The 55,973-nt window shown below is 68.0% G+C and carries 50 protein-coding genes and 1 pseudogene (2 of these 51 running past the window's edge); 28 read left to right on the forward strand and 23 right to left on the reverse strand.

The window, feature by feature from the left end; all coding sequences use genetic code 11:
• The 7 genes from nqrF to ABSH63_RS03775 all read left to right on the forward strand — a co-directional run.
• Positions 1-480, forward strand: partial view of an NADH:ubiquinone reductase (Na(+)-transporting) subunit F gene (gene nqrF, locus ABSH63_RS03745; protein WP_352887570.1) — the 3' end only. Its footprint begins 744 nt before the window's first position; the window shows 480 of its 1,224 coding nt (coding positions 745-1,224); the start codon falls outside the window, past its left edge; it ends in the stop codon at positions 478-480.
• A gap of 180 nt (positions 481-660) precedes the next feature.
• Complete coding sequence (locus tag ABSH63_RS03750; RefSeq protein ID WP_352887572.1) at positions 661-849, forward strand: hypothetical protein; 189 nt, start codon at positions 661-663, stop codon at positions 847-849.
• A gap of 19 nt (positions 850-868) precedes the next feature.
• The gene (locus ABSH63_RS03755; RefSeq protein WP_352887573.1) at positions 869-1,279 is read left to right on the forward strand and encodes a CBS domain-containing protein; all 411 of its coding nucleotides are present in this window, start codon (positions 869-871) and stop codon (positions 1,277-1,279) included.
• 161 nt (positions 1,280-1,440) lie between these two features.
• The gene (locus tag ABSH63_RS03760) at positions 1,441-2,292 is read left to right on the forward strand and encodes a lysophospholipid acyltransferase family protein (protein WP_352887574.1); all 852 of its coding nucleotides are present in this window, start codon (positions 1,441-1,443) and stop codon (positions 2,290-2,292) included.
• A gap of 7 nt (positions 2,293-2,299) precedes the next feature.
• A complete protein-coding gene (locus ABSH63_RS03765) occupies positions 2,300-3,262 on the forward strand; it encodes an SDR family oxidoreductase (RefSeq protein WP_352887575.1) in 963 nt (320 codons plus the stop codon).
• Positions 3,263-3,388: 126 nt separating this feature from the next.
• Positions 3,389-3,892, forward strand: a complete 504-nt coding sequence (locus ABSH63_RS03770) for a Dps family protein (protein ID WP_352887576.1) — start codon at positions 3,389-3,391, stop codon at positions 3,890-3,892.
• 34 nt (positions 3,893-3,926) lie between these two features.
• Positions 3,927-4,940 carry an ABC transporter ATP-binding protein gene (locus tag ABSH63_RS03775; protein WP_352887578.1) on the forward strand — a complete coding sequence of 338 codons (1,014 nt, stop codon included), beginning with the start codon at positions 3,927-3,929 and terminating at the stop codon, positions 4,938-4,940.
• Positions 4,941-5,035: 95 nt separating this feature from the next.
• Here the strand turns inward: ABSH63_RS03775 and ABSH63_RS03780 are convergent, their stop codons facing one another.
• Positions 5,036-5,812, reverse strand: a complete 777-nt coding sequence (locus ABSH63_RS03780) for a M48 family metallopeptidase (RefSeq protein WP_352887579.1) — start codon at positions 5,810-5,812, stop codon at positions 5,036-5,038.
• A 123-nt stretch (positions 5,813-5,935) separates the two neighbouring features.
• Between ABSH63_RS03780 and ABSH63_RS03785 the strand changes: the two genes are divergently transcribed.
• The 14 genes from ABSH63_RS03785 to glmU all read left to right on the forward strand — a co-directional run bounded on the left by ABSH63_RS03785 (position 5,936) and on the right by glmU (position 18,464).
• Positions 5,936-7,444, forward strand: coding sequence for a helicase HerA-like domain-containing protein (locus ABSH63_RS03785; protein WP_352887581.1), 1,509 nt, complete (start codon positions 5,936-5,938; stop codon positions 7,442-7,444).
• Positions 7,445-7,542: 98 nt separating this feature from the next.
• Positions 7,543-8,199 carry a 16S rRNA (guanine(527)-N(7))-methyltransferase RsmG gene (gene rsmG / locus ABSH63_RS03790; RefSeq protein ID WP_352887582.1) on the forward strand — a complete coding sequence of 219 codons (657 nt, stop codon included), beginning with the start codon at positions 7,543-7,545 and terminating at the stop codon, positions 8,197-8,199.
• Positions 8,196-8,984, forward strand: a complete 789-nt coding sequence (locus ABSH63_RS03795) for a ParA family protein (protein WP_352887583.1) — start codon at positions 8,196-8,198, stop codon at positions 8,982-8,984. Before rsmG ends, ABSH63_RS03795 begins: the two co-directional genes overlap by 4 nt.
• A 55-nt stretch (positions 8,985-9,039) precedes the next feature.
• Positions 9,040-9,882 (forward strand): ParB/RepB/Spo0J family partition protein, encoded by an 843-nt coding sequence (locus ABSH63_RS03800; RefSeq protein WP_352887585.1) that lies wholly within the window; start codon positions 9,040-9,042, stop codon positions 9,880-9,882.
• Positions 9,883-10,007: 125 nt separating this feature from the next.
• Positions 10,008-10,364, forward strand: coding sequence for an ATP synthase subunit I (locus tag ABSH63_RS03805; protein ID WP_352887586.1), 357 nt, complete (start codon positions 10,008-10,010; stop codon positions 10,362-10,364).
• Positions 10,357-11,133, forward strand: coding sequence for a F0F1 ATP synthase subunit A (gene atpB, locus ABSH63_RS03810; RefSeq protein WP_352887588.1), 777 nt, complete (start codon positions 10,357-10,359; stop codon positions 11,131-11,133). The genes ABSH63_RS03805 and atpB overlap by 8 nt, the downstream gene beginning before the upstream one ends.
• Positions 11,134-11,187: 54 nt before the next feature.
• Complete coding sequence (gene atpE / locus ABSH63_RS03815) at positions 11,188-11,457, forward strand: F0F1 ATP synthase subunit C (protein ID WP_110265604.1); 270 nt, start codon at positions 11,188-11,190, stop codon at positions 11,455-11,457.
• Positions 11,458-11,512: 55 nt separating this feature from the next.
• Entirely contained in the window at positions 11,513-11,986 is a 474-nt protein-coding gene (locus ABSH63_RS03820) for a F0F1 ATP synthase subunit B (protein WP_352887589.1), read from the forward strand.
• A 13-nt stretch (positions 11,987-11,999) separates the two neighbouring features.
• Complete coding sequence (locus ABSH63_RS03825; protein WP_352887590.1) at positions 12,000-12,536, forward strand: F0F1 ATP synthase subunit delta; 537 nt, start codon at positions 12,000-12,002, stop codon at positions 12,534-12,536.
• 50 nt (positions 12,537-12,586) lie between these two features.
• Complete coding sequence (atpA, locus tag ABSH63_RS03830) at positions 12,587-14,125, forward strand: F0F1 ATP synthase subunit alpha (protein ID WP_352887592.1); 1,539 nt, start codon at positions 12,587-12,589, stop codon at positions 14,123-14,125.
• Positions 14,126-14,151: 26 nt separating this feature from the next.
• The gene (atpG, locus tag ABSH63_RS03835; RefSeq protein ID WP_352887593.1) at positions 14,152-15,015 is read left to right on the forward strand and encodes a F0F1 ATP synthase subunit gamma; all 864 of its coding nucleotides are present in this window, start codon (positions 14,152-14,154) and stop codon (positions 15,013-15,015) included.
• Positions 15,016-15,088: 73 nt separating this feature from the next.
• Positions 15,089-16,465 (forward strand): F0F1 ATP synthase subunit beta, encoded by a 1,377-nt coding sequence (atpD, locus tag ABSH63_RS03840; protein WP_352887595.1) that lies wholly within the window; start codon positions 15,089-15,091, stop codon positions 16,463-16,465.
• A gap of 85 nt (positions 16,466-16,550) precedes the next feature.
• Positions 16,551-16,967, forward strand: a complete 417-nt coding sequence (locus tag ABSH63_RS03845) for a F0F1 ATP synthase subunit epsilon (protein WP_352887597.1) — start codon at positions 16,551-16,553, stop codon at positions 16,965-16,967.
• A 93-nt stretch (positions 16,968-17,060) separates the two neighbouring features.
• A complete protein-coding gene (glmU, locus tag ABSH63_RS03850; RefSeq protein ID WP_352887600.1) occupies positions 17,061-18,464 on the forward strand; it encodes a bifunctional UDP-N-acetylglucosamine diphosphorylase/glucosamine-1-phosphate N-acetyltransferase GlmU in 1,404 nt (467 codons plus the stop codon).
• On the opposite strand, the gene ABSH63_RS03855 is transcribed toward glmU, so the two are convergent.
• Together ABSH63_RS03855 and ABSH63_RS03860 are read right to left on the reverse strand one after the other, a co-directional pair.
• Positions 18,452-19,054, reverse strand: a complete 603-nt coding sequence (locus ABSH63_RS03855) for a nucleotidyltransferase family protein (RefSeq protein WP_352887602.1) — start codon at positions 19,052-19,054, stop codon at positions 18,452-18,454. The genes glmU and ABSH63_RS03855 overlap by 13 nt on opposite strands.
• Positions 19,038-20,120, reverse strand: a complete 1,083-nt coding sequence (locus ABSH63_RS03860; RefSeq protein ID WP_352887603.1) for an XdhC family protein — start codon at positions 20,118-20,120, stop codon at positions 19,038-19,040. The genes ABSH63_RS03855 and ABSH63_RS03860 overlap by 17 nt, the downstream gene beginning before the upstream one ends.
• 201 nt (positions 20,121-20,321) lie before the next feature.
• On the opposite strand from ABSH63_RS03860, the gene glmS reads away from it, so the two are divergent.
• Positions 20,322-22,157, forward strand: coding sequence for a glutamine--fructose-6-phosphate transaminase (isomerizing) (gene glmS, locus ABSH63_RS03865; RefSeq protein WP_352887604.1), 1,836 nt, complete (start codon positions 20,322-20,324; stop codon positions 22,155-22,157).
• A gap of 48 nt (positions 22,158-22,205) precedes the next feature.
• Here glmS and ABSH63_RS03870 read toward each other — a convergent pair whose 3' ends face one another.
• The gene (locus tag ABSH63_RS03870; protein WP_352887605.1) at positions 22,206-23,459 is read right to left on the reverse strand and encodes an NAD(P)/FAD-dependent oxidoreductase; all 1,254 of its coding nucleotides are present in this window, start codon (positions 23,457-23,459) and stop codon (positions 22,206-22,208) included.
• 150 nt (positions 23,460-23,609) lie between these two features.
• Here ABSH63_RS03870 and ABSH63_RS03875 point away from each other — a divergent pair, with 150 nt between their 5' ends.
• Genes ABSH63_RS03875 through ABSH63_RS03885 form a run of 3 tightly spaced genes read left to right on the forward strand, consistent with a single transcriptional unit; the run spans position 23,610 to position 26,484 of the window.
• On the forward strand, positions 23,610-24,305 hold the full coding sequence (locus tag ABSH63_RS03875) for an MBL fold metallo-hydrolase (protein WP_352887606.1): 696 nt from the start codon (positions 23,610-23,612) through the stop codon (positions 24,303-24,305).
• A gap of 2 nt (positions 24,306-24,307) precedes the next feature.
• The gene (locus ABSH63_RS03880; protein ID WP_352887813.1) at positions 24,308-24,736 is read left to right on the forward strand and encodes a phosphate-starvation-inducible protein PsiE; all 429 of its coding nucleotides are present in this window, start codon (positions 24,308-24,310) and stop codon (positions 24,734-24,736) included.
• Positions 24,733-26,484, forward strand: coding sequence for a SulP family inorganic anion transporter (locus tag ABSH63_RS03885; RefSeq protein ID WP_352887607.1), 1,752 nt, complete (start codon positions 24,733-24,735; stop codon positions 26,482-26,484). Before ABSH63_RS03880 ends, ABSH63_RS03885 begins: the two co-directional genes overlap by 4 nt.
• Positions 26,485-26,607: 123 nt before the next feature.
• On the opposite strand, the gene ABSH63_RS03890 is transcribed toward ABSH63_RS03885, so the two are convergent.
• From ABSH63_RS03890 to ABSH63_RS03945, 11 genes and pseudogenes are all read right to left on the reverse strand, one after another.
• Complete coding sequence (locus ABSH63_RS03890) at positions 26,608-29,781, reverse strand: type I restriction endonuclease subunit R (protein ID WP_352887608.1); 3,174 nt, start codon at positions 29,779-29,781, stop codon at positions 26,608-26,610.
• Complete coding sequence (locus ABSH63_RS03895) at positions 29,778-31,022, reverse strand: ATP-binding protein (RefSeq protein WP_352887610.1); 1,245 nt, start codon at positions 31,020-31,022, stop codon at positions 29,778-29,780. Before ABSH63_RS03895 ends, ABSH63_RS03890 begins: the two co-directional genes overlap by 4 nt.
• A gap of 121 nt (positions 31,023-31,143) precedes the next feature.
• Positions 31,144-31,613, reverse strand: a pseudogene (locus ABSH63_RS15765) (type I restriction endonuclease); the annotation flags it as partial.
• Positions 31,610-32,926: a restriction endonuclease subunit S gene (locus ABSH63_RS03910; RefSeq protein WP_352887614.1), complete on the reverse strand. Its 1,317-nt coding sequence runs from the start codon at positions 32,924-32,926 to the stop codon at positions 31,610-31,612. The pseudogene ABSH63_RS15765 and the gene ABSH63_RS03910, both read right to left, overlap by 4 nt.
• A 93-nt stretch (positions 32,927-33,019) precedes the next feature.
• Positions 33,020-34,198, reverse strand: a complete 1,179-nt coding sequence (locus ABSH63_RS03915) for a Fic family protein (protein ID WP_434223244.1) — start codon at positions 34,196-34,198, stop codon at positions 33,020-33,022.
• Positions 34,199-34,271: 73 nt separating this feature from the next.
• On the reverse strand, positions 34,272-35,885 hold the full coding sequence (locus ABSH63_RS03920; RefSeq protein ID WP_352887616.1) for a class I SAM-dependent DNA methyltransferase: 1,614 nt from the start codon (positions 35,883-35,885) through the stop codon (positions 34,272-34,274).
• Between the two features lie 186 nt (positions 35,886-36,071).
• Entirely contained in the window at positions 36,072-39,218 is a 3,147-nt protein-coding gene (locus tag ABSH63_RS03925) for an error-prone DNA polymerase (RefSeq protein WP_352887618.1), read from the reverse strand.
• Positions 39,215-40,657 (reverse strand): Y-family DNA polymerase, encoded by a 1,443-nt coding sequence (locus ABSH63_RS03930; RefSeq protein ID WP_352887619.1) that lies wholly within the window; start codon positions 40,655-40,657, stop codon positions 39,215-39,217. The genes ABSH63_RS03925 and ABSH63_RS03930 overlap by 4 nt, the downstream gene beginning before the upstream one ends.
• 7 nt (positions 40,658-40,664) lie before the next feature.
• Positions 40,665-41,333: a translesion DNA synthesis-associated protein ImuA gene (gene imuA, locus ABSH63_RS03935; RefSeq protein WP_352887620.1), complete on the reverse strand. Its 669-nt coding sequence runs from the start codon at positions 41,331-41,333 to the stop codon at positions 40,665-40,667.
• A 70-nt stretch (positions 41,334-41,403) separates the two neighbouring features.
• A complete protein-coding gene (gene lexA / locus ABSH63_RS03940; RefSeq protein WP_434223241.1) occupies positions 41,404-42,093 on the reverse strand; it encodes a transcriptional repressor LexA in 690 nt (229 codons plus the stop codon).
• Between the two features lie 55 nt (positions 42,094-42,148).
• Positions 42,149-43,075 carry a LysR family transcriptional regulator gene (locus ABSH63_RS03945; RefSeq protein WP_352887623.1) on the reverse strand — a complete coding sequence of 309 codons (927 nt, stop codon included), beginning with the start codon at positions 43,073-43,075 and terminating at the stop codon, positions 42,149-42,151.
• Positions 43,076-43,172: 97 nt separating this feature from the next.
• Here ABSH63_RS03945 and metE point away from each other — a divergent pair, with 97 nt between their 5' ends.
• Positions 43,173-45,518 (forward strand): 5-methyltetrahydropteroyltriglutamate--homocysteine S-methyltransferase, encoded by a 2,346-nt coding sequence (gene metE / locus ABSH63_RS03950; RefSeq protein ID WP_352887625.1) that lies wholly within the window; start codon positions 43,173-43,175, stop codon positions 45,516-45,518.
• Between the two features lie 111 nt (positions 45,519-45,629).
• Positions 45,630-46,682: an NAD(P)-dependent alcohol dehydrogenase gene (locus ABSH63_RS03955; RefSeq protein ID WP_352887627.1), complete on the forward strand. Its 1,053-nt coding sequence runs from the start codon at positions 45,630-45,632 to the stop codon at positions 46,680-46,682.
• Positions 46,683-47,087: 405 nt separating this feature from the next.
• On the opposite strand, the gene ABSH63_RS03960 is transcribed toward ABSH63_RS03955, so the two are convergent.
• From ABSH63_RS03960 to ABSH63_RS03980, 5 genes are all read right to left on the reverse strand, one after another.
• Positions 47,088-47,867 carry an alpha/beta fold hydrolase gene (locus ABSH63_RS03960; protein WP_352887629.1) on the reverse strand — a complete coding sequence of 260 codons (780 nt, stop codon included), beginning with the start codon at positions 47,865-47,867 and terminating at the stop codon, positions 47,088-47,090.
• 9 nt (positions 47,868-47,876) lie between these two features.
• Positions 47,877-48,785 (reverse strand): extracellular medium-chain-length polyhydroxyalkanoate depolymerase, encoded by a 909-nt coding sequence (locus ABSH63_RS03965; protein WP_352887631.1) that lies wholly within the window; start codon positions 48,783-48,785, stop codon positions 47,877-47,879.
• Positions 48,786-48,801: 16 nt separating this feature from the next.
• Positions 48,802-50,445 (reverse strand): long-chain fatty acid--CoA ligase, encoded by a 1,644-nt coding sequence (locus ABSH63_RS03970; protein WP_352887633.1) that lies wholly within the window; start codon positions 50,443-50,445, stop codon positions 48,802-48,804.
• Between the two features lie 10 nt (positions 50,446-50,455).
• Positions 50,456-52,981: a TonB-dependent receptor gene (locus ABSH63_RS03975; protein ID WP_352887635.1), complete on the reverse strand. Its 2,526-nt coding sequence runs from the start codon at positions 52,979-52,981 to the stop codon at positions 50,456-50,458.
• 123 nt (positions 52,982-53,104) lie between these two features.
• Positions 53,105-53,749 (reverse strand): TetR/AcrR family transcriptional regulator, encoded by a 645-nt coding sequence (locus ABSH63_RS03980; protein WP_352887637.1) that lies wholly within the window; start codon positions 53,747-53,749, stop codon positions 53,105-53,107.
• A 151-nt stretch (positions 53,750-53,900) separates the two neighbouring features.
• On the opposite strand from ABSH63_RS03980, the gene arsC reads away from it, so the two are divergent.
• Positions 53,901-54,251, forward strand: a complete 351-nt coding sequence (gene arsC, locus ABSH63_RS03985; RefSeq protein ID WP_352887640.1) for an arsenate reductase (glutaredoxin) — start codon at positions 53,901-53,903, stop codon at positions 54,249-54,251.
• On the opposite strand, the gene ABSH63_RS03990 is transcribed toward arsC, so the two are convergent.
• The 3 genes in view from ABSH63_RS03990 to ABSH63_RS04000 are tightly spaced (at most 8 nt apart) and all read right to left on the reverse strand, a layout consistent with a single transcriptional unit that may run on beyond the window.
• Positions 54,243-54,737, reverse strand: a complete 495-nt coding sequence (locus ABSH63_RS03990) for a DUF2062 domain-containing protein (RefSeq protein ID WP_352887643.1) — start codon at positions 54,735-54,737, stop codon at positions 54,243-54,245. The genes arsC and ABSH63_RS03990 overlap by 9 nt on opposite strands.
• An 8-nt stretch (positions 54,738-54,745) precedes the next feature.
• Entirely contained in the window at positions 54,746-55,096 is a 351-nt protein-coding gene (locus ABSH63_RS03995) for a DUF1475 family protein (protein ID WP_352887645.1), read from the reverse strand.
• Positions 55,093-55,973, reverse strand: the 3' portion of a protein-coding gene (locus ABSH63_RS04000; protein ID WP_352887647.1) for a class I SAM-dependent methyltransferase. The gene runs 397 nt beyond the window's last position; only the last 881 of its 1,278 coding nucleotides appear in the window; its start codon lies beyond the right edge, outside the window; it ends in the stop codon at positions 55,093-55,095. The genes ABSH63_RS03995 and ABSH63_RS04000 overlap by 4 nt, the downstream gene beginning before the upstream one ends.

Here is a 55,973-nt window from a genome sequence, read left to right on the forward strand (position 1 = left end):
TTCAGCCTGAAGCCCGGTGACAAGGTCACGATCTCGGGCCCGTTCGGCGAGTTCTTCGCGCGCGAAACCGACAAGGAAATGGTGTTCGTCGGCGGTGGCGCGGGCATGGCGCCGATGCGCAGCCACATCCTCGACCAGTTCCGGCGCCTCAAGACCAAGCGCAAGGTTTCCTTCTGGTACGGCGCGCGCTCCAAGCGCGAAATGTTCTACGTCGAGGACTTCGACCGCCTCGCCGCCGAGCATCCGAACTTCGAGTGGCACGTGGCATTGTCCGAGCCGCTGCCCGAGGACAACTGGACCGGCTACACCGGCTTCATCCACAACGTGCTGTACGAGAATTACCTCAAACACCACAAGGCGCCCGAGGACTGCGAGTACTACCTGTGTGGCCCGCCGGTGATGAACGCCGCCGTGATCAAGATGCTGCTCGACCTCGGTGTCGAGCGTAAAGACATCATGCTCGATGATTTTGGGGGGTGAGCCGGCGCAAGCGACCAAAGAGCCGGTGGCGCTTTTTGCGCGGGCTCACGGCTCGCCAGGGATGGCGACCCAGGGGCTGGTTCGACGGCGCGAAGTCGCGCCACGGATGGCCTTCGCCGAGCCCATCCTCAAGCCCATCGTCAAGTTGCACGTACCAGTGAGTCGCGCGACACTTGCGCCATGATCACCACCTTCCTCGCCGTCTTCGTACTCTTTGGTCTGGCGCTCGCCGGGTTGGGTATCGGCTGGTTGGTGCGCGGTCGCGAGCTCAAGGGGACCTGCGCGAGTCAGGCCGTCTTCACCGGCGGCGTCTGCGAAGTCTGCGGAAAGACCCAAGCCTGCGGATCCGAGGAACCGCAGCGGCGTTGAACACGCATAGGGGAACGCGATGCTGCACTCGATCACCGTCAAGGACTTCATGTCGGAGAGCCTGCTCACCTTCAAGCCCGACATGGACGTGATGACGGCGATCCACCAGCTCGCCGAAAAGGGCTATTCCGGCGCGCCGGTACTGGACGACCTCGGCAACATCATCGGCATCCTGTCCGAGCACGATTGCCTGAGGGTGGCGATCCACGCCAGTTATCACGGCGTGATGGGCGGCAAGGTCGCCGACTTCATGTCCAAGAACCCGGTAACGGTCGATGCCGAGCTATCGATCCTCGAACTCGCCAAGATGTTTCTCGACAAGCCGTACCGGCGTTATCCGGTGGTCGAGGACAACCGCCTGGTCGGTCTGATCTCGCGCACCGACGTGCTGCGCGCGATCGACTCGATCAACGACAGTTCCAACGCCTAGGCGCCGCGGCGGCGGACGTCGCTGGCGCCAGACACGGTTCAGAGCCCGAGGGGAACTGCACATCCCGTGCATTTCTTCGGGTGCGTCTTGCGGGCAATCGAGCGCGGCGGGCTGCTAGCATGAGCGCGAGAGCAGGCGTACGCCTGCGCCGATGAACCGAGATGATCTTGCTCGACGCCCTGAAAAAGCTCGCCCGCAGCGGGCCGCGCGAGGCGCTCTACCAGCGCCTCGTGACCCCCGAGCTCGAAGCGCTGTTCGCGCGCATTCCCAAGCCGGTCGGCAGCTTCGGCTACGACCCCTGGGGCTACAACGAGGACAGCGCCAAGCTCGCGCTCGGCGCGATCAAGTGGCTCTACGACCACTACTTCCGCGTCACTGCGCACGGCCTCGAACACATCCCCGCGAACGGCCGCCTGCTGGTGATCGCGAACCACTCGGGTCAGTTGCCGATGGACGGCGTGTTGATCGGCGCGGCGCTGGCGACCAACCCGCACGGGCCGCGCGCGCCGCGGGCGATGATCGAACGCTTCTTTCCGACCGTGCCGTGGCTCGGCAACTGGCTCAACAGTATCGGCGCCGTCATCGGCGATCCGCACAACTGCGCCAAGATGCTGGAACGTGACGAGGTCATCATCGTCTTCCCCGAAGGCGTCCGCGGCTCGGGCAAGCCGTACCGAAAGCGCTATCAGTTGCAGCGCTTCGGCAACGGCTTCATGCATCTGGCGCTACAGCACCAGGCGCCGATCGTGCCGGTGGGCGTGGTCGGTTGCGAGGAGACCATGCCCTCGGTCGGCAGCATCACGCCGCTGGCCAAGCTGCTCGGCCTTCCGTACGTGCCGATCGCGCCGCCGCTGCCGCTGCCGGCCCGCGTCTACCTGAACTTCGGCGAGCCGATGCGCTTCGAGGGCAGCCCCGACAGCGAGGCGGAGGTGACCGGCTACGTCGAGCAGGTCAAATCCCGTATCGAGGAGCTGATCGCGCGCGGCCTCGCCGAGCGCACCCGCGTGTTTTGATCGTCCAATGCCCAAGACCGCCGCCCTACCGAAGAAGACCGTCCTCGTCACCGGTGCCGCCGGATCGCTGGCGCGGCGCGTCATTGCGCGCCTGCTCGGGCGCTATGACGTCGTCGCGGTCGATTTCCGCCGCCGGGTCGAGACCGATGCCGGCGTGCCTTCGTACATGGTCGATACCTGGAAACGTGGCTTCGAGGACATCTTCCGCGCGCACAAGATCGACGCGGTGATCCACATCGGCCGCATGTTCGCGCACGAGTCGGATCGCGACCGCCGTTACAACGCCAACGTGCTCGGCACCAAGAAGCTGCTCGAGCTGTGTCGCAAGTACGGCGTCGGCCAGGTCATCATCCATTCGACCTATTTCGTCTACGGCGCCTCGGCCTACAACCCGGCGCTGCTCGACGAGGACGCGCCGCTCAAGGCCAGCGAAGTCACCCAGGATCTGGTCGACTCGGTCGAGCTGGAGAGCCTCGCGCAGATCTATTTGTGGAAGTATCCGGAACTGCACATCACCATCCTGCGCCCGTGCAACGTGCTCGGCCCCGGCGTGCAGAACTCCATGTCACTGCTGCTGTCGCGTCCGCTGGCGCCGGTTCTGGTCGGCTTTTCGCCGCTGATGCAGTTCATCCACGTCGACGACATGGCCGACGCGATGGTGCTGGCTTTCGAGCAAAACCGTCCGGGCATCTACAACGTCGCGCCCGACGACTGGGTTGCCTACCAGGTGGCCGTCGAGCAATGCGGCTGCCGCAAGCTGCCGGTGCCCGGCATTCCGCCGGCGCTGCCGAAGCTGGTCAGCAGCCTGCTCAACTGGAACGCCTTCTTTCCGCCGTACCTGATCAACTACTTCAAGTATCCGGTGATTCTCGACGCCAGCCTGTTCGCAAAGACCTTTGGCTTCAGGCCGCGGCGCAATCTCAACGACATCTTCAGCACCTACCGCAAGGCCAAGCTACTGCGCGTCTGAACCCCGCGCCGGCGGCGTTCGGTCGGCGTCTGGCCCATAGTCACTGGCGACCGCACCGCACCCGATCGGGCGTGCAGTGCGTAAGATGCGCACTCCACATCCACGACGACATCGAGGGACGACGAGATGGGCAAAGGCAAGCAGAAGACCGCCGCCAGGGCGACCAAGATCGACATCGGCATCCCCAAGGATGCGCGCGGCGAGATCGCCGAAGGACTGTGCCGCCTGCTCGCGGACGAGTACACGCTGTACCTGAAAACCCACAACTTCCACTGGAACGTCACCGGCCCGATGTTCAACACGCTGCACCTGATGTTCGAGCAGCAGTACACCGAGGCGGCCGCAGCGGTGGACCAGGTGGCCGAGCGCATCCGCGCGCTGGGCTTTCCGGCGCCGGGCACCTACAAGGCTTACGCCAGCCTGTCGTCGATCAAGGAGACCGAAGGCGTGCCCGACTGGCGCGAGATGGTCGCGCAGCTCGTCGAAGGGCACGAGACCTGCGTGCGCACCGCACGCAAGGTGTTCCCGGTGGTCGACGCCGCGAACGACGAGCCCACCGCCGACCTGCTGACGCAGCGCATGCAGGTGCACGAGAAGACCGCGTGGATGCTGCGCAGCCTGCTGGAGTAAGCGGGCGCGACCGCGCCGGGTTCCGGTGCCCTGATTGAACGCCAAGACCGAACCGCTGCTCGCCGTCCGCCAGCTCGCCGTGCGCCATCGCGTGCGGCGCTGGCTGCCGTTTGCGCCGATGCGCTGGCTGCGCGCGGTCGATGGCGTCAATCTCAACCTGCGTGCCGGCGAAACGCTCGCCCTGGTCGGCGAATCCGGCTCGGGAAAATCGACGCTCGCACGCGCATTGATCGGCCTGCAGGCGGTCGCCGCCGGCTCGATCCGTTACGACGGACGCGAGCTCGTCGGCCTCGACCGCAAGGCCTGGCCGGCGCTGCGCCGCGAGATCCAGATGGTGTTCCAGGATCCGCAGAGCAGCCTCAACCCGCGCATGCGCGTGCGCGACATCCTCGCCGAACCGCTGCAGGCGCTGCAGCCGCAGCTCGACGCAAGCGCGCGCAGCCAGCGCGTCGAGCGCATGCTCGCGCGCGTCGGCTTGCCGGCCGAGCTGCTCGACCAGCGTGCAAAGAAGCTGTCCGGCGGCCAGTGCCAGCGCGTCGCCATTGCGCGCGCGCTGATCTGCGAGCCGCGCCTGCTGATCTGCGACGAGGCAGTCGCTGCGCTCGACGTCAACGCCCAACTCGAAGTGCTGGAGCTGCTGCGCTCGGTGCAGGCCGAGACCGGTCTGGCGATCCTGTTCATCACGCATGATCTCGGCATCGTCCGCCGCTTCAGCGATCGTGTGGTGGTGATGTACTTCGGTCGGGTGATGGAGCAGGCGCGCACCGCCGTGCTGTTCGAAACGCCGCGTCATCCGTACACCAAGGCCTTGATGGCGTCGGTGCCGGGCGCCGATCCGGCGCAGCGCGCCGCGTTGCTGCGCGACGGCCCGGCGCCGGACGTGACGGTGCCGGCCAGCGGCTGCCTGTTCACCTCGCGTTGTCCGATGGCGGACGCCGAATGCCTGCGGCGCGTGCCGTATACGCGCAGTCTGCGCGACGGCGCGGCGGTCGCCTGCCATTACATCGCCGACGACTGGGTGCGGGGGCGCGGCTTCGGCGACGCCTGAGCGGCATTGCCGGCCACGCCGAACGCCCGGCCATGGATGGCCGGGCAGGAGGCTTCAATCGATCGGCCGGTCGGCCATGGACGGCGGGAGCCCGTTCAGGCCGCGCAGTTCGGGCGCTTGCCGGCGGCGCGCGCCTGTTCGTAGAGCGGACGCACCCGGGGTAGGTTGTCGTTCAAATCGCGGATGCGGGTGTCCGGCGACGGATGCGTGGACAGCATCTGCGGCGGCGCGCCGCCGGCGCCCTTGGCCATGTTGATCCACAACTGCGACGCCTGCGCCGGATCGAAACCGGCACGCGCCATCAATTGCTGGCCGAGGATGTCGGATTCGGTTTCGTCGGCGCGCGAGTTCGGCAGCACCAGCAGCAGGTTGGCGCCCATGCCGATCATCTCCGGCGACAGGCCGGTGGCGCCGGCGAGCACCGCGACGCCGAGCTGCGCCGCCATCTGGTTGGAGACGCGCGCCGCCGAGTGGCCGGCGAGCACGTGAGCGACCTCGTGGCCGATCACCGCGGCGAGCTGGTGCTGGTTCTCCGCGACCTTGAGCAGCCCGGTGTAGACGCCGATCTTGCCGCCGGGCAGCGCAAAGGCATTGACCTCCTTGGATTCGAACACCTGAATTTCCCAGTCGCCGCCGACCTCGCGCGTGATCGCGCGCGCGACGCACTGCACGTAGTCGTTGACCTTGACGTTCTTGGTCGGCGGCGTCTTCTGCTTGAGTTCCTGGAAGGCCGCCGCGCCCATCTGCGCCATCTCGGCGTCGGAGACCAGGCGTAATTGCCGACGCCCGGTCGGTGAGGTCGCGCAGGCGACGATCAACGCGGCGACGACCGAGGAGATCAGTAGCGGGCGCAACGAGCGGATACGGGGCACGGGGCGTCTCCAGGGGGGGCAGGCAGCGCGCATGATAGGTCATGCCTTGCTGAACTTTCGCTTGCCACCGGTGGCGGCGACCGTCGATCATCGCGCCCGTAGGGCAAGGGGAAGTGCAGCGACATGGACAGGCGCATTCTGGTTGGCAAGGGCGACACGCCGCAGTTCATCCTCGGCCGCTACGCGAACCGCCACGGCCTCGTCGCCGGGGCCACCGGGACCGGCAAGACAGTGACACTGCAGGTACTCGCCGAGGGTTTCTCCGAACTCGGCGTGCCGGTGTTCGCCGCCGACATCAAGGGCGATCTGTCGGGCATCGCCGTCGCCGGCGAGGCCAAGCCCAAGCTCGCCGAGCGCGCCCGGCAGGTCGGTGTCGAAGCTTATGCGCCGGCGGCATCGCCGACGGTGTTCTGGGACGTGTTCGGCGAGCTGGGCCATCCGCTGCGCGCGACGGTCTCCGACCTGGGCCCGCTGCTGCTGTCGCGCCTGCTGGATCTTTCCGAGGTCCAGGCCAGCGTACTCCATCTCGTGTTCAAGTACGCCGACGATCACGGCCTGTTGCTGCTCGACCTCAAGGATCTGCGCGCGACCCTGCAGTTCGTCGCCGACAACGCGCGCGAACTGGGCGCCGACTATGGCCTGGTCGGCAAGGCCTCGGTCGGCGCGATCCAGCGCGCGCTGCTGCAGCTCGAATCGGGTGGCGCCGAAGCCTTCTTTGGCGAACCGGCGCTGGATCTGAACGATCTCTTGCGCACGGACCTGACCGGCCGCGGCATCGTCAATGTGCTCGCGGCAGAAAAGCTGTTCCACAAGCCCAAGCTGTACGCGACCTGCCTTTTGTGGCTGCTGTCGGAGCTGTTCGAGAACCTGCCGGAACGCGGCGACGCCGAGCTGCCGCGCCTGGTGTTCTTCTTCGATGAGGCGCATCTGCTGTTCAAGGACGCGCCCAAGGTTTTGGTCGACAAGGTCGAGCAGGTCGTGCGCCTGATCCGCTCCAAGGGCGTGGGCATCTACTTCGTCACCCAGAACCCGCTGGATCTGCCGGACGCGGTGCTCGGCCAGCTCGGCAACCGCGTGCAGCATGCGCTGCGCGCATTCACGCCGCGCGACCACAAGGCGGTGCGAGCGGCGGCCGAGACTTTCCGCGCCAATCCGGCGCTCGACGTGGCCACGGCGATCACCGAGCTGGGCGTCGGCGAGGCCCTGGTGTCGACGCTGCAGGACCAGGGCGTGCCCGGCATCGTCGAGCGCACCCTGATCCGGCCGCCGCGTTCGCGCATCGGACCGGCAACGATGGAGGAGCGGCGCGCGGTGATCCAGCGCAGCCCGGTCGGCGGCCGCTACGAGCAGGCCGTGGATCGCGAATCGGCCTACGAGAGGCTCGCCCGGCGTGCGCAGGCGGAGTCGGCCGCGGCGCCGGCGGCGGCCGGCGACACCGGCTGGTGGGATCGCGGCAGTGCCGGCGCCGAGCCCTCAAGCACGCCCAGCGCGCGCCCGGCGGCGCGTCGGCGCAGCGACACGGCGGTGGAAGCGGCGATCAAGAGCGCGACCCGCAGCGCCGCCTCGTCCATCGGCCGTGAGCTCGGCCGCCAGTTGCTGCGCGGCGTGCTCGGCTCGCTGCGCCGGCGCTGAAATCCGGCGCGTTCAGCGGGCGCGCGTATACTGCGCGCCCCTCATGCTGGCCCGCGCCGACGCATGCTGCCTTCCGACCCGAGCTTTCGTTGCCCGCCATGAGCGCCGCGCATCCGCTGGCGGCAGCGCTGGACCGCGGCCTCGATGCGATGGGATTGCCGCTCGACGCATCTGCGCGAGACCTTTTGCTGCGCTATGTCGACGAACTGACGCGCTGGAACGGCGCCTACAACCTCACCGCGGTGCGCGACCCGCGCGACATGCTCGTGCGCCACCTGCTCGACTCGCTGGCGCTGCTGCCGCTGCTGCGTGCGCCGCAGCGTGGTGCCAGCCTGCGGCTGCTCGACGTCGGCAGCGGCGCTGGGCTGCCGGGCATCGTGCTCGCGATTGCCGAGCCGAGGCTTGCGGTGACGGTGCTCGACAGCAACGGCAAGAAGGCCCGTTTCCTGCGGCACGTCCAGCGCCGTCTGGGCCTCGCCAACGTCGAGGTCGCCGAGGCGCGCGTCGAGGACCACCAGGCAACGGACGGCTACGCGTACATCGTCAGCCGCGCCTTCGCCGCGCTCGCCGATTTTCTTGCGCTGACCCGCCACCTACTCGCGCCCGGTGGTCAATGGCTCGCCATGAAGGGCAAACTAGACGAGGCCGAGCTGGCGGCGGTGCCGCCCTCGGTCCGTATCAGGGAGACGCATCGCCTGCAGGTGCCGGGCCTCGGCGGGGCACGGCACGTCGTCATTGCAGAGTCAACGACATGAGTCACGTCATCGCGGTTGCCAACCAGAAAGGCGGAGTCGGCAAGACCACGACCGCCATCAACCTCGCCGCCTCGCTGGCGGCGACCAAGCGCCGCGTACTGCTGGTCGATCTGGACGCGCAGGGCAATGCGACCATGGGCGTTGGCGTCGACAAGGCCGCGATCTCGCGCACGGTGCGCGACGTGCTACTCGAAGAGGCGCCGATCCGTGCGGTGATCCTGGAGCTACCGAACCTCGGTCTGTCCCTGCTGCCGGCCAACGGCGACATGACCGAGGCCGAGATCAAGCTGCGCGACATGGCGGTCGGCGATTTCGCGCTCAAGACCGCGCTCGCCGAGGTCGCCGGCGATTTCGACTATATCGTGCTCGACTGCCCGCCGGCCTTGTCCAAGCTCACCGTCAACGCCCTGGTCGCCGCCGACGGCGTGCTGATTCCGATGCAATGCGAGTACTACGCGCTCGAAGGCTTATCGGCGCTGATGGACACGATCCAGAAGATCCGCCGCGTGATCAATCCGCGGCTCGAAATCGAAGGGCTGCTGCGCACGATGTACGATCCGCGCAACAACCTCGCGATCGACGTCTCCAACCAGCTGATCCAACACTTCGGCGACAAGGTCTACCGCACCCTGGTGCCGCGCAACGTGCGCCTGGCCGAGGCGCCGAGCCACGGCCTGCCGGCGATGCTCTACGATCCGGCGTCCGCCGGCGCAAAGGCCTATCTCGCCCTCGCCGGCGAGGTGCTGCGCCGGCACGACGGCGGGCAGATGAGGTTGAGTGCGTGAACGGCGCTTTCCAGGTTCCAGTGTTCAGTTTCCAGAAACGGGCGGCGGCAAACTCATGAGCGCCAAGAAGCGTGGACTGGGTCGCGGCCTCGACGCCTTGCTCAGCAGCGTCGCGGCGCCGGCGGACACCCCGGCCGAAGAGCAGCGCGAGCTGTCGATCGACGTGTTGCAGCCGGGCAAGCACCAGCCGCGCCGGCACTTCGACGAGGACGCACTGGCCGCGCTGGCCGACTCCATCCGCGCACAGGGCGTCGTACAGCCGATCGTCGTGCGCGCCGCCGGCGGCGAGCGCTACGAGATCGTCGCCGGCGAACGCCGCTGGCGCGCCGCCAAACTCGCTGGCTTGAAGACCGTGCCGGTGGTCGTGCGCACGCTCGACGAGCGCGGCGCGATGGCCGTGGCGCTGGTCGAAAACATCCAGCGCGCCGATCTCAATCCGCTGGAAGAAGCCGAAGCCCTGCACAAGCTCATCCAGGAATGCGGACTCACGCACGAGAAGGTGGCCGAGGCCATCGGCCGCTCGCGCGCGCACGTCAGCAACCTCTTGCGGCTGATGGATCTGGAGCCCGGGGTGCAGGCGCTGGTGCGCAGCGGCCAGCTCAGTCTCGGCCACGCCAAGGTGCTGCTCGGCGTGCAGGGTGCGCGCCAGTCGTCGCTCGCGCAACGGGTGGTCGACGAGCAGCTATCGGTGCGTCAGACCGAAGCCTTGCTGCACGCACGCGCCGCGCCGCCGACGACAAAGCCGGGTAAGCCGCGCCTACCGGCAGTGGAGCAGCAGATCAGCGCCAAGCTCGGACTGCCGGTGCGCCTACACCAAGCCGCATCCGGCCGCGGCAAGCTCACCGTGAGTTTTCGCAGCAACGAAGAGCTCGAACGCTTGCTCGGCCTGCTGAACTGATGTCGCCCGTCGATCCGGATCGACGCCAGGGATGTACGCCGGGGCCGATGTCCACGGGTTGATCCGGGAGGTTTCCAGCGGCTATACTTTTCCGGATTGATGCGGCGCACCATCGACCGGATCCCATGAAGACGGCGACGCGGATTGCGCTGTTGCAAGGCCTGATCGGACTTCTGGCCGGCATCGTGTGGGCGATGCTGGTGGAGCCGAGAGCCGGATTGGCGGCCTTGGCCGGGGGCGGGATCGGCGCCGTGCTGACGATCTACGCCGCGGCAAAAACGTTCGCGGTGCCGGCGTCGGATGCGCGGCACGCAGTGTTGGCATTTTTCAGAGCCGAGGTGAGGAAATTGCTCCTCGCCGCGGTGTTGTTCGCGGTGGCGATCCGGTTTTTCGCCGATGTGTTCGCGCCATTGGTCACGACGTTCGCGTTGAGTCTTGTGGTGTACTGGTTCGCGCTTCTTTGGGATACGACGGATGGCTAGCAGTCCTGCCGAATACGTAACGCATCATCTCAAACACTGGGCGTCCGACAAGGATGAAGCGTTCATCAGCATGACGGCCTGGCACATCGATACCTTGGTCGTCAGCATCGTTCTCGGCATTTTCTTCCTGACGCTGTTTCGCCTGGCCGCCGTGCGAGCGACCAGTGGCGTCCCCGGCAAGCTGCAGAACTTCGTCGAGATCCTGGTCGATTTCGTCGATGGTGCGGTCAAGGATGCCTTCCACGGCCCGCGCGGCTTTCTCGCGCCGCTGGCCCTGACGATCTTCGTCTGGACCTTCTTGTGGAACTGCATGGACCTGATCCCGGTGGATCTGCTGCCGCTGACCGCCAAGCATCTGTTCGGGCTGGAGTACTTCCGCGCAGTGCCGTCGGCCGACATGAGCGCGACCTTCGCGCTGTCGCTGACGGTGTTCGGTCTGATCATCGTCTACAGCTTCAAGGGCAAGGGTGCGGTCGGTTTCGCCAAGGAGTTCCTGACCCATCCGTTCGGGGTCAAGCTGCTGCCGGCCAACATCGTGCTCAACACGGTCGAGCTCTTGGCCAAGCCGATGTCGCTGGCGCTGCGACTGTTCGGCAACCTCTACGCCGGCGAGCTGATCTTCATCCTCATCGCACTGCTGCCCTGGTGGGCGCAGTTCATTCCCGGCATGGGCTGGGCGATTTTCCACATCCTGGTGGTGACGCTGCAGGCGTTCATCTTCATGACGCTGACCATCGTCTACATCAGCATGGCTTACGAGCATCACTGATCGGCCGGCCGATCACTTCAGATTTTTCCACCACCGCAACACACGGAGTACGTCATGGAGCTCATCGCTCAGATCCAGGCCAACACGGCGTTGACCATCGGCCTCATCTTCGGCCTCGCCGCGCTCGGCACCGCCATCGGCTTCGGCCTGCTCGGCGGCAAGTTCCTCGAAGGCGCCGCGCGCCAGCCCGAGATGGCGAACATGCTGCAGACCAAGATGTTCATCATCGCCGGCCTGCTCGACGCCGTGTCGATCATCGGCGTCGCCATGGGCCTTTTGATGATGTTCGCGAACCCGCTGCTGTCGGCCGTCGCCGGCGGTTGATCGCTGCAAGGCAGCTCGGGTCTGTCGATTCACTCTCACTGTAGGAGCTTAGCCCATGCAGGCAAGCATCCCGTCCATCGTCGGACAGATGATCGTCTTCGGCGCCTTCATCTGGTTCACGATGAAGTTCGTCTGGCCGCCGATCACCAAGGCCATGGAGGAGCGCCGGCAGAAGATTGCCGACGGTCTGGCCGCGGCCGAGAAGGGTGCCCGCGCGCTGCAGGACGCGTCCGCCAAGAGCGAGGAAGCGCTCAAAGCCGCTCGCGCCCAGGCGCAGGAGATTCTCGCCAACGCCAACAAGCAGGCCGCGCAGATCGTCGAGCAGGCCAAGGCCACCGCGCAGGAAGAAGGCGCGCGCATCATCGCCAAGGCCCAGGAGGAGGTCGAGCGTGAGGTCGCGCAGGCCCGCGAGGCGCTGCGCAAGCGTGTCGGCGAGCTCGCGGTCGTCGGCGCGGCCAAGATCCTCAAGCGCGAGATCGACGCCAGGACGCACGCGGACGTGCTGGACGACCTCGCCGCGCGGATCTGACCAGAGGCCCATCATGGCGGACTACAGCACGCTGGCCCGGCCTTACGCGAAGGCGGTGTTCGAGCTGGCTCGCGACGGTAAGACCTTCGCGCCGTGGAGTCAGGCACTGGCGGCACTGGCCGGATTGGTCAGCGACCCCGACGTCGCGCGCCTCATCGGCCATCCGGCGCTCACGCGCGGCGAGCTGGCAAAGACGCTGACCCAGGCACTGGACGGCAAGCTGTCCGCCGAGGCCGTGGCGTTGGTGCGCCTGCTGGTCGAGAACGGCCGACTCAAGACGCTGCCGGCGATCGCCGCGCAGTTCGAGCAGTTGCGCGCCGAGGCCGAATCGCGGGTGGACGTCGAGATCGTCTCGGCGGTCGAAGTGCCGGCGGCACAGCGTCAGCAGCTCGCGGACGCCGTGAAAAAGCGGCTGGAGCGTGAGGTTGCGATCCGCTGGAGCACCGACCCGGATCTGATCGCCGGTGCGCTGATCCGCGCGGGCGATCTGGTCATCGACGGCTCGGTGCGCGGCGAGCTCGACCGCCTGCAAACGGCACTCACAAGGTAAGACATCGCCCGACGGCGAGACCCCACGGGGACTATCAGGAAACGGTTCGTATGCAACTCAATCCTTCGGAAATCAGCGACCTGATCAAGGCGCGCATCCAGAACTTCGACGCCACCACCGAGGCGCGCACGACGGGCACCATCGTGTCGCTGCAGGACGGCATCGTCCGCATCCACGGCCTGTCTGACGCGCTGCAGGGCGAAATGCTCGAGTTCCCGGGCAACGTCTTCGGTCTCGCACTCAATCTTGAGCGCGACTCCGTCGGCGCCGTCGTGCTGGGCGACTACAAGCACCTGAAGGAAGGCGACACCGTCAAGACGACGGGCCGCATCCTCGAAGTGCCGGTCGGTGAAGGGCTGCTGGGCCGCGTGGTGGACGCGCTCGGCAATCCCATCGACGGCAAGGGACCGATCAAGGCCGCCGGCACCTCGCCGATCGAGAAGGTCGCCCCGGGCGTGATCACCCGCAAGTCGGTGAGCCAGCCGGTGCAGACCGGCTACAAGGCGATCGACTCGATGGTGCCGATCGGCCGTGGCCAGCGCGAGCTGATCATCGGCGACCGCCAGACCGGCAAGACCGCGCTCGCCGTCGACACGATCATCAACCAGAAGGGCTCGGGCATTAAGTGCATCTACGTGGCCATCGGGCAGAAGAACAGCTCGATCGCCAACGTCGTGCGCAAGCTCGAAGAGCACGGCGCGATGGCGCACACCATCGTCGTCGCCGCCGCCGCCGCCGAATCGCCGGCGCTGCAGTACATCGCCCCGTATGCCGGCTGCTCGATGGGCGAGTACTTCCGTGACAAGGGCGAAGACGCGCTGATCATCTACGACGATCTGTCCAAGCAGGCCGTCGCTTACCGCCAGGTGTCGCTCTTGCTGCGCCGCCCGCCGGGCCGTGAAGCCTTCCCGGGCGACGTGTTCTACCTGCACTCGCGTCTGCTCGAACGCGCCGCGCGCATCAACGAGGAGTACGTCGAGAAACTGACCGGCGGCAAGGTCAAGGGCAAGACCGGCTCACTCACTGCGCTGCCGATCATCGAGACCCAGGCCGGCGACGTCTCGGCCTTCGTGCCGACCAACGTCATCTCGATCACTGACGGCCAGATCTTCCTCGAGACCGATCTGTTCAACGCCGGCATCCGCCCGGCCATGAACGCCGGCATCTCGGTGTCGCGCGTCGGTGGCGCGGCGCAGACCAAGGTGATCAAGAAGCTCGGCGGCGGCGTGCGTCTGGCGCTCGCCCAGTACCGCGAGCTCGCCGCCTTCGCGCAGTTCGCCTCCGATCTCGACGAGGCGACCCGCAAGCAGCTCGAACGCGGTCAGCGCGTCACCGAGCTGATGAAGCAGAAGCAATACCAGCCGCTGTCGGTGGGCCAGATGGCGGCATCGCTGTACGCGGTCGAGAAGGGTTACATCGACAAGGTGCCGGTGGACAAGGTACTCGCCTGGGAGGCGGGTCTGCATCAGTTCCTCGCCAGCAGCCACGGTGAACTGCTCGGCAAGCTCGATGGCGGCGACTGGAATGATGAGTTGGAAAGCGGCCTGAAGGCGGCGATGGACGCCTACGTCAAGCAGTCCGCCATCTGATTTCATTCCCCAGATAGAGAGCAGCCGTGGCCGCCGCCAAGGAAATCCGCACCAAGATCAAGAGCGTCAAGAACACGCAGAAGATCACGCGGGCGATGGAAAAGGTCGCCATGTCGAAAATGCGCAAGGCGCAGGATCGCATGGCGGCGGCACGCCCGTACGCCGAGAAGATCCGCCGCACGCTGGGCCATCTGGCGCAGGCGAACCTCGAGTACAAGCATCCGTTCACGATCGAGCGCGAGGTCAAGCGCGTTGCCTACCTGGTCGTCTCATCCGACCGCGGTCTATGCGGCGGCCTGAACATGAATGCCTTCCGCGCCACGGTGCGCGAGGTGCGCGAGTGGCGGGCCAAGGGCGTCGAGGTCGAGTTCGTGCTGATCGGCAACAAGGCCGTGTCGTTCTTCAAACGACTCGGCGGCAAGGTGCTGGCGACCACGACGCACCTGGGCGACCGTCCGCATCTCGAACAGTTGCTGGGCTCGATCAAGGTGCTGACCGACGCCTACCGCGAGGGCCAGGTCGATCGCGTCTTCGTCGTGTCGAACCAGTTCATCAACACGATGACGCAGAAGCCGACGGTACTGCAGCTGTTGCCGATCGAACCGGTGAGCGACGAAGGCATGCTCGAACACTGGGACTACCTGTACGAGCCTTCGTCCACCGAGCTGCTCGACGTGGTGCTGACGCGTTACATCGAGTCGCAGGTGTATCAGGCGGTGATCGAGAACATGGCCTGTGAGCAGAGCGCGCGCATGGTGGCGATGAAGGCGGCGTCGGACAACGCCGGCAAGATCATCAACCAGTTGCAGCTCGCCTACAACAAGGCGCGTCAGGCCAACATCACCAAGGAATTGGCAGAAATCGTCGGCGGCGCGGCCGCCGTCGGTTGAAGACGCGATCGTGGGTCGCGGCGGTGTCGCGACACGGATCGCCCCTCAAGCAATACGAGTCACGAGAGCAAACATGAGCACTGGCAAGATCGTTCAGGTTATCGGCGCCGTCGTCGACGTGGAGTTTCCGCGCGATGCGATCCCGAAGATTTACGACGCGCTGAGCATCGACGGTACCGATCTGACGCTCGAGGTCCAGCAGCAGCTCGGCGACGGCGTCGTGCGCACGATCGCACTCGGCGCCTCCGAAGGTCTCAAGCGCGGCCTCGCCGTGAAGAACACCGGCCATCCGATCTCGGTGCCGGTCGGCAAGGGCACGCTGGGGCGCATCATGGACGTGCTCGGTCGCCCCATCGACGAGGCTGGCGAGGTCAAGTCCGAGGAGAAGTGGGCGATCCACCGCGCCGCGCCGTCCTATGAGGACCAGGCCGGTTCGACCGAGCTGCTCGAAACCGGCATCAAGGTCATCGACCTGCTGATCCCCTTCGCCAAGGGCGGCAAGGTTGGTCTGTTCGGCGGCGCCGGCGTCGGCAAGACCGTCAACATGATGGAGCTGATCAACAACATCGCCAAGGCGCACTCGGGTCTGTCGGTGTTCGCCGGCGTCGGCGAGCGCACCCGCGAGGGCAACGACTTCTATCACGAGATGAAGGAGTCGAACGTGCTCGACAAGGTGGCGATGGTCTACGGCCAGATGAACGAGCCGCCGGGCAACCGTCTGCGCGTCGCCCTCACGGGGCTGACGATGGCCGAGTACTTCCGCGACGAGGGCCGCGACGTGCTCTTGTTCATCGACAACATCTACCGCTACACCCTGGCCGGCACCGAAGTCTCGGCACTGCTCGGCCGCATGCCTTCGGCCGTGGGTTACCAGCCGACGCTGGCCGAGGAGATGGGTGTGTTGCAAGAGCGCATCACCTCGACCAAGAAGGGTTCGATCACCTCGATCCAGGCCGTCTACGTGCCGGCGGACGACCTCACCGACCCGTCGCCGGCAACGACCTTCGCGCACCTGGACGCCACCGTGGTGCTGTCGCGTGACATCGCGGCGCTGGGCATCTACCCGGCGGTCGATCCGCTCGACTCGACCTCTCGCCAGCTCGATCCGAACGTGATCGGCGAGGAGCACTACCAGACCGCGCGCGACGTGCAGGGCGTACTGCAGCGCTATAAGGAGCTCAAGGACATCATCGCGATCCTGGGCATGGACGAGCTGTCCGAGGAGGACAAGCTCATCGTCGCCCGCGCGCGCAAGATCCAGCGCTTTTTGTCGCAGCCATTCCACGTCGCCGAGGTGTTCACCGGCTCGCCCGGCAAGTACGTTTCGCTCAAGGAGACCATCCGCGGTTTCCGCGGCATCGTCGATGGCAAGTACGATCATCTGCCGGAGCAGGCGTTTTACATGGTCGGCACCATCGACGAGGCCGTCGAGAAGGCCAAGAAGCTGTAACACGGTGAGGAGTGAGACGTGAGACGTAGCGTCGCGACCTCACCGTTGTCTCACGTCTTACGACCCACGTCTCACGAGAAGTGAAATGGCAAACATCCACGTAGACATCGTTTCCGCCGAGGGACACATCCACTCGGGCGAGGCGCAGATGGTGTTCGCACCGGCGGAGATGGGCGAAGTTGGCATCGCGCCGCGGCACGCGCCGCTGCTGACCCGGCTCAAGCCGGGCACGGTGCGCGTGCAGCAGCCGGGTGCCGAGGCGCTGGAGTTCTTCGTCGGCGGCGGCATCCTCGAAGTGCAGCCCTATCTGGTCACGGTGTTGGCCGACACGGCGCTGCGCGCCAAGGACGCCGACGAGGCGGCCGCGCTCGCCGCCAAGCAGGCGGCCGAGGAGAGACTCGCTGGCGCCAAGAGCGAAATGGATCTGGCCCGTGCCCAGGCCGAGCTGGTCGAGGCCGCGGCGCGCCTGCAGTTCGTGCAGAAGCTCAAGTCGCGCCGCTGAAATCGAAATGCCGCGTACCGGCCGCGCGGCCGGTACGATGACCGTCCCGCCCCTGTTCCGGCAACATGGGCGGGATTTTCGTTTGGAGCGTCCATGACCAAGAACGCCGCACTGCACTGCATCGTCCTTGCCGCCGGCCAGGGTACACGCATGAAAAGCGCGCTGCCCAAGGTGCTGCACACGGTCGGCGGGCGGCCGATGCTCGCGCACGTACTCGATGCCGCGCTGGCGCTGGACGCGAGCGCGATCCACGTCGTCCACGGACATGGCAGCGAGCAGGTGCGCGCGTGGTGCGAGCGCGCCCGGGTCGCGCCGGGGCGCTTGTGCTGGGCCCATCAGGCCGAACAAAAGGGCACGGCGCACGCGGTGCAACAGGCCATGCCGAATGTGCCGGACGATGCCGTCGTGCTGGTCATGTACGGCGACGTGCCGCTGATCACGCCCGCCACGCTGCGGCCGCTGCTCGACGCCGGTCGGCGCACGCTGGCGGTGCTCACGGTCGAGCTCCCCGACCCGACCGGTTACGGCCGTATCCTGCGCAATCGCCAAGGTGCCGTGACCGGTATCGTCGAGGACAAGGATGCGAACGCGCGCCAGCGCCGCATCCGTGAGGTCAACACCGGCTTCATCGCGGCGCCAGCGAAGCGACTGCGTACCTGGCTCGCGAAAGTCCGCAACGACAACGCCAAGGGCGAGTTCTACCTGACCGATGTCGTCGCGCTCGCGGTCAAGGATCGGCTCGAGGTCGCGACCGTCACCGTCGCGAACGCCGACGAGGTCGAGGGTGTGAACGACCGTCTGCAGCTCGCGCGCATGGAGCGCCGCTACCAGCTTGCGCAGGCCGAGGCGCTGCTCGTCGCCGGCGTGAGCCTCGCCGATCCGTCGCGCTTCGAGCTGCGCGGCACGCTCACGCACGGTCGCGATGTCTTCATTGATGTCGGCTGTGTGTTCGAAGGTCGGGTCGAGCTCGGCGATGGCGTGCGCATCGGGGCGTACTGCGTGCTGCGCGACGTGCGCCTGGGTGCCGGCACGATCGTCGAATCGCACAGCGTGCTGGATCGGGCGACCGCCGGAGCGGACTGCCGCATCGGACCCTTCGCGCGCCTGCGCCCGGACGCCGAGCTCGCCGATGCGGTGCACATCGGCAATTTCGTCGAGGTCAAGAAGGTGCGCATGGGGCGTGCCAGCAAGGCCAATCATCTGGCCTACCTGGGCGACGGCGAGGTCGGCAGCGACGTCAACATCGGCGCCGGCACGATCTTCTGCAACTACGACGGCGCCAACAAACACCTGACCGTGATCGAGGACGGGGCTTTCATCGGTTCTGACACGCAGCTCGTCGCGCCGGTGCGCGTCGGCAAGGGGGCGACCATCGGCGCCGGCTCGACGATCGCCCGCGACGTGCCCCCCGGCGGCTTGACGATCTGCCGCGCGCGCGAACAAAAGACCTTCCCGTCCTGGCAGCGCCCGCGCAAGAACGCCGATCAGGGCCGCTGAGCCGCCTGCGCCGCGCGCCATTGTGCGGGGGTGTCGATGTCGATCGCGGCCTCGGGCATCGGCACGCGCCGCAGCCGCCCGGCCTGCGCCGCGAGCAGCGCACGCGCGCCGCTATCCCCGCGCAGCGCGGCGAGGGCCGCGAAATGCGCGCGCGCGAACACCGCCGGCGGCCCGACGACGGTGCCATGGTCGGCCGCGGTGATCGCGCCCGCTTCGTGTGCGGCGAGCAGTCGGCGCAGTTGCGAAGCGCCGACCAGTGGCTGGTCGGCGAGCGCGATCAGCACGCCGTCGAGCGCGGCGTCGTCGCCGAGCGCGGCGACCGCGCAGGCGATCGAGCGCCCCAGCCCTTCGCGCCAGTCCGCGTTGTGGATCAGCCGCAGCGGCAGTCCGGCAAGGGCGGCGCCGACCGCATCGGCGTGGGCGCCGGTGACGACGGTCAGCGGCAACCCGGCGTCGAGCAGCGCCTGCGCGCTGCGGCGGACCAGCGCGACGCCATCGAGGCAGGCGAGCTGCTTGGGGCTGCCGAAGCGCCGCGCCGCGCCGGCTGCGAGCAGCACGCCGGCGATGCGCGGTTCAGTGGATCGGGCCATCGCCGAGGCGCAAGGCGCCGCCGTTGCGGCCGTGCATCACGGCCTGGATCTCGGCCGCGATCGCCAGCGCGATCGCCTCGGGTGTCTCGGCGCCGATGTCGAGCCCGGCCGGGGCGTACAGCAGCGGCGCGCTGCTGCCGAGCGCCGCGCACAGGCGCCGGGCGCGCGTGCGCGAGCCGAGCGCGCCCAGATAACCGGGCGCCGCGTGTGCGAGCGCGCGCAGATAGTCCAGATCGCGTTCGAGATTGTGCGTCATCACCACGACCGCGCTGCGCGCGTCGAGGCGCAGCGAGGTGGAGACGCGCTCCGGCGTCACGCACAGCCGCGCGACGCCGCGCGGCGGCGGCGTATCGCCGACTTCGGTGTGGCCGACGAGGGTCACCTGCCAGCCCAGCATGGCGCCCAGCCGTGCCAGCGCATGCGCGCCATCGTTGTCGCCGACGACGAACAACGCCAGCGGCGGCGCGACCGGCTCGATCAGCACCTCGATACGCTGGTCGCCGGCCCGCAGCGCCGTGGCAACGGTCGCGCCGGGGGGGATCCGCTCACACTCGGCCACGATCGCGCCCGCCACGCGCTCGTCCCCGAGCGCATCGAAGCGCACGCCGTCATGCCACAACAAGCGCCGCGGCCGTGGCAGGCAGTGGCCATCGCTCGCGTACCAGCTCGCCAGCCAGCCGCAGTCCCGCTCGTGGATCAGCGCGGCGACGGCATCGAGATAGCGCAGCTCGTCGGCGCCGCCGAAGGTCTCGACGAGGATTTCCATCGCGCCGCCGCACCCGAGTTCGAGCAGGGCATCGTAGCCATGCTCGCGGTCGTAGCGGACGATGCAGGCTCCACCGTCCTGCGCGAACAGCGCCCGCGTGCGCGTCACCAGATCGGCTTGGGGGCAGCCGGCCGACAGGCCGCGCACGATGCTGCCGTCGCGCCCGATCAGCATGCGCGTGCCGGCGCGGCGGAACACCGGCCCTTGCGTGCGCAGCAGGGTCGCGATCGCACCGCCGCCGGCGGCGGCCAGGCGCCGCGCGCCGGCGTGCAGCGTGGCGAACTCCTCGGGTGTATTCATGCGGCCAAACGTCTTTCGGCTCGCGCAGCGTACACAGCCGGCGCCACCGGCGGTAAGCCGCGCGCCGCGCAGGACTTGACCGCGGCGGCACTCGTGCAACCTTGCCGATCGCGCGGCAGAGGCATCCGTCTGCCCGCGTCCGGCGTGCGCGCCATCGGCGTCGTAGAATGCGCGGCCAGCCATCAGCTTTCAGAGCCGCTCATGTGCGGAATCGTCGGTGCAATCGCCGGACAGGATGTCAGCGCCCTTCTTATCGAAGGCCTGCGCCGGCTCGAATATCGGGGCTATGACTCGACCGGCGTCGCGCTGGCGGTGCGTGCCGGTGAGCTCGGCCTGCGCCGCGCGGTCGGCAAGGTCGCGCGTCTGCAGGAGAAGCTCGACGCCGAGCCATGCCGTGGGCCGATCGGCATCGCCCACTCACGCTGGGCGACGCACGGCGGGGTCACCGAGGCCAATGCGCACCCGCACGTCTCCGGCGGCCGCATCGCGCTGATCCACAACGGCATCATCGAGAACTACGTCGAGCTCAAAGCCGAGCTCGAAGCCAAGGGCTATGTCTTCGCCTCCGAGACCGATACCGAGGTCATCGCCCACCTGATTCACGAGCACGTGCAGCAGGGGCTCGATCTGACCGCGGCGGTGCAGCAGGCGGTCAAGCGGCTCACCGGCGCCTACGCGATCGTCGTCTTCGACGCGCAGCAGCCGGACCGCATCGTCGTTGCGCGCATCGCCAGCCCGCTGGTGATCGGGCTCGGTGCCGACGGCAATTACGTCGCCTCCGACGTGCAGGCGCTGCTGCCGGTCACGCGCCGGTTCCACTTCCTCGAAGAGGGCGATGTCGCCGACATCCGCCGCGACTCGGTGACGATCTTCGATGCGCGCGGCCGGCGCGTCGAGCGCGCGCTGCACGAGTCGAGCCTGTCGGCGGACGCCGTCGAGCGCGGCGAGTACGCGCACTACATGCTCAAGGAGATCCACGAGCAGCCGCGCGCGATCGCCGATACGCTGTCGGAGCGCATCGTCTCCGATCACGTGCTCGAAGCCGCGTTCGGGCCGCGCGCGGCCGACGTGCTGCCGCGCGTGCAGCAGGTGCACATCGTCGCCTGCGGCACCAGCTATCACGCCGGGCTGGTCGCGCGCTACTACCTCGAACAGGGTGCGCGCATTCCGTGCACGGTCGAGATCGCCAGCGAGTACCGCTATCGCAATCCGGTGGTCATGGCCGGCACGCTGTTCCTCGCGATCTCGCAGTCGGGCGAGACCGCGGACACGCTCGCGGCACTGCGCGAGGCGAAAAAGCTGGGCTACGTCGCCACCGCGGCGATCTGCAACGTGCCCGAATCCTCGCTCGTGCGGGAGGCCGACCTGGTGCTGATGACGCGCGCCGGTCCGGAAGTCGGCGTCGCCAGCACCAAGGCATTCACGACGCAGCTCGCCGCGCTCGGCCTGCTCGGCCTGGCGATCGCGCAGCGCCGCGGCATCGACCGCCGCGTGATCGCCTTGTACACGCGGCAGATACGCCGCGTCCCCGAGATGGTCGAACACACGCTCAAGCTCGACGCGCCGATCCGTGCCTGGGCCGAACGCTTTGCCGACAAGCGCCACGCGCTGTTCCTCGGCCGCGGCCCGACCTGGCCGATCGCGATGGAAGGCGCGCTCAAGCTCAAGGAGATCTCCTACATCCACGCCGAGGCCTATGCCGCCGGCGAGCTCAAGCACGGTCCGTTGGCGCTGGTCGACGACGACATGCCGGTGGTCGCGGTCGCGCCGAACAACGCGCTGCTCGAAAAGCTCAAGTCCAACCTGCAGGAAGTGCGGGCGCGCGGCGGCCGCCTGTTCGTCTTCGCCGATCCGAACACCGGCATCGAGCCCAGTGACGGCGTCGAGGTGATCATCATGCCCGATCACATCGAGCCGCTACAGGCGCCGCTGGTGTACACGGTGCCGCTGCAACTGCTCGCCTACCATGTCGCCGTGCTGCGCGGCACCGACGTCGATCAGCCGCGCAATCTGGCCAAGAGCGTCACCGTGGAATAGCGGCGCGGCGGCGTGGCCACCGCCCGCCACCGCGCGATCCGGATCCTGTCAGGGAGCGATCCTTGGTACGGCGGCGGGGAAGCTGCGCTCGCGGTGCCAGTCCGGCCCGAAGTCGCCACGCAGCATCCGCTCCCAGTAGAGATAGGGCAGGTAGTGCTTCTTGAGCCACCAATAGCTGCGGCGCGGGATGCGCGGGTCGAGCGGAAAGCTCGGCGTCACCACACCGTCGTAGCAGAACTCGGCGAGCATGATCTTGCCGCGTGAAGTGGTCAGCGGACAGCTGGCGTAGCCGTCGTACTTGCGCACACTGCCGTTGCCGAGCAGCGCCTTCAACACATTGGCGACCACCACCGGCGCCTGCGCCCGCACCGCCGCCGCGGTCTTGCTGTTCGGCGTCGTGGTGCAGTCGCCCAAGGCGAAGACGTTGTCGAACTTCGGGCTTTGCAGCGTGTGCTTGTCCACCGCGAGCCAGCCGCTCGCATCGGCGAGCGGGCTGTGCTTGATGAAGTCCGGGGCCGACTGCGGCGGCACCACGTGCAGAAAGTCGAAGCGCTGGGACACGCGCCGTTTTTCGTCGCCCGCGACCACCTCGAAGTGCGCCGTCCGGTTCGCGCCGTCGACGGCCACCAGCGTATGCGCGAAATGCGCCGTGATGCCGTAGTGGGCGACGACCTTGTCCAGCGCCTGCGAATAGAAAGGCACGCCGAACATCGCCGCACCCGCGGTGTAGAAATGGCACGCCACGTCCGCGCCGCGACGACGCAGATGATCGGCCGCGAGATACAGGGCCTTTTGCGGAGCGCCGGCACACTTGATCGGCATGGCCGGCTGCGTGAACAACGCCGTGCCGCCACGGAGCTGACTCACGCAGGCCCAGGTGTAGGGGGCGTGTTCGTAGGCGTAGTTGCTCGACACGCCGTTCTTGCCCAGGGTTTCGACCAGGCCGTCGATCTTGTGCCAGTCGAGTTGCAGGCCGGCCGCGACGATCAGGATGCGGTACTCCACGCTGCCCCCGCCGTGCAGGCGCAGGCGGTTCTGCTCCGGCGCGAAGCCCTCGACCCGTTCGACGATGTGATGCACGCCCTTGGGGATGAGCGTGCGCATCTCCCGGCGCGTGGCGGCGATGTCGTAACAGCCGCCACCGACCAGCGTCCAGGCCGGCTGGTAGTAGTGGTACGGGGCAGGGTCGATCAGCGCGACGTCGAGCTCCGATCGGGCGCGCTTGAGCGCGGCGGCGACGGTGAGGCCGGCTGCGCCGGCACCGACGATGGCGATGGTGTGGCGACGGTGAGAATCGGTCATGACGCAGTGCTCCTGTGGGTCTTGCGACGGCACGATGCGCGCCGTGCCGGCATTGAAAAATACCCTATCGGGTATCATAATCGAAGATATGGAATATCGTTAGTCTCATTGGTTATATGGACGTCCGCAAGAAGCGGGCCGGAGTGCACCATGATTTTCCGCCAATTCTTCGACGCGAGCTCGAGTACCTACACCTACTTGCTGGCTTCGGGTCCGGGCCGCGAGGCCTTGATCATCGACCCGGTCAAGGAGCGGACCGCCGACTACCTCGCCGTCATCAATGCGCTGGGCTTGAAGCTGGTACGCGCCATCGACACCCATACCCATGCCGATCACATCACCGGCTTGGGCGATCTGCGTGACGCCACCGGCTGCGTCACCATCATGGGCGAGTTCACCAAGGCTCAGTGCGTGAGCCAGCACGTCAAAGAGGGCGAGACGCTGGACGTGGACGGCCTCCGGCTCAAGGCGCTGTACACGCCGGGACATACGGACGAGTCTTTCAGCTTCGTGCTCGGTGCCGAGCGGCCCAGGGCGGTCTTCACCGGCGACGTCTTGCTGATCCGCGGCACCGGACGCACCGATTTCCAGAACGGCGATCCGCGCAAGAGCTGGGACTCCATCGTCAACAAGCTGTTCCGTCTGCCCGACGAGACCACGGTCTACCCAGCCCATGATTACAAGGGCTGGACGGCGTCGAGCATCGGCGAGGAAAAGCGTCACAACCCACGACTGGCCGGCAAGACCGAGGCGGAGTTCATCGAGATCATGAACAACCTCAAGCTGCCGAACCCCAAGCTGATGGACGTGGCCGTTCCCGCCAACCTCGCCTGCGGCAAGGTGTGATCATGACCGCCGGCGGTCTGGGTGATCGATGGGGGCGGCGCCTGGCCCGCGCCTTCGAAGACCTGGGCCTCGCCGTGGTGCTGCTCGCCACGGTGATCTCGGCCGGGCAGGAACTCTGGCGCATGGCCGCCGCGCGTACGGTTACGCTCGCCGAGTTGTTGCTGCTCTTTATCTATGTGGAGGTGGTGGCGATGGTGCGGCTGTATTGGGAGTCCGGACGGCTACCGGTACGCATGCCGCTCTACATCGCGATGGTAGCGATCGCGCGACACGTGGTGGTGGATGTCAAGCCCGAGCACGCCAGCGCCATGTTCTATTTCGGTCTTGCGGTACTGGCGCTCGCTCTGGCGGTGCTGGTCGTACGTTACGGGCATCTGCGCTTGCCCTATCCCGATACCGAGCGCGCGACCACCCGGATCCCCAACGAGTGAACGGCGCCCTGGCCCGCTGGCTACCCCTTTTCGCCGACCTGCGCAGGGCCGGGCGCGACACGCTGGCGGCCGACGGCCTCGCCGGAACCGTCACCGCCATCCTGCTGATCCCGCAGGCCCTGGCCTATGCCTTGCTCGCAGGGCTGCCGCCCCAGGTCGGACTCTACGCCAGCGTGCTGCCAGTGCTGGTCTATGCCCTGCTCGGCAGCAGCCGCACGCTCGCCGTCGGTCCGGTCGCGGTGGCGGCGGTGATGGTCACCACCGCGCTCACGCCGTATGCCGACGGCGACATGGAAAAATACGTCGCCGGGGCGTTGATTCTCGCCGCGCTCAGTGGGGCCATCCTGCTCGCAATGGCCGCGCTGCGGCTGGGCTGGCTGACGCACTTCATCAGCCATCCCGTGCTGTCGGGCTTCACGACCGCGGCGGCGATCTTCATCATCGGCACCCAGCTTTCAGCGCTCACCGGCATCCCGGTACCGCGCGATGCCAACCTGCCGGGGATCGTCCGGGCGTTGCTGGCCCATGCCGAAGCCTTCAACACCGCCACCGCGGCGTTTGGGCTCGCTGCCCTGGTGCTGTTGTTCGCGGCACGCAAGCCGCTGACCCGCGTACTGGTTGCGCGGGGGATCAAGCCAGCCCAGGCCGCCATCGCCGGCCGCACCGCACCCTTGGTGCTGGTGGCCGTGACCACGCTCATATCCGCACTGACGGATGCCGAGAAGCGCTGGCAGGTGGCGGTGGTCGGGCCGATTCCGCAGGGCCTTCCGGGCCTCTCGCTCGCGTTTCTGCAGGAGCCCGGCTGGGCGGCCCTGCTGCCGGCGGCGGTGATGATCGCCCTCATCGGCTATATCGAGAGCATCTCGGTCGCCAAGGCACTGGCGCTGCGGCGCGGCGAGAAAATCGACGCCGATCAGGAGCTGCTCGCCTTGGGCGGCACCAACCTCATGGCCGCCTGCGCGGGCGCCATGCCGGTGTGCGGCGGCTTTGCGCGCAGCATGGTCAACTTCGACGCCGGTGCCCGAACCCAGCTCGCCGCCGTCGTCACCGCGCTGTGGGTTGCGCTCGCCGCCTTCGCCTTCACCGGCCTTCTGGCCGCCCTGCCCAAATCGGTGCTCGCGGCCATCATCGTGGTCGCGGTTTGGCAACTGGTGGACTTCCCATCGCTGTTCCACACCTGGCACTACGACCGCGGCGACGGGGCCGCGCAGGCGGCCACCATGCTGGGCGTGCTGGGCTTCGGCATCGAGGTTGGGCTGATGCTGGGCGTCGGGCTTTCGCTGCTGCTGTTCCTCTACCGCACCAGCCGCCCACACATCGCCGTGATCGGCCGGCTGGGGGAGAGCGAGCACTACCGCAACGTGCTACGCCATGTCGTCGAGACCTGGCCGGACCTGTTGCTGGTGCGCCTGGACGAGACGCTCTACTTCGCCAACGCTCCGCGCGTCGAAACCGAGCTGCAGAACCTCATCGCCGGGCGCAAAGACCTCTGCGACGTGGTGCTGGTGATGTCCGGCGTGGCCTACATCGACAGCAGCGGACTCGACGTGCTGGAGTCCCTGGAACGCGGCCTTGCCGAACGCGGCATCCGCCTGCACCTCGCCGAGGTGAAGGGCCCGGTGATGGATAGGCTCAAGGACACCGCCTTGTGCCGGCGCCTGTCGGACGATCGCATCCATCTTTCGACACACGCGGCGGTGCAGGCCCTGCGGCGGGTGGATCGCGCCGACGCTCGGCCCGGGCGGTGATGGCGCCGCCACCGCGATGCGGCGAGGCCGCGCGTACGTCGGGATGCGCAACACCGATGTGGCGGATCCGGGCACGCAAGGCCGCTGGCGATGACTGCGCCTGGCGTTGCATCGCTCGCCCCGTCACGCCACCGCCCATTCCGTCGACAGCAGCGCCGCCTGCTCCAGCACCGTCTGCGTGGCCTTTTCTTGCTTGTCCGGCGGGTAGCCGTGATTGCGCAGGATGCGCTTGACCAGCACGCGAAGCTGCGCGCGCACGTTCTCGCGCAGCGTCCAGTCGATGCTCACGTTATGGCGCACCGTCTGGACCAGCTCGCGCGCGATGGCGCGCAGCGTCTCGTCGCCCAAGACCTTGACCGCGCTGTCGTTGGTTTCGAGCGCGTCGTAGAAGGCCAGCTCGTCCTCGGACAGGCCCAGCGCTTCGCCCCGCGCGTTCGCCTCGCGCATGTCCTTGGCCAGCGCGATCAGCTCCTCGATCACCTGCGCCGCCTCGATCGCGCGGTTCTGGTAGCGGCGCAGCGACTGCTCCAGCATCTCGGCGAAGGAGCGTGCCTGCACGACGTTCTTGCGCCGCCGGGTCGCGAGCTCGCCCTTGAGCAGCTTCTGCAGTAGTTCGACCGCGAGGTTGCGCTGCGGCATGCCGCGCACCTCGGCGAGAAACTCATCGGAAAGGATGGAAACGTCCGGCTTCTGGAGCCCGGCCGCCGCGAAGACGTCGACGACGCCTTCGGGTGCGACGGCCCGCGAGATGATCTGCCGCACCGCGTGCTCGATGTCCTCCTCGGGGCGCGCATCATTGGGCGCGCGCTTGGCGAGCACCGCCTGCACGGCCTGGAAGAAGGCCACGTCGTCACGGATGCGCAGGGCCTCTTCGTGCGGCACGGCGAGCGCAAAGGCCTGGGACAGTTCGCGCACGGCGCGCACAAAGCGGTCTTTGCCGTTTTCCTGGCCGAGGATGTGCTCCTGCGCGGCAGGCAGAAGCGCCACACGCTCGGCCGGTGTTCCGCTCGTCCAGCGCGACCGGTCGAAGCCCCGCACGACGCCGCCAGGCGTCGGATACGAACCCAAGAGCCCGCAGCACACCTCGTACTTCTCCAGCATCAGAGCCACGGCCTCGTCCTGATCGAGCGCCGTGCGGCCCGTGCCGCCGCTGTCGGTGTAGGTCGCGAGCGCCGCCTTCAGCTCGTGCGCAAGGCCGAGGTAGTCCACGACGAGCCCGCCGGGCTTGTCGCGGAAGACGCGGTTCACGCGCGCGATCGCCTGCATCAGCCCATGCCCCCGCATCGGCTTGTCGATGTACATGGTGTGCATGCAGGGGGCGTCGAAGCCCGTCAGCCACATGTCCCGCACGATCACGATGCGCAGCGGATCGGCCGCATCGCGGAAGCGCTTGGCGAGCGCCTCGCGCCGCGGCTTGTTGCGGATGTGCGCCTGCCAGTCCGGTGGGTCCGAGGCGGAACCGGTCATCACCACCTTGATCGCGCCGCGGGCGTCGTCTTCGTCGTGCCACGCGGGACGCAGCTTCACCAGCTCCCGGTACAGCTCGACGCAGATACGCCGGCTCATGCAGACGACCATCGCCTTGCCGTGCATCGCCTCGCAGCGCTTCTCGAAGTGCTCGACGATGTCGCGGGCCACGAGCCGTAAGCGCTTTTCGGTACCGACGATGGCTTCGAGCTGCGCCCACTTGGTTTTGAGCTTCTCTTTACGCTCGGCCTCCTCGCCCTCGGTCGCCTCCTCGAAGTCCGGATCGATCTTCGGCCGCTCCGTCTCGTCGAGCGCGAGTTTGGCGAGCCGGCTCTCGTAGTAGATCGGCACGGTGGCGCCGTCCTGCACGGCGCGCTGGATGTCGTAGACGCTGATGTAGTCGCCGAACACCGCGCGCGTATTGGCGTCCTGCAATTCGATCGGCGTGCCGGTGAAACCGATGAAGGACGCATTTGGCAACGCATCGCGCATGTGGCGCGCGTAGCCGTCGATGAAGTCGTACTGGCTGCGGTGTGCCTCGTCGGCGATCACCACGATATTGCGGCGGGAGGACAAGCGAGGGTGCCGGTCGCCCTTCTCCTCGGGAAAGAACTTGTGGATGGTGGTGAACACCACGCCACCGGCCGCCACCGAGAGCAGCGCGCGCAGGTGCGCGCGCGATTCGGCCTGCACGGGCGGCTGGCGCAGCAGGTCCGCGCAGCGCGAGAAGGTGCCGAAGAGCTGGTCGTCGAGGTCGTTGCGGTCGGTGAGCACGACGATCGTCGGGTTCTCCATCGCCGGCTCGCGGATGATGCGGCCCGCGTAGAACGCCATCGTCAGGCTCTTGCCCGAGCCCTGCGTGTGCCACACCACGCCCACGCGCCGGTCTCCCGGCTTGCCGCCGGGCCTGCGGCCTGCTTCGTAGCGCCCGGTCTCTTCGGCGACGCGTTCCGCGCGGGCCAGCTCCGCCGCGCGCAGCGTTTCGCCGACCGCCACCTGCACCGCATGGAACTGGTGGTAGCCCGCCATCTTCTTGATGAGGCGCCCGCTCCCGTCGTCCTCGAACACGATGAAGTCGCGTACCAGATCCAGAAATCGCCGTGGCGCGAACACGCCCTCGATCACCACCTGCAGCTCGGGGACCTGGCTGTCGGCGAGCCGCTCGCCCGTGATCGTGCGCCAGGGCTTGAACCACTCGCGGCCGGCGCCGAGCGCGCCGACCCGCGCCTCGACGCCGTCGGAGACGACGAGCACCGCGTTCGTCGCGAAGAGCGAGGGGATCTCGGCCTGGTAAGTCTGGAGCTGCCGCAAAGCGCTCCAGATCGTCGCGTTCTCGTCGGCGGCGTTCTTGAGCTCGAGCACCGCGAGCGGCAGGCCGTTCACGAACAGCACTACGTCCGGCCGGCGGCTGTGCTTGTTCTCCGTGACGCTGAACTGGTTCACCGCGAGCCAGTCGTTGGCCTCGGGGTTGTCGAAGTCGATCACGTGGGCCTGCGCGCCGCGCACCTCCCCCTCACGCGTGCGGTACTCGACCGTCACGCCGTTCACCAGCAGACGGTGCAAGGCGCGGTTGCGCTGGACCAGGTCCGCGCCCTCGGGCCGCGTGAGCTTGCGATAGGCGTCCTCCAGCGCCTCGGCGGGCAGCGTCGGATTGAGCCGCGCCAGCGCGTCACGCAGCCGTGCGCCCAGCACCACTTCGCCGTGGCTGGCGCGCTCGGCGGCAGGCATGTCGGGCGCGATGTCAGGCCCGTGGGCGATCTGCCAGCCGCTGGCTTTCAGCCAGTCCAGAGCGGCGTCTTCGACGTCGGATTCGGTGAAGCTCGTGCTCATGCAGACTCCCAGAGCCGGCGGACTGGCACCGCGAACAACCCGCCCCCAAAGCTGACTGTCGCGCTGCCGTCATAGAGCACCACGCCCGCGGCGAAGCGCCTGCCCGCCGCGCTCTGCAGCTTGCGAAGCCCGCGCAGGTCCGACTCGTTGACCGTGGCGGCGGCCTTTACCTCCACACCGGCGACCACGCCGTCGCCTTCCAGCACGATATCCACCTCGAAGTCATCTCGATCGCGGAAGTGGAAGAAGTCGATCGGGTCGGGGCGCCAGCTCGCCTGACGCCGTAGCTCCTGAAGCACGAACGTCTCCAGCATCGCGCCGAGCACGGCGCGGTCAGCCTCTAGGCGCGCGGCATCCAGTCCCAGCAGCGCGCAGGCAATGCCGGTGTCGCCAATGTGAAGCTTCGGGCGCTTGACGAGCCGACTCATCTGGTTGACGTGCCACGGCGCCAAGCGCTCGAGCAGGAACACCCGTTCGAGCAGTGTCACGTGGTCGTGAATGGTCTGGCGCGTCAATTCGAATGGCGCCGCGAGATTGGTCACGTTGATGAGCCCGGCGGTATGTGTGGCCGCGACGCGCAGCAGCTTGGGTAGCGTGTCGAGGGAACGCACGCGGCTCAGGTCACGGACGTCGCGCTGTATCTGCGCCTCGACGTAGTCGCGGTACCAGGCACGGCGTCGCGCCGGGGCGCGCCGCGCGAGCGCGGCGGGATAACCGCCGTCCACGATGCGGCGGGCGAGGTCGCGGCCAAGCGGCGCTGACAGGCCCGTGCGGAACCGCCCGCGCAGCAGATCGTCGACGAAGCGGGAACGCACGCCCTCGATCTCGCATTGAGCGAGCGGGTGCAAGCGCAGGATCCCCATCCGGCCGGCGAGCGAATCGGCAAGCTGCGGAACGAGCAGCACGTTCGCAGACCCCGTGAGGATGAAGCGCCCCGCCGCGCGGCGCGCGTCGATGGCCGCCTTGAGCGAGGTGAAGATCTCCGGAACCCGCTGCACCTCGTCGAGGATGGATTTCGCCGGCAGCCGGGCGACGAATCCGATCGGATCCGCGCTCGCGGCGGCGCGGGTGGCGTCGTCATCGAAGGAGACGTACCGATAGCCCTGCACCTCCCCGACGCTGCGGGCGAGCGTCGTCTTACCGCTCTGCCGGGGTCCGTGGACGAGCACGGCCGGCGTGTCCCGCAGCGCTTCGCGCAGCCGGGGCGCGAGCAGCCGGGGGTAGGTTGGGGAAGTGCGCATGCCGGAGGGATAGGGTCAGCGGTCGGCTGAATGCTAGTTTGGGTGTCGGCTGAATGCAAGTTCGGGCGTCGGCTGAATGCTAATTCGCCTCGCGGCCAGCGGCGATCGCGGGGTCATGCGCGACCACCGCCAGCGGCAGGCCGTTCACGAACAGCACTACGTCCGGCCGGCGGCTGTGCTTGTTCTCCGTGACGCTGAACTGGTTCACCGCGAGCCAGTCGTTGGCCTCGGGGTTGTCGAAGTCGATCACGTGGGCCTGCGCGCCGCGCACCTCGCCCTCACGCATCCGGTACTCGACGGGCACGCCATTCACCAAAAGCCGGTGCAAGGCGCGGTTGTGCTGGATCAGGTCGGCGCCGGGGGCTGCGTCAGCTTGCGGAAGGCGTCCTCCAGCGCTTCGGCGGGGAGGTCGGGATTGAGGCGGGCGAGGGCGTCGCGCAGGCGCTGCGCCAGCACGACCTCGCCGTGGCTGGCGCGCTCGGCGGCAGGCATGTCGGGCGCGATGTCAGGCCCGTGGGCGATCTGCCAGTCGAGAGATTCGAGCCAGGCGAGGGCGGCCTGCTCGACGTCGGATTCGGTGAAAGCGCTCATAGCCCGCGCGCCTCCAAAAACCGCTCCGCATCGTTCACGCGCAGCGCGCCGGAGATGAGCCTGGGCAGCAGCGCGTCGCGCAGGGCGGCGAGGGTGCGGGATTCGCGCTCATGTTCGACTACCTTGCGATACAGTGGCTGCGATATGCGGTCGAAGGCATCCATGACGGACGCGGTCGGCGCGACAGTGCGAATAAGCCGGAAACTCGACCTGCTGATCTCAAGGAACGTGGAGCCGTTGGCGTGACTGACGATCTCTTCGTGGAACGCGCGAGCCCAGCGCAGCAAGAACAGGTTCGATGTGCCGCGGCGCGGCTTCATCGCGATGAAGCCCTGATTGACGGCGACCGGAACCTCGGCGATGGCGAGGTAGCCAATCGGAGCACGCGAAGAAAGCAGAACGGTTCCCTTCGGGAGCAAGCCCGAACTGATCTGTGCCAATCCCGCGTCGGTAATCTTTCGTTCGGTATCGAGCAGGACCGGCATCGAAAGCGCTGACAGGTCCTTCGGCGTGACCCAGTAATGCGTGCCGCCCTCCCAATACTCGGCCCGTTCGGTCTTCGGGGTGCTCCCACCGACAACATCTGCCAACTCGCTGATGGGTTTGACCTCCCACCCCTCCGGAATCTCGCCGAGTTCGGAGTCGACGAGGCGGGCGGGGAAGAGGTCGGCGAGGGGCGCAGGCAGGCCGGGGTCGCGGCCTTCGGCCTTGGCGCGGACGGGGTCGAAGTCCACGAACCACGACTTGAACAGCGCCCGCGCCATCGCCTCCAGCGTCTCGCTCATCCGCCGGTTCAGCTCGATTTTGTCGTCCAGCGTGCCGAGGATGTGAGCAATGGCCTGTTGTTCGTCAATGCTCGCGGGCACCTCAATCGTAAACCTCGGCATTTCGATCAAGGGAATCCGATCCACAGTGCTTCCATGGATCGTGCGCGATCGCAGAGTCTTTTGGAACTGCGGTCCAAGATACGCATACAGCAGGAAGCGCTTATCTACTTTCCCGGGACGCGCACGTAACAGGCCCATCCTCCGTCCGAGACAGCAGCGCAGGCCGTGGGGGATGATCGCGGCCTCTCCGAGGCGGGTTTCGTACGAGAAGACGACGTCCCCTTCTAGCGGTTCCACACGGCGCGTCCAACGCGCGTAGTCGTCCTCGGACAAGTGCTCTGCGTTCGTGAGATCGATGCGCCCTGAGGCGAGATTCGAGATACCGAGGAATACTGGGCCATCATCTGTCTTTGGCGGAGTTGCGTGCGGCCCGTCATAGATCTCCGCTAGCTCGCCAATCGGCACTTCGCGCCACTCACCCGCCATACCCCAGCTCCTTCAGGTTGGCGGCAATCGCGGCATCGAGCCTCAAAGCCTCGGCCTGCCGCTCGCGTTGTTCGTTTCTGATCGCCACCGGCTTCATGGCTGCATGTCCTGTGGTTCCTCGAACAAGCGCAGGTACGGCTCGAAGCGGAAGCGCCGGTTGCGGGCGTAGCCGGTGATCTCGCGGAGCAGGCCGATGCCTTCGAGGCGCGCGACGATCTGGTTGGCGCCAGCCGGGGTGATGTCGAGCCACTCGCGCACGGTGGCCACCGAGACGATGGGGTGGTCGAACAGCCGATCCATCACACGCTGGCCGTTGGCGGCGGCGCGGCCGAGCCGTTCGGTGATCTTCGCGCGGTAGCCCTCGCGCATGCGCAGGATGGCGGCTGCGGTGGCGGTTGCCTCGCGGCTCGTGGCGATGACGCCATCGAGAAAGAACGCGAGCCAGCCCTCCCAGTCGCCCGCATCGCGAACCGCCTGCAGCCGGTCGTAGTACTCGGCCCGGTGCTGCTTGAAGTAGTGCGAGAGGTAGAGCACCGGTTTGGTCAACAAGCGTTTTTCGGTGAGGAGGAAGGTGATGAGCAGTCGCCCGACGCGTCCGTTGCCGTCGAGGAAGGGGTGGATGGTTTCGAACTGGGCATGGACGAGGGCCACCTGCACCAGTGGAGGCAGGCCGCCACCGTCGTGGATGAAGCGCTCCAGGTCGGAAAGTGCCTGGGGCACCTCGTGGGGCGGCGGCGGTACGAAGGTGGCGGTCGCCAGGGTGCAACCGGCCGGGCCGATCCAGTCCTGGCTCGTGCGCAGTTCGCCCGGCTGCAGCCGCCCGCCGCGCACGCCTCGCATCAGTTCGGTGTGGATCTCGCGGATCAGGCGCACGGAGACCGGCAGCTTGGCGAGGCGCGCGAGTCCATGGTTCATGGCGCGCACGTAGTTGGCGACTTCCTGCACGTCCTTGGGCGTGTCGGGGTCGAAGAGGTGCGCCTCGGCCGCGAGCAGGTTCTGCAGCGAAGACTGGGTGCCTTCGATCTGGCTGGAGAGCACCGCCTCCTTGCGCACGTACATGAACACGAACAGGTCCGGGTTGGGGAGCGTGAGCACCGCGCCGTCCAGCCGCCCGAGCGCGTAGTCGGCGGCGGAGAGCCGATCGCGCAGGGCGCCGTCCAGATCGACAGGCGGGTCGGGCGGCAGCGGCGCCGGGAGAAAGGCACGGTAGCCGGTCGATTGGCTCACGTAGCGCCCGGCGCGACCGGCCTTGTTATCCCTTGCGTTACTCATGGTGCGCAACCCGATCCATGATAAACAATGCGTTTAATATGGTGCGATTACGCTAGTATCGTCAACGCTGCCTTCAAAACCCCAGCTCCTTCAAGTTGGCGGCGATCGCGGCATCGAGCCTCAAAGCCTCGGCCTGCTGCTCGCGCAGTTGCGCGACGAGACGCTTCATCTTCTCCTCGAACGGCTCGCCATCATCTTCGACGGCCTCCGCGCCGACGTAGCGGCCGGGCGTGAGCACGTGGCCGTGCTTGCGGATTTCCTCAAGCGTCGCGCTCTTGCAGAAGCCGGGCACGTCGGCGTATCCGCCGGCTTCCTTCTCGCCGCGCCAGGCGTGGTAGGTGGTGGCGATGCGGGCGATGTCCTCGTCGGTCAGCTCGCGGTGGGTGCGGTCCACCATGCGGCCGAGCTTGCGGGCGTCGATGAAGAGGATTTCGCCGCGGCGGTCCCGGAACTTGCCCCCAGGCGCCGCCTTGGCGGCGCCGGTAGTAGACGAGCTGCGGTCGCGCGCGAGGAACCACAGGCACGCGGGAATCTGCGTCGAGTAGAAGAGCTGGCCGGGCAGCGCCACCATGCAGTCCACGAGGTCGGCCTCGATCAGGTTCTTGCGAATCTCGCCCTCGCCGGACTGGTTCGACGACATCGAGCCGTTGGCCAGCACGAAGCCGGCGACGCCCGCGGGCGCGAGGTGGTGGACGATGTGCTGCACCCAGGCGAAGTTGGCGTTGCCGGCGGGCGGCACGCCGTACTGCCAGCGCGCATCAATGCGTAGGCGCTCGCCGCCCCAGTCGGAGACGTTGAACGGCGGATTGGCGAGGATGAAGTCGGCCTTGAGGTCTGGGAAGCGGTCGTTGTGGAAGGTGTCGCCGTGCGCGATCTGGCCGTCGATGCCGCGGATGGCGAGGTTCATCTTGGCGAGCCGCCAGGTCGTGTAGTTCGACTCCTGGCCGTAGATCGAGATGTCGGCTTTCGCCTTCCCGCCGTTCCCATTGCCGTTGGCGTGTGCGCGGATGAACTCCACCGACTGCACGAACATGCCGGATGAGCCGCAGCAGGGGTCGTAGACGCGGCCCCGGTAAGGTTCGAGCATTTCGACCAAGAGCTTCACCACGCAGCGCGGCGTGTAGAACTCGCCGCCTTTTTTGCCCTCTCTGCTTGCGAACTGCGAGAGGAAGTACTCGTACACGCGGCCGAGCACGTCCTTGGTGCGGCTTGCCTCGTCGCCGACCTTGATGTCGCTGATCATGTCGATCAACTGGCCGAGGCGCTGCTTATCGAGCGCGGGCCGGGCGTAGTCCTTGGGCAGCACGCCCTTGAGCGCCGGGTTGTCGCGCTCGATGCCGGCCATGGCGTCGTCGACGAGCTGGCCGATGGTGCTCTGGCGGGCCTGGGCTTTGAGGTGTGCCCAACGCGCCTCGGGCGGCACCCAGAAGATGTTGACCGCGCGGTATTCGTCCGGGTCCTCCGGATCGGCGCCCTGGTCGCGCTCGGCCTCAAGCCGCGCGTGCTGCTCCTCGAAGGCATCGGAGATGTACTTGAGAAAGATAAGGCCGAGGACGACGTGCTTGTACTCGGCGGCGTCCATGGAGCCGCGCAGCGCGTCGGCCATTTGCCAGAGCTGGGCTTCGTAACCGATGGTCGCGCCATTGCCCTCGCGGCCATCGCGCTTTTTCGTGTCGTTCTTTGCCATGACGAGAATCCTACGCGGGATGCGCGTCGCTCGGGGCTGCCGCGGCATGGGCGGTGTGCCTTGCATGCGATCCGCGCACTGCGGATGAGCGGCTGAGCCGGGCGGTCAGGCGATTTGCAGAACCGCCCCTGCGAGGCCGAGGCAGTGGGCGGAGGCGACCCAAGCCCCTGGAACATGCGCCGGCGCTCAGCGGAAATCCCGTGACAGGTAGGGGAGTTCGCCGAGCCAGTGGGAGCGGTCGAAGCAGCGTTCGGCGACGACGTGGATGACGCTCTGCTGACATTGCAGGCGCCCCTGCACGATGAGCAAGCGCGCGCCGACGACGGCGCTGCGTTCGGCTTCGATCAGCGCCGGGCGCACGATCAAGTTGACGATGCCGGTTTCGTCTTCGAGGGTCACGAACATCGTGCCCTTGGCCGAGCCCGGGCGCTGGCGGAACATGACGATGCCGGCGACGCGCACGGCCTCGCCGTCGCGGCCGCGGGCCAAGGCGCCGCTCGGGGTGACGCGTGCGCGCGCAAGGCGCGGACGCAGCAGTGCGACCGGATGGCGCCGCAGCGTCAGGTGCATGCTGCGGTAATCGGCGAGGATGTCCTCGCCTTCGGTCGGTGCGTCGAGCGCGACGGCGTCGTCCGCGCACTGCGCCGTGCGCAGCAGGCCGTCGAGCCGCTCGTGGCCGCGCGCCTGCCAGCGCGCCGCGTGGCGATGGCCGGCGAGTGCGGCGAGCGCGTCGGCGCCGGCGAGTAGATCGAGTTCGCGCCGCGACAAAGCGGCGCGCTGCGCCAGATCGTCGACGCTCCGGTACGGTTGCAGTGCGCGCGCGCGGACGATGCGCTGCGCGGCCGCGGCGGGCAAGCCGGCGATCAGGCGCAGCCCCAGTCGCAGCGCCGGTCTTGCGTCGGTGCCGCGTTCGAGCGTGCAGTCCCACTGGCTATGACATACGTCGACCGGCCGCACGTCGACGCCCATGCGGCGTGCCTCGCCGACCAGCATCGACGGCGGATAAAAGCCCATCGGCTGGCTGTTCAGCAGGCCGGCGAAGAATGCCGCCGGGTAATGGCATTTCATGTAGGCGCTGGCGTAGGCGAGCAGGGCGAAACTCGCGGCGTGGCTCTCGGGAAAGCCGTAGGCGCCAAAGCCGAGGATCTGCTGGTAGATGCGCTCGGCGAACGCCGGCGAAAAGCCGTTGCGCGCCATGCCCGCCTTGAGCCGGTGTTCCCATTTTTCCAGGCCGCCGTCGCGTTTCCATGCCGCCATCGAGCGCCGCAGCCGGTCGGCCTCGCCGGGCGAGAAGTCGGCGGCGACGATGGCGATGCGCATCACCTGTTCCTGGAAGATCGGCACGCCGTGCGTGCGCGCCAGCACCCGCAGCAGCGCCTCTTGCTTGTCCGCGCGCGCGCCTTCGAGCAGCGCGTGCAAGGCGCCGAGGGACGATGCGGCCTCGGGCTGCCGCAGCGCCTGCATGCGATTCTTCAGGTAGGGATGCACCATGCCGCCCTGGATCGGGCCGGGCCGCACGATCGCGACCTGCACGGTGATGTCGTAGAGGTCGCGCGGCTGGAGCCGCGGCAGCATCGACATCTGCGCGCGCGACTCGATCTGGAACACGCCGATCGTCTCGGCGCGCCGGATCATCGCGTAGGTCTGCGCATCGTTTTGCGGAATGCCGCGCAACTGCAGCGCGGTGCCATCGAACGCGCGTTGCAGCTCGAAGCTGCGACGCAGCGCGCTGAGCATGCCCAGCGCGAGCACGTCGACCTTGAGCAGACCCAGCGCCTCCAGGTCGTCCTTGTCCCACTGGATGATGGTGCGCTCGGGCATGCCCGCGTTCTCCACCGGCACCAGCGTCGACAGTGGCGCGTCGGAAATCACGAAGCCGCCGACATGCTGTGACAGGTGCCGCGGAAAGCCGACCAGCTCGCGTGCCAGCCGCAGCCACAGCGCGATCTGCGGCGCCTCCGGATCGACCCCGGCGGCGCGCAGGCGCTCGGGCAGATCGGCCGCTTCGTCCCACCAGGCGAGCGACTTGGCGAGGCGATCGACGACGTCCGCGCCGATCTCGAGCGCGCGGCCGACGTCACGCAACGCCGAGCGCGGTTGGTAGCGGATGACCGTCGCCGCGAGCGCGGCGCGTTCGCGGCCGTACTTGCGGTAGACGTACTGGATCACCTCCTCGCGGCGCTCGTGTTCGAAATCCACGTCGATGTCCGGCGGTTCGTCACGCTCCTTGGAAATGAAGCGCTCGAACAGCAGCTCGGTGAACTCGGGCGAGACTTCGGTGATTCCCAGCGTGTAGCAGACCGCCGAGTTCGCGGCGCTGCCGCGGCCCTGACAGAGGATGCCGCGCTCGCGCGCGTAGCGGACGATGTCGTAGACGGTGAGGAAGAAGGCCTCGTAGCCTTTTTCCGCGATCAGCGCGAGTTCCCGCTCGAGGGTTTCGCGCACCGCGCGCGGGCAGCCCTCGGGCCAGCGTTCGGGCAGGTGACGTTCGACCAAGGTGCGCAGCCAACTGCTGGGCGTGTGGCCGGGGCCGACGAGCTCGCGTGGGTATTCGTAACGCAGCGCGTCGAGCCGGAAGGCGCAGCGCTCGGCGACGGCGAGGGTCTCGCGCAGCAGCTCCGGCGGATACAGCGCGGCGAGCTGCGCGCGCGTGCGCAGATGACGCTCGCCGTTGGCGAACAGGCGCGGACCGCAACGCGACACCGGCAGACGGTGGCGCAGCGCCGTCATCACGTCCTGCAGGGGGCGGCGTGCGCGCACGTGCATGTGCACGTCGCCGCAGGCCACCAGCGGCACGCCGTGGTGGCGCGACAGCGCGCGCAGCCGCTGCAGGCGCGCACCGTCGTGACCGTCTCGATGCAGCTCGACGGCGATCCACAGCCGCCCGGCGTAGCGCGCGTGCAGCCAGTCCAGCTCGTGTGGTGCGTCGGCATCGCGCGGAATCCACAGCGCGCAGGTTTGCGCGGTGCCGGCGTCGAAGTCGGCGCGGCTGAGCCGATAGCGGCCCTTGGCGGCGTTGCGGCGTGCGCGCGTGATCGCCGCGCAGATGCCGGCATAACCGGCCTGCGTCTGCGCCAGGAGCACGAACTTGGGGCCGTCGGCGAGCGTGAACTCGGCGCCGGCGATCAGCGGCCAGTCGGGCCGCGCGCAGTCGTCACGGGCGTGCTTCCACGCGCGCACGATGCCGGCCATCGAGCACTCGTCGGTGAGCGCGAGCCCGGCATAGCCGAGCGCGAGCGCGCGCTCGACCAGCTCCTCGGGCAGGGAGGCGCCGCGCTGGAAGCTGAAGGCGGACAGCGCATGCAGCTCGACGTACGCCGGCGCCGCGTTCATGCGAACCAGCCGTGCAGGTACCAGCGCCCGTCGGCGAGATCGCGATACACCCAGGCGCGCGCGTGCGGTGCGTCGGCGATGTGATAGTCGCGCCGCGCGTCGGCGCCGTCCCACCAACCGCTTTCGATGCGCTCGACGGCGTCGAGCACGCGCGGGGCTTGCGTCAGCGCGACCGGATGCGGCAGCAGCCACAAGGGACGCTCCGGCGCGCCGGCGGTGGCGCCAGGCCCGGTGCCGGGCCCGCCACCCGGCGGCGTGCCGCACAGCGGGCTGCGCTGCGCCGTCGCGCGTTCCGGGCGATGGTCCTCGACCACGGCCGGTGTCCACAGCGCGTGCTCGCCGAGCCGCGCGAGCAGGCGCTCGACGGTTTCGGCCCACTGCAGCTGCGCGTCGCTGCGGCCGTCGAACAGCGCGAGCTGGCCGCCGGATACCGCGCCCAGCTCGGTCGCGTGCAGGTGCAGGGCGCGCACCGGCGCGGCCAGCGCCTCGCGCTCCAGGCGTGTGCGCAAGGCATCGAACAGGCGCGCGCCGTCGCGGTGTGCGCACACGAAGCGCAGGCCCAGGCGCGTGCGCCGTGCGTGCGCGTGCTCGCATTCGAGCACGAGACCGCGCACGCCGGTGTCGCGCGCACGCAACCAGCCTTGCAGCTCGTAGCTCATGCGGCGCAGCGGAAACAGCAGCGATTCGAGGTGGACCGTCTCCTCCGGCAGCGCGAAGCGGCGCCGGAACACCGGCGGCGGGACGATCGCCTGCACCGCATCGGGGACGCGGCCGCGCAGGCGGTCGAGGGTGTGCAGGCGCTCGACGCCGAAGCGCCGTGCGAAACCGGCGCGCGGCAGGGCGAACAAATCCCCGAGTCGGCGCAGGCCCATGCCATTGAGCGCGTCGATCTGGGCTTTTGGCCAGGCCAGCAGCCAGACCGGCAACTCGGCCAGACGCGGTTCCAGCGCCGTCAGGGACAACGCCGGTGCGGTCTGGCCGGCGAGGGCGAGCAGGGCCGCGCCGTCACGGGTCGGCGCGATGCCGAGCTGGGCCGACTGCTGCAAGGCCGTCAGGTCGGCGCGGATCGCGTCGCGCAGCGCGTCGAGCCCACCGAACAGGCGCAGGCTGCGCCCGATCTCGACCCAGGCGAAGGCGCGCGGCGCACGGCCGGGTTCGGGCAGCTCCTCGATCGCGGCGCTCACCGGGCTGCCGTAGCGGTACAGCGCATGCGCCAGGCGTTTGAGCGCGGCGCGTTCGGCGGCGGGTTTGCGTGCGTGCGCACGCAGCAGCGGCTGGCGCGCGAGCGCATCGCCGAGCGCGGTACCGGCGGCGATGCCGGCGCCCGGCGTGATCAGCCAGCGCTGCGCGCCGCGGCCGTCGGTCACGGCATCGAGCGGATCGCGGAGCCCCAGGGCTTCCGCCGGCAGATGCGGACAATGCAGGCACAGCCAGAGCATCGCCGCTTCATGCGAACGAGAGTCGGACGCCGCGCGCCGGCAGTGCCGCTGGCCGATGCGGCGGCGCCGGCGCCGCCAAGGTGATTTTTTGCACCGGCCGCGCACCGCGACACTTGAGCACCTCCACCGTCGGCACGCCGCCGATGCGTTCGATGCCAAGGCGCAGCGCGGCGACCGAGGCCGCCGCGGCCGCCGCGGACGGTCGCAGCAGCAGCGCCAGGCCGTCGCCTCGTTCGGCCGCGAGCTGCAGCCGGCGCATCGCCGTGGTCGGGATGTCCTGAGCCCACAGCAGCACCGCCCCGGTGCGTGCGTGCAGCAACTGCTCGGCGCTCCACAGTGCATCGGGGTCGTTCCGCGTCTCGACGACCAGGGTGTGGGGCAAGTCCACACCGGCGCGCGCGAGCGCCGGCGCGTGCAGCGCAAAAGGTGGGGCGATGAAGGCGACGGTCTGCGCCTTGCCCGTCAGCCGCGCCAGCAGCGGCAGGACCAGCGTCAGCTCGCCGGCGCCCGGCTGCGGATACAGCACCTCGCTGAGTGCGCCGCAGGGCCAGCCGCCGCCCGGCAGCAAGGCATCGAGCGCGGTCCAGCCGGTCGCCTGCGCACGTAGCGGCGCGGCGTCCGCTCCGCGCCACAGGTATGGGTGAGCAGGCAGACTTTGGCGATGACCCGCTCTCATCGCCAAGTGCTCCGAACGTTCCGCCATGGATGGCCGCAACCGGACACGTGAGGGCCCCGGCCGTGCGCAGTCATACAGCCCCGCGCAGCGGCACCGGCGCCGGGCCGGCGAAGCCACCGGTGCGCAGCAGGCCGACCGCGCGGCCTTCGATCACCAGCTCTTGGCGCGACAGGTCGATGCGGATCGGGGCGAAGTCCGGGTTCGCCGGCAGCAGGCGCACGATGTCGCCGCGCCGCTCGAAGCGCTTGACGGTGACGTCCTCGCCCATGCGCGCGACCACGATCTCGCCGTTGTTCGCGGTGGCCACGCGTTTCACCGCGAGCAGGTCGCCCGGCAAGATGCCGGCATCGCGCATCGACCAGCCCTGCACGCGCAGCAGGAAGTCCGGCTGCGGGTGGAACAGCCGGCGGTCGATCTTGTACCAGGACTCCACCGACTCCTGCGCAAGGATCGGGGCGCCGGCGGCGACGCGGCCGACCAGTGGCAGGTCATCGCCCGCGCGGGCGGCGGCGTCCTCGTCAGCGAGCACGCGGATGCCGCGCGAGGCGCCGGGCAAGAGCTCGATCGCGCCCTTGCGCGCGAGCGCGCGCAGGTGGTCCTCGGCCGCGGTCGGCGAGCGAAAACCGAAGGCCGTGGTGATCTCCGCGCGCGTCGGCGGAATGCCCTGCTTGGCCAGATGGCGGCGGATGAAGGCGAGGATCTGCTGCTGGCGCGGCGTGAGCGGCGTGTCCATGGTCTGCCCGAATGACTGTTTGTGCATACAGTCTCCGATCGCATCGAGACTGTCAATATGAACAGTCATTCGGCCCGATGCGTCACGCCAGCATCGCCGTGCCCTCCAGCGACTTCAGGCCGACGTCGCGGATCAGTTGCACGAATTCCTGCACATAGGCGGCGCCGGCGAGGCTCGCCGGGATGGCGGCGTGCAGCTCGCACCACAGGCCTTCTCTGCCGATGCGGCGCGCGGCGACGTAGCCGCGTTGCAGATAGGGTTGCACGCTCCAGCGCGGCAGGGCGGCGATGCCGCGGTTGCTGGCGACGAGCTGCAGGATCGCGACCGTGAGTTCGGCGGTACGCTGGCGCGGCTTGATGCCGGCCGGCGTGAGCAGGTGCTTGAACACATCGAGCATCTCGTCCGGCACCGGGTAGGTGATCAGCACCGAGTCCGCGAAGTCCTGCGCGCGCAGCCACTGGCGCGCCGTCAGCGGATGCTTGGGCGACATCAGCGCCACGCACTCGTAGCGGAACAGCGGCAGGAACGCCGTGCCCGGGCGCGAGCGCGGCCGGTCGTGGACGATGACGAGTTCGGCCGCGCCGCGTTCGAGCAGGCTCGGCACATCGCTCTGAAAGCCGGAGACGAGGTCCATCTCCACGTCCGGCCAGCGTTCGCGGAAGGCATCCATCGCCGGCATCAGCCAGTCGAAGCAGGTGTGGCATTCGACGGCGATGCGCAACTGGCCGGCCGCGCCCTGGACGAGCTGGGCGATGTGCCGCTCGGCGTCCTCCACCTGCGGCAGCACCGTTTGCGCCAGTTCCATCAGCCGCCGTCCGGCGGCGGTGAAGCGCAGCGGGCGCGCGTCGCGCTCGACCAGCGGCGTGCCGTACTGCGTCTCCAGCATGCGCAACTGGTGCGACAGCGCCGATTGCGTCAGGTGCAGGCGTTCGGCGGACTTGGACAGGCTGCCGGTGTCGCGCAGCGCGAGCAGGGTGCGCAGATGGCGCAGTTCGAGCATCGAGGGCATGAGATGAATTCAATACAGACGTGAAAATTATGAGATAGACAAATACTACTCGCAGGCCGATCCTGCCGCTCCCGATCGCTTCATCGAGACGCATGGCATGACACCGGCAGCCACTCAGGCCCATGTGCTGGGCTTTCCCCGTATCGGCGCGCAGCGCGAGCTCAAGACCGCCGTCGAGGCGTACTGGAGGGGCGCACTGGACGAGGCCGGCCTGCGGGCGGTGGGACGCGAGCTGCGGCTGCGGCACTGGGCCTTGCAGGAGGCCGCGGGCCTGGATCTCATCACCGTCGGCGATTTCGCGTTCTACGATCACCTGCACAACGCCACCGCGCTGTGCTCGGCGGCGCCGGCGCGCTTCGGCCTGGACGAGATCGACCTGGCCGGCTATTTCGCGATGGCGCGCGGCACCCCGGCGCAGCCGGCGCTGGCGATGAAAAAGTGGTTCGACACCAACTACCACTATCTGCAGCCGGAGCTGTCGGAGGACCTGCGCCTGGCCCTGGACCGCGACTGGTTGTTCCCGGAAGTCGACGAGGCGCTGGCTCAGGGCTACAGGGTCAAGGCGGTGCTGCCGGGGCCGCTGACCTGGCTGTGGCTGTCTGCCGCCGCCCCGGGCTTCGACAAGCTGCGCCTGCTGTCGAGGCTGCTCAACGTCTACTACGCCGCCGTCGCGGAGTTGAAGCGTCGCGGCGTGGCCTGGTTGCAGCTCGACGAGCCGATCCTCGCGCTCGATCTGCCGGCCGAATGGCTCACCGCCTATCGCACGGTGTATCGGGAACTCGCGCCGGCGGCGCCGCCGATGCTGCTCGCGACCTACTTCGGCGACGTGAGCGAGCACGCGACGCTGCTCACCTCGCTGCCGGTCGCCGGCCTGCATCTGGATCTCGTGCGATCGCCGCAGCAGCTTCAGGTGTTCCTGCGCGAGTATCCGCACGACAAAGTGCTGTCGCTGGGCGTCGTCGACGGCCGCAACGTCTGGCGCACCGATCTTGCCCGGGCGCTGGCGGTGCTGCATCCGGCGAAGGCGCAGCTTGGTGAGCGCCTGTGGGTGTCGGCGTCGTGCTCGCTCTTGCACGTGCCGCACGATCTGGCGCAGGAGACCCGGCTCGATCCGCGCATCAAGAACTGGATGGCCTTCGCCAACCAGAAGCTGGATGAACTCGCGCTGCTCAAGCGCGCGCTCGACCAAGGCGAGGCCGCGATCTGGCCGGCCTTACAGGCGAGCGCGCAGGCGATCGAGGACCGCCGCCGCGCGCCGAGCACCACGGTGGCGGCCGTGCGCGAGCGTGTCGCCGCCCTCACGCCGGCGGCCGCAGAGCGCCGCTCGGACTTTTCGCGGCGGATCGAGGCGCAGCAGGCGCGCCTGGGACTGCCGCTGCTGCCGACGACGACGATCGGCTCCTTCCCGCAGACCGCCGAGATCCGCGCCGTGCGCGCCGCGTACAAGGCCGGCGAGCAGTCCGAGGCCGACTACCTCGCCGCGATGAAGTCCGAGATCCGGCGCTGCGTCGAAAGGCAAGAGGCCTTGGGTCTGGACGTGCTCGTGCACGGCGAGGCCGAGCGCAACGACATGGTCGAGTACTTCGGCGAGCAGCTCGACGGCTTTGCCTTCACCCGGCACGGCTGGGTGCAGAGCTACGGCTCGCGCTGCGTCAAGCCGCCGGTGATCTACGGCGACGTTGCGCGGCCCAGGCCGATGACGGTCGCCTGGTCCGCTTACGCGCAGAGCCTCACCGACAAGCCGATGAAAGGCATGCTCACCGGCCCGCTGACGATGCTGTTCTGGAGCTTCGTGCGCGACGATCTGCCCAGGCAGGACGTGGCGTTGCAGCTTGCGCTCGCGCTGCGCGACGAGGTCGTGGATTTGGAGCGCTCTGGCATCCCGATCATCCAGATCGACGAGCCGGCCTTACGCGAGGGGCTGCCCTTGAAGCGGGCCGACTGGCCGGCTTATCTCGACTGGGCGGTGCGTGCGTTTCGCATCACCGCCGCCGGCGTGCGCGACGACACGCAGATCCACACGCACATGTGCTATTCCGAGTTCAACGACATCCTGTCGGCGATCGCGGCGCTGGACGCCGACGTGATCACCATCGAGACTGCGCGTTCGCATATGCAGCTGCTCGAGGGTTTCGCCGAGTTCGAGTATCCGAACCACATCGGTCCCGGCGTCTTCGACGTGCATTCCCCGCACGTTCCAAGTCAGGCGCAGATGACGGCCCTGCTCGAACGCGCGCTGCAGTGTGTGCCGGCCGAGCGGCTGTGGGTCAATCCCGACTGCGGCCTCAAGACCCGCGCGTGGCCCGAAGTGGAGGCTGCCCTGGCACGCATGGTGGCAAGCGCTTGTGCGCTGCGCGCGCAGATCTCGGCGCGCAGCGTGGGGAATGATCGGGCGCGCAGCCCGGCAGGCTCCGGCGACGCTGCATTGCCGATGCCGGTATAGGTGCCGTGAGTTGCGCCGCCGGCGTCGCGGCGCCGGGGCTCACGCGGGCCACATCGCCGTCGCGCTGGTCTGCTATACATGCGGCCCCAGTTTCCCGATCCGGAGCCGCTGATGTCGATCACCCGCGCCTACGCCGCCCAGTCCGCCACCACGCCGCTGGCGCCGTGGACGCTGAAGCGGCGCACGCCGCGCGCGCAGGACGTGGACATCGACATCCTCTACTGCGGCGTCTGTCACTCCGACCTGCATGCGGCGCGTAGCGACTGGGCCGGCACCGTGTATCCGATCGTGCCGGGCCACGAGATCGTCGGTCGCGTGACCGCCGTCGGTTCCGCGGTCACGCGCTTTGCGCCGGGGCAGCTCGTCGGTGTCGGCTGCCTGGTCGATTCGTGCCGGCAGTGCGCGAGCTGCGTCGACGGACTGGAGCAGTACTGCGAGCGCGGCTCCACCGGCACCTATAACGCGCCCGACAAGCACAGCGGCGGCGTGACCTATGGCGGCTACTCGACGCGCATCGTCGTCGACGAGGCCTTCGTGCTGCGTATGCCCGAGTCGCTCGATCCCGCGGCCGCCGCGCCACTGCTGTGCGCCGGCATCACCACCTACTCGCCGCTGCGGCACTGGAAGGTGCAGCCGGGCATGAGCGTCGGCGTCGTCGGTCTCGGTGGTCTCGGCCACATGGCGGTCAAGCTGGCCAAGGCCATGGGTGCGCGTGTTGGCCTGTTCACGACCTCGCCAGCCAAGGCCGAGGATGCGCGGCGCCTCGGCGCCGACGACGTCATCCTCTCCAGCGATCGCGCGCAGATGAAGGCGCAGTCGCGCCGCTTCGATCTGGTGCTCGACACGATCGCCGCGTCGCACGACCTCGACGCCTACCTGCGCACCCTCAAGCGCGACGGCACCCTGGTGCTGATCGGCGTGCCCGACAAGCCACACGCGGCGCCGAACGTCGGCAACCTCGTGTTCCAGCGCCGCAGCATCGCCGGCTCGCTGATCGGCGGCATTGCCGAGACCCAGGAGATGCTCGACTTCTGCGGCGAACACGGCATCGTCGCCGACATCGAGCGGATTCCCATGCAGGCCATCAACGAGGCCTATGAACGCATGCTACGCAGCGACGTGCGCTATCGCTTCGTCATCGACATGGCCTCGCTCAAGCCATAGCCGAGGCTAGATGACGGTATCGCAGTAGCGCGCCACGAGTGGATCGTGGGTGATGAGCCGCATGGGCTTTAGCGAAGCCTGAGCGACGAGGAGGCGATCGAACGGATCGGTATAGTGTGCCTGACGTTCCTTGACAGCGGCCGCATGCTCGAGCTCGATGCGAAGCAATTGGTGGCCGGACGCCTGAAATTACGCGGCGCCTTTTCCCGGAAACGGGCATGTCATCACACCTCAAGGCGTGTTTGATGGCGATCCTTCACAAGATCGCCGTACGGATCCAGATGGATGATTGGGGCGACTCGAGCAGGCTCCGAACCCTCTTCGGCAATTTCGGACTGTCCGTGATCGCCCAGTGCGGCAGGGAGGTCGTGGCGTAGCGCGCACCGCGCTTGGTGATCACCGGCCTCACCCGGGCTTACCGAGAAATGCAGCCAGCGCGCGATTGAAGGCCTCGGGACGCTCCATCGGCAGCGCGTGGCGCGAGTCGGGAATCACGACCAGCTCGGCATTGGGCATCTGTGCGGTGTAGGCGCGCTTGAAATCGACCGGGGTGTAATCCTGGTCGGCGGCGAGAATCAGCGTCGGTATGCGGATCTCGCCGAGGCGATCGGCGATGCTCCAGCCGATCAGCGCATTGAGTGTGTCGGTGTAGGGTCGCTCGCGATTGCCGGCGAAGCGCGTCGCGAAGGTTTGCGCCTGGGCCGGATCACCGGGGAACAGCTTCTTGCTGAGGATTTGACCGAAGCGCGGCAGCCCGAGCCACTTCACCAGCTTGCGCCGCTGCCAGATCGCGAACTTCTGCAGCGGCGTGCGCAGAATCATCTCCGGCGCGCTGTTGACGACGACGAGGCTGCGCACGCGCTCGGGCGCGTCGAGGGCGAGCTGGAAGGCGATACCGCCGCCGAGCGAGACGCCGACCACGTGCGCCGGACCGCAGCCGAGGTGATCGAGCAGGCGGTTGATGTCGCGCGAAAAGTCAGTGATGCGATACGGCCCTGGCGGATCGCCGGAACGGCCGTGGCCGCGCAGATCGACGGCGATCACGAAGTAGTCCTTCGCGAACGCCGCTATCTGCGCTTCCCAGTCCCGCGCGCTCGAACCGAGGCCGTGGATGAACAGCAGCGGCGTGCCGTTGCCACTGGTTTCGTAGTACAGCTCGAAGTCGTCGAGGCGTAGGGTGGGCATGAGGGTGCTCTATGGATGACGGTCGAACCAGGCCTTGATGCCGGACGGTCCGATCGTATCGGCGGTGAACTCGTGGCCGCCCGGGTGCTCGATCTTCTGCGTCGTGAAGCCGCCGCTGACGAGCTTGTTGTAGTAGGCCAGCATCGTCGTCAGCGGCACCAGCGGATCGTTCTGGCCGTGCCAGAACTTGGTCGGCGGATGGTTGGCCGGCAGCGTCGGGATCGACGGACAGGAGTACGAGCAGGTCGCGTAGCTCGCGGCGACGATGCCGAGCGCGCGCCAGGTGTTCGCGTTGCCGCTGCCGCTGTTGTAGGTGACGGCCATGCGGCTGCTGTTGAAGCCGCCGCTGGAGGCGCCATAGGCGTAACGCCGGTTCATGTTGTACTGCGAGGCGGGGCCGTAGTTGCCGCTCTTGATCTCGCCGAAGAAGTCCGGGAAGAACTGGGCGTCGCAGCTCGCGCTGTACGGATGCACGACATTGGTGTGCCAGGCCTGCACCCAGCCGCCGGACGCCGGCGGGTCGGCGACGAACACCGCGTACTTCTTGCCGGTGAGATACGGATCGTCGAGCAGTTCGTGGATGATCTGCGGCTCGTAACCCATGCCGAAGGCCTCGTCCTGGTCGCGGTCGAAGGCATGGTCGAAGTCCGTCGGTTGCGTGCCGGCATAGTAGAACGCGACCGGCCAGCCGCCCGGCGGCGGCGTGCCCTCCGGCACCTGCCAGCGCACGGCGCGCGGCACGTAGGCCCAGCCGCACCAGTAGTAGTTGTAACGGTGCTGATGGCTGCAGCTCCAGTTGCCGTCGGCATCGGCGCTGCAGCGCGCCGCTTCGGCACGTCCGCTCCAGCCCGTCGAGATGCTGCACGCCGCGAGCAGCATCAGTGCGGCCAGGCCGCGCGCCCCCGTTCTCCTCGTCATCGTCGTCTCCTGCGGGTCAGTCGGTGGTGGTCGAAGGCGCCGCCCCTTGACCCTCGGGTGCGCGCCAGTGGGCGAACATCTCGCGCAACTTGAGTTTCTGGAACTTGCCGGTGGAGGTGCGCGGAATCTGGTCGATGAACTCGTAGCCGTCCGGCAACCACCAATCGGCGACCTTGCCCTTGAGGTGCGCGCGCAGTTCATCCGCGCTGACCTGCATGCCGGGTTTGACCACGACCACCGCGAGCGGCCGCTCCATCCACTTGTCGTGATGCACGGCGATGACCGCGGCCTCGGCGACCGCCGGATGCGCCATCAGCTCGTTTTCCAGATCCACCGAGCTGATCCGTCCGCCGCCGGACTTGATCAGATCCTTGGCGCGGTCGGTGATCGTGATATAGCCCTCCGGCGTGACCGCGGCGATATCGCCGGTGCGGAACCAGCCGTCGTCACTGAAACGGTCGGCCGCGTCCGGGCGCTCGTGGTAGCTCGCCGTGACCCAGGGGCCGCGCACCTCGATCTCGCCGACGCTTTGGCCATCCCAGGGCGCGATGCCCTGCTCGTTGACGATGCGCAGATCGACCAGCGGCAGCGGAATGCCGGCCTTGGCGCCGTAGCGCAGGCGCTCGGCCTGCGGGCGTGCGTCGAGTTCCGGGCGCAGGCGGTTGAAGCTCGCGAGCGGCGAGGTCTCGGTCAGGCCCCAGGCCGGATGCAGTTGGATGCCATGCTCGGCGAGCCCCTGGATCAGCGCCGGCGGCGGCGCCGAACCGCCGACCATCAGGCGCAGGCCGTCGGCGAGCGGCCAGCGACCCGGATGCTCGCGCAGCAGTTGCAACACGCCCATCCAGATCGTCGGTACGCCGCCGGCGAGCGTCGTGCCGGTCTCCGACATCAGTTCGAGCAGGCTTTGCGCGTCGAGATGCGCTCCGGGGAACACCTGCACGCAACCGACCATCGTCGCCACGTAGGGCAGGCCCCAGGCGTTGGCGTGGAACATCGGCACGACCGGCAGCAGCACGTCGCGCATCGACAGGCCCATCGCGTCCGGCAGTGCCTCGGCCAGGGCATGCAGGACGTTGGAGCGGTGCGAATAGACCACGCCCTTGGGCCGGCCGGTCGTGCCCGAGGTGTAGCACATGCCGGCCGCCGCGTTCTCGTCGAGCGGCAAGTAGTCGAACGCGCCGTCGTGTGCGCCGATGAAGGCGTCGTAGTCCTCGTGGTCGTGATCGATGCCACCATCGAAGCGCACGACGATCACGCGCTCGAAACGCACCTGGTCGCAGAACTTCGCGTACAGCGGCAGCAGGCAGTCATCGACGATCAGGAAACGATCGCCGGCGTGGTTGGCGATGTAGGCGATCTCATCCGGGTGAAGGCGCAAGTTGAGCGTGTGCAGCACGCCGCCGGCGATGGGCACGCCGAAGTAGCTCTCCAGGTGCGTCGCGTGGTTCCACATCAGCGTCGCGACGCGATCGCCGGGTTTCAGGCCGGCGGCGATCAGCGCCTGCGCGAGCTGGCGCGCGCGCCGGTAGAGATCGCCGTAGGTCGTGCGCGCGAGCGAACGATCCGGCCGCCGCGAGACGATCGGCACGTCGTGGAAGATGCGCGCGCGCTCGAGGATGCGGTCGAGCGTCAGCGGTGTGGTCATCATCGTCGAGCGCATGCGGGTGTCCTCAGAACTCGTAGCGCAGCTGCGCGTAGAACTGCCGCGGCGCTTCCTGGATGTTCACGAACAGTCCGGGTACGACGTCGCCCTGGCGGATCGAGGTGCGCGCATCGCTCAGGTTCTCGCCGAAGACGCGCAGCGACCAGCCCTGCAGCGGATTGGAGATGCCGAGGTTGGCGCGATAGCGGAAGAAGCCCGCCTGGGTCTTGCGCGGATCGAGGTCGATGTCGAGGTACTGCAAGGACTGGTACTCGGCGCCGCCGCCGAAGCCCCAGCGCAGGCCGCCGTCGCCGATCGGAAAGCTGAGGTTGGCGAACAGCGTGTAGCTCTGGCGCGGCGCGAACGCAAACGCCTTGCCGGTGGCGTCGCAGCGCTGGTCGTCGTCGCCGTCGGTGTTGTCCATGTCTGCCGGACAGTCGTTGGTCTTGAAGTCGAGATACTCGGTGTCGTTGAACGCGGCGGTGCCGACCAGCGTCAGCCACCCGGTCACCAGCCAGGTGAAGTCGGCCTCGACGCCCTGCGAGCGCGCCTTCGCCGCGTTCTCGACCTTGGTTACGCCCAGGCCGACGGTGAGCGCGTCGGGGATGCGCGTCAGCACCTGGAAGTCGTCGATGTCGAGGCGATACAGCGAGACGTTGAGCTTGGCGCGGCCATCGAGCAGCGAGCCCTTGAAGTCGAAGCCCCATTCGGTGGCGACCTCGGGCTGGAACACCAGTTCGTCGTCGCGATCGCGGAAGGCGAAGGCGTTGAAACCGCCGCCCTTGTACGCGCGCGCCCAGTGCAGGAACAGGCTCACGTCGTCGTTTGGCTGCCAGTTCAGCGACAGCTTGGGTTGAACCTGCTCCTCGGACTGCGAGCGCTCGGCCGTGAACTGCGAGATGCCGGCGAGCGGCAGTAGCACGCTTGGGGCCGGCGAGGTGTAGACGGAGTTCCAGCGTGCGGACTTGTCCTCGACGCTGTAGCGCAGGCCGAGCTGGGCAGTCCAGCGCGGGGCGAATGACCATTCGAATTGGCCGAACAGGGCGCTGGCGTCGGCCTGCTGCTCGAAGCCCTGCCTCACTTCCTCGAAGAGAGCGTCGCCGCCGGGCGGGCTCGCCGGGATCGCGGCGAACAGCAATGCGAACAGCTGCGGCGGCAAGGCGGCGAGCAGTGTTTCGGCGGGCGCGTCCTGGGTGCCGGCGAGCGTCAGTTCGAGAAACGGCAGCGTGCCGATGCGAAACTCGAAGCCGCCGCCCTGGATTTCGCGATGCTGGTGGTAGAGGCCGACGAGCAGGTTGCTCGATCCGAGGTCCGTTCCAAACAGCGTCGGCAGGCCGAACAGGCCGTCGAACTCGGGTGATTCGGCGCGCAGCTCGAAGCTCGTCGTCGGCGAGCGATCGCGGTCCTCGCCGTAGATCGCCGGTGCCGGTGTGAAATCGGTGTCGACCTGAAGTTCGTTCTTCAGCACCGAGTGACCGGCGAGTGCGACGACATTCCAGTCGCCGAAGCTCATGCTCGCCTCGGCATTGATCGTCTCGATCTTGGCGATGCGGCCGTCCGGCTGATCGATCGAGGCCTTGTAGTTGTTCTTCTCGAAGTCGACGTCGGGATCGTAGCGGCGCAGCACGGCCTGGATGCGCTCGCTAGCGTTGAACATCTCGGCGCCGGCGCCGCCGGATTCGAGTTCGACGGTCTCGACGCTCAGACGCAGCGATGCGCCGAAGAGATCGACGAAGTCGAGCTTGGCGCGCACGCCGCGCCGCCCCTGTGAGCGCAGGTCCGACGGCAGCCCCGGCACCAGCGGTGCGGTCGTGTTGCGGATGAAGCCGTCGCGCTCGTCGTAGAGGCCGGCGATGCGGAAGTTCAGCACGTCGGCGATCAGCCGGCCGCCGACGGCGGCCTCGATGCGCAGGCGGTTCAGTTCACCGCGCTGCACGTCGGCGTAGCCGGTGAAGTCGTCGGTCGGGTTCTGCGTGACGACGTGGATCAGGCCCGCGGTCGTGTTCTTGCCGAAGGTCGTGCCCTGCGGGCCGCGCAGCGCCTCGACGCGCTGCACGTCGAACAGGGCGGCGTTGAAGTACTCGACGCGGGTATACGGAATGCCGTCGAGGGCGATGCCGGCCGGCGGCTCGAAGGCCTTGTTGTTGTTGTTGAAGCTGAAGCCGCGCACGCGCGGCGAGGCGAAGAAGCCGGCCTCCTCCACCTTGACGTTGGGCACGAACAGCATCGCCTCGCGCACGTCGGTGATGCCCCAGCTGGCGATGAACTTTTGATCAACGACCGACAGCGAGATCGGCACGTCCTCGACGAACTGCGCCTTCTTCTGCGCGGTGACGACGATCTCTTCGAGGCGCGGGCCGCTCGGCGCCGGCCGCGGCGTGGGCGTCGGCTCGGGTGCCGCCGAGACGGGCTCGACCGCGACGATTGGCAGCGTCTCGGCGGCATCCTCCGCCTCGGCCGGCGTCGGCTGGGCGGCATCAGATTCGGGCGCGAGCAAGATGTCGAGCGCATCCGGATCCTGCGCCTGCGCCGTCAGCGCAAAGCCTGCGAGCATCAGGCTGGCTCGCCAGCGACGCAGGCCGCGCCCTCGTCTGTCACCGCATCCGCACGTCATCGCGGTCTCCTCTGTCGCCGTGCGCGGGGCGCCGTCGTTGCGGCGCCGTCCTGCGCGGATGTGCTACGACGCCTTTGCGCCGACGATGCGCCAGGCGAACTCGACATAGGCCTCGGCGACGGTGTCGACGCTCATGCCCGACTCGGGCGTGTACCAGTGGGCCACGCGCAGACCCATCGCACCGATCGCGGCCACCGCGAGCCACGGCTGCGCAACCGAGAACTCGCCCATACGCAAGCCGCGCTCGACGATCTCCAGCATCAGTTGCTCGCTCTGCCGGCGCAGCTGCAGCGCCGGGGCGGCGAGATCGGCCGGCAGCGCGTGTAACTCGGCGTTGGCGACGACCGCGAGCATCGGGTAGTCGGCGTGCATCGACACATGCGCGCGCACCATCGCCGCGAGCTGCAGCCGTGGCGAGGGCTGCACTTCGAGCAGCGCCTCGCGCATGCGCTGGTGATGCGCCTCGTGGCCGATGCGCACCAGCTCCGCGAGCACGTGCGCCTTCGACGGGAAATGCGCATACAGCGTCGCCGGCTGCACGTCGGCGGCCGTGGCGATGTCGCGCACCGAGGTGCCGCCGTAGCCGCGTTCGGCGAACAGTCGGAGCGCGGCGTCGAGCACGACGCGATAGGCGCCGCGGCGTGCCGGGGCATCGGGCAGGCGCGCCTTTTCGACGGCGACGCGGCGGTGCTGAGCAGGCTCGGGCATAGGAAACGAACGATCGTTTCAAGTACTGAGAAGAATAAAGTGAAAAACTAGTAAATGTCAACGAACGATCGTGCTAAGTTGCCGACCAAGCCGCTGCCGCCAAGCGGCACTTTCCTATACTCGCGGCCCATTCCTCGACGAGGCCGACCCGATGCGCGACTGCATCCTTCACAACCCGCGCTGCTCGAAGAGCCGCGAAACCGTCAAGCTGCTGCAGGAACGCGGCATCGAGCTGCCGGTGATCGAATACCTGCAGACGCCGCCGACCAAGGCCGAGCTGGCCGAGATCTGCAAGCTGCTGGACGTGAAGCCCCTGCAGCTCGTACGCACCAAGGAGGCGCTGTTCGCGGAGTTGGGCCTGAGCAAGGACAACGGCTTCAGCGATGCGCAATGGCTCGCGGTGCTCGCCGAGCACCCGAAGCTGCTGGAGCGGCCGATCGTGATCTACAAGGGGCGGGCGGCGCTCGGGCGGCCGCCGGAGAAAGTCCTCGATCTACTGTGATCGCCGCGCCAGCGCGCGCAGCAGCGGCCGGGTGCCGTAGTACAGGGCCGCGATCAGCGGCGGTGCGACCAGCGCCCAGACGACGATGCCGTAGACGCCGACCATGCCGTAATCGACCATGAACTGCATCGGCGAGGCCTGGAAGCGCTGCGTCAGCTGATTGACCGAGAAGATCGGCACGTGTGGCTGGCCGAACAGACTTTCGCCGGCGCGGTAGAACGGCAGCAGCAGCGCGATCTGCAGCGGGTACATGAAGTAATTGACGAGCTGGATCACCGGCTGGTTGAGCTTGAGCCAGATGCCGACCAAAGCACACAGGATCGTCGTCGAACCCAGGATCGGGAAGATGCCGAGCACGGCGCCGAGCGCGAGCGTCAGCGCGATCTTCTCGGGGGTGATGCCCTGCTTGAGCTGGCCAACGATCGGTGCGACGACGCGGCGTTGCCAGAAGCCGCCGAACTGCGCCTGCTCCGCTGTGCTGCTCACGCGAGTCTTCAGCTTCGACGCAGCAGCAGATCCTCGATGCTCGCGTTCTTCGGCAGCTTCGCGATGTTGATCAGCATGTACGCGCCCATCGCGATGTTGCCGAGCCCCAGCACGAGCACCAGCCAGACCAGGCGCATCGCCCAGGTCTTTTCCTTGTACGCGATCCACAGCCAGAACCAGAGGAAGCCGAAGTAGGCGTCGAACAGCGTCGCGACCAGCCACGGCGTATAGCCGGCGGACGGGTTGGCGATCAGGTCCTGGATCGCCGGGACGATGCTGACGTGGCTGGTGGCCCAAGTCGAAACCCCGACCAGGCCGAGGATGGCGATGACGGCGAAAACACCCGCGACACGGATCATGCCGGCTTTCTCAAGGTGATCTGCATCAGGTCGATACTGCCGGTGCGAAAACCGCATTCGCAATAGCTGAGGTAGTAGCGCCACATGCGCAGGAAGCGCATGCCGAACTGTTGCACGATCCGCTCGCGCGCGCCGAGCACGTTGCGATGCCAGTGTGCGAGCGTGTCGGCGTAGTCCTTCGCGTAGAACTTCGCGTCCTCGGGGATCAGGCCGGCCTTGAGCGCGAGATCCTGGAACAGTCCCGGCGGGCACAGCATGCCACCGGGGAAGATGTACTTCTGGATGAAGTCGCGCTTGCGCCGGTACTCGTCGAAGATCCTCGGGTGGATGGTGATGCCCTGGATCGCGGCGCGACCGCCGGGCTTGAGCGCCTTTGCGATCGTCGCGAAATACGCCGGCCAGTAGGCCTCGCCGACCGCCTCGTACATCTCGATCGAGACCACGCGGTCGTAGGTCTCCGTGACATCGCGGTAGTCGCGCAGCTCGAAGCGCACGCGATCGGCGAGGTTCGCGGCCTCGGCGCGGCGCCGCGCCTCGGCGAGCTGCTCCTTCGACAGGGTGATGCTGGTGACGCGGCAACCGAAGTGTTTGGCCGCGTGGATCGCGAAGCCGCCCCAGCCGGAGCCGATCTCCAGCAGATGATGTTCGGGGCGCAGATCGAGGCGCTCGGCCATCAGCCGAAACTTGTTGAGCTGCGCATCCATCAGCGTCTCGTTCGGCCGGATGAACATGCCGCTCGAGTACGCCATCGTGTCGTCGAGCCACATCTTGTAGAACTCGTTGCCGAGGTCGTAGTGGTACTCGATGTTCTCGCGCGCGCCGGCTTTGGTATTCGCGCGCAGTTTGTGGCGCAGCCAGCCATAGAAGCGGCCGAGCG

The sequence above is a fragment of the Sinimarinibacterium thermocellulolyticum genome (genome assembly GCF_040327995.1).
Lineage (GTDB): Bacteria > Pseudomonadota > Gammaproteobacteria > Nevskiales > Nevskiaceae > Solimonas > Solimonas thermocellulolyticum.

What these genes read in the sequence shown, in the direction of transcription:
- ABSH63_RS03760 (WP_352887574.1), top strand. Translation starts at nt 1,441, where the DNA reads ATGATCTTGCTCGACGCCCTGAAAAAGCTCGCCCGCAGCGGGCCGCGC.
- arsC (WP_352887640.1), top strand. Translation starts at nt 53,901, where the DNA reads ATGCGCGACTGCATCCTTCACAACCCGCGCTGCTCGAAGAGCCGCGAA.
- ABSH63_RS03795 (WP_352887583.1), top strand. Translation starts at nt 8,196, where the DNA reads ATGAGTCACGTCATCGCGGTTGCCAACCAGAAAGGCGGAGTCGGCAAG.
- ABSH63_RS03945 (WP_352887623.1), bottom strand. Translation starts at nt 43,075, where the DNA reads ATGCCCTCGATGCTCGAACTGCGCCATCTGCGCACCCTGCTCGCGCTG.
- ABSH63_RS03910 (WP_352887614.1), bottom strand. Translation starts at nt 32,926, where the DNA reads ATGGCGGGTGAGTGGCGCGAAGTGCCGATTGGCGAGCTAGCGGAGATC.
- ABSH63_RS03845 (WP_352887597.1), top strand. Translation starts at nt 16,551, where the DNA reads ATGGCAAACATCCACGTAGACATCGTTTCCGCCGAGGGACACATCCAC.
- atpA (WP_352887592.1), top strand. Translation starts at nt 12,587, where the DNA reads ATGCAACTCAATCCTTCGGAAATCAGCGACCTGATCAAGGCGCGCATC.
- glmU (WP_352887600.1), top strand. Translation starts at nt 17,061, where the DNA reads ATGACCAAGAACGCCGCACTGCACTGCATCGTCCTTGCCGCCGGCCAG.
- atpB (WP_352887588.1), top strand. Translation starts at nt 10,357, where the DNA reads ATGGCTAGCAGTCCTGCCGAATACGTAACGCATCATCTCAAACACTGG.
- ABSH63_RS03930 (WP_352887619.1), bottom strand. Translation starts at nt 40,657, where the DNA reads ATGCTCTGGCTGTGCCTGCATTGTCCGCATCTGCCGGCGGAAGCCCTG.
- ABSH63_RS03970 (WP_352887633.1), bottom strand. Translation starts at nt 50,445, where the DNA reads ATGCGCTCGACGATGATGACCACACCGCTGACGCTCGACCGCATCCTC.
- ABSH63_RS03925 (WP_352887618.1), bottom strand. Translation starts at nt 39,218, where the DNA reads ATGAACGCGGCGCCGGCGTACGTCGAGCTGCATGCGCTGTCCGCCTTC.
- ABSH63_RS03965 (WP_352887631.1), bottom strand. Translation starts at nt 48,785, where the DNA reads ATGACGAGGAGAACGGGGGCGCGCGGCCTGGCCGCACTGATGCTGCTC.
- ABSH63_RS03860 (WP_352887603.1), bottom strand. Translation starts at nt 20,120, where the DNA reads ATGAATACACCCGAGGAGTTCGCCACGCTGCACGCCGGCGCGCGGCGC.
- ABSH63_RS03915 (WP_434223244.1), bottom strand. Translation starts at nt 34,198, where the DNA reads ATGAGTAACGCAAGGGATAACAAGGCCGGTCGCGCCGGGCGCTACGTG.
- ABSH63_RS03895 (WP_352887610.1), bottom strand. Translation starts at nt 31,022, where the DNA reads ATGCGCACTTCCCCAACCTACCCCCGGCTGCTCGCGCCCCGGCTGCGC.
- ABSH63_RS03890 (WP_352887608.1), bottom strand. Translation starts at nt 29,781, where the DNA reads ATGAGCACGAGCTTCACCGAATCCGACGTCGAAGACGCCGCTCTGGAC.
- ABSH63_RS03800 (WP_352887585.1), top strand. Translation starts at nt 9,040, where the DNA reads ATGAGCGCCAAGAAGCGTGGACTGGGTCGCGGCCTCGACGCCTTGCTC.
- ABSH63_RS03960 (WP_352887629.1), bottom strand. Translation starts at nt 47,867, where the DNA reads ATGCCCACCCTACGCCTCGACGACTTCGAGCTGTACTACGAAACCAGT.
- atpE (WP_110265604.1), top strand. Translation starts at nt 11,188, where the DNA reads ATGGAGCTCATCGCTCAGATCCAGGCCAACACGGCGTTGACCATCGGC.
- ABSH63_RS03820 (WP_352887589.1), top strand. Translation starts at nt 11,513, where the DNA reads ATGCAGGCAAGCATCCCGTCCATCGTCGGACAGATGATCGTCTTCGGC.
- ABSH63_RS03955 (WP_352887627.1), top strand. Translation starts at nt 45,630, where the DNA reads ATGTCGATCACCCGCGCCTACGCCGCCCAGTCCGCCACCACGCCGCTG.
- metE (WP_352887625.1), top strand. Translation starts at nt 43,173, where the DNA reads ATGACACCGGCAGCCACTCAGGCCCATGTGCTGGGCTTTCCCCGTATC.
- lexA (WP_434223241.1), bottom strand. Translation starts at nt 42,093, where the DNA reads ATGCACAAACAGTCATTCGGGCAGACCATGGACACGCCGCTCACGCCG.
- ABSH63_RS03920 (WP_352887616.1), bottom strand. Translation starts at nt 35,885, where the DNA reads ATGGCAAAGAACGACACGAAAAAGCGCGATGGCCGCGAGGGCAATGGC.
- ABSH63_RS03875 (WP_352887606.1), top strand. Translation starts at nt 23,610, where the DNA reads ATGATTTTCCGCCAATTCTTCGACGCGAGCTCGAGTACCTACACCTAC.
- atpD (WP_352887595.1), top strand. Translation starts at nt 15,089, where the DNA reads ATGAGCACTGGCAAGATCGTTCAGGTTATCGGCGCCGTCGTCGACGTG.
- ABSH63_RS03765 (WP_352887575.1), top strand. Translation starts at nt 2,300, where the DNA reads ATGCCCAAGACCGCCGCCCTACCGAAGAAGACCGTCCTCGTCACCGGT.
- imuA (WP_352887620.1), bottom strand. Translation starts at nt 41,333, where the DNA reads ATGAGAGCGGGTCATCGCCAAAGTCTGCCTGCTCACCCATACCTGTGG.
- ABSH63_RS03995 (WP_352887645.1), bottom strand. Translation starts at nt 55,096, where the DNA reads ATGATCCGTGTCGCGGGTGTTTTCGCCGTCATCGCCATCCTCGGCCTG.
- ABSH63_RS03855 (WP_352887602.1), bottom strand. Translation starts at nt 19,054, where the DNA reads ATGGCCCGATCCACTGAACCGCGCATCGCCGGCGTGCTGCTCGCAGCC.
- ABSH63_RS03825 (WP_352887590.1), top strand. Translation starts at nt 12,000, where the DNA reads ATGGCGGACTACAGCACGCTGGCCCGGCCTTACGCGAAGGCGGTGTTC.
- ABSH63_RS03755 (WP_352887573.1), top strand. Translation starts at nt 869, where the DNA reads ATGCTGCACTCGATCACCGTCAAGGACTTCATGTCGGAGAGCCTGCTC.
- ABSH63_RS03980 (WP_352887637.1), bottom strand. Translation starts at nt 53,749, where the DNA reads ATGCCCGAGCCTGCTCAGCACCGCCGCGTCGCCGTCGAAAAGGCGCGC.
- ABSH63_RS03805 (WP_352887586.1), top strand. Translation starts at nt 10,008, where the DNA reads ATGAAGACGGCGACGCGGATTGCGCTGTTGCAAGGCCTGATCGGACTT.
- ABSH63_RS03770 (WP_352887576.1), top strand. Translation starts at nt 3,389, where the DNA reads ATGGGCAAAGGCAAGCAGAAGACCGCCGCCAGGGCGACCAAGATCGAC.
- rsmG (WP_352887582.1), top strand. Translation starts at nt 7,543, where the DNA reads ATGAGCGCCGCGCATCCGCTGGCGGCAGCGCTGGACCGCGGCCTCGAT.
- ABSH63_RS03975 (WP_352887635.1), bottom strand. Translation starts at nt 52,981, where the DNA reads ATGCTCGCAGGCTTTGCGCTGACGGCGCAGGCGCAGGATCCGGATGCG.
- ABSH63_RS03870 (WP_352887605.1), bottom strand. Translation starts at nt 23,459, where the DNA reads ATGACCGATTCTCACCGTCGCCACACCATCGCCATCGTCGGTGCCGGC.
- ABSH63_RS03880 (WP_352887813.1), top strand. Translation starts at nt 24,308, where the DNA reads ATGACCGCCGGCGGTCTGGGTGATCGATGGGGGCGGCGCCTGGCCCGC.
- glmS (WP_352887604.1), top strand. Translation starts at nt 20,322, where the DNA reads ATGTGCGGAATCGTCGGTGCAATCGCCGGACAGGATGTCAGCGCCCTT.
- ABSH63_RS03750 (WP_352887572.1), top strand. Translation starts at nt 661, where the DNA reads ATGATCACCACCTTCCTCGCCGTCTTCGTACTCTTTGGTCTGGCGCTC.
- ABSH63_RS03785 (WP_352887581.1), top strand. Translation starts at nt 5,936, where the DNA reads ATGGACAGGCGCATTCTGGTTGGCAAGGGCGACACGCCGCAGTTCATC.